This window comes from Brachybacterium nesterenkovii, assembly GCF_900163655.1.
GTDB lineage: Bacteria > Actinomycetota > Actinomycetes > Actinomycetales > Dermabacteraceae > Brachybacterium > Brachybacterium nesterenkovii.
On sequence record NZ_FWFG01000107.1, the window covers coordinates 1 to 57,671 of the forward strand.

Annotated in this window: 43 protein-coding genes and 1 riboswitch (1 of these 44 running past the window's edge); of the genes, 23 read left to right on the forward strand and 20 right to left on the reverse strand. The window is 73.9% G+C overall.

What is annotated here, in order from left to right; genetic code table 11:
• Positions 1 to 22: 22 nt before the first annotated feature.
• The 4 genes from FM110_RS12045 to FM110_RS14965 all read left to right on the forward strand — a co-directional run bounded on the left by FM110_RS12045 (position 23) and on the right by FM110_RS14965 (position 5,964).
• Positions 23 to 2,014 (forward strand): M13 family metallopeptidase, encoded by a 1,992-nt coding sequence (locus tag FM110_RS12045; RefSeq protein WP_087104995.1) that lies wholly within the window; start codon positions 23 to 25, stop codon positions 2,012 to 2,014.
• Between the two features lie 105 nt (positions 2,015 to 2,119).
• Positions 2,120 to 2,224, forward strand: a riboswitch (TPP riboswitch).
• Positions 2,225 to 2,298: 74 nt separating this feature from the next.
• The gene (locus FM110_RS12050) at positions 2,299 to 2,976 is read left to right on the forward strand and encodes an ECF transporter S component (RefSeq protein WP_087104996.1); all 678 of its coding nucleotides are present in this window, start codon (positions 2,299 to 2,301) and stop codon (positions 2,974 to 2,976) included.
• A 38-nt stretch (positions 2,977 to 3,014) separates the two neighbouring features.
• The gene (locus tag FM110_RS12055) at positions 3,015 to 5,291 is read left to right on the forward strand and encodes an ATP-binding cassette domain-containing protein (protein WP_234992438.1); all 2,277 of its coding nucleotides are present in this window, start codon (positions 3,015 to 3,017) and stop codon (positions 5,289 to 5,291) included.
• A gap of 43 nt (positions 5,292 to 5,334) precedes the next feature.
• Complete coding sequence (locus FM110_RS14965; RefSeq protein WP_087104997.1) at positions 5,335 to 5,964, forward strand: ankyrin repeat domain-containing protein; 630 nt, start codon at positions 5,335 to 5,337, stop codon at positions 5,962 to 5,964.
• 88 nt (positions 5,965 to 6,052) lie between these two features.
• Here the strand turns inward: FM110_RS14965 and FM110_RS12065 are convergent, their stop codons facing one another.
• Positions 6,053 to 6,553: a GNAT family N-acetyltransferase gene (locus tag FM110_RS12065; RefSeq protein WP_234992444.1), complete on the reverse strand. Its 501-nt coding sequence runs from the start codon at positions 6,551 to 6,553 to the stop codon at positions 6,053 to 6,055.
• 510 nt (positions 6,554 to 7,063) lie between these two features.
• Here FM110_RS12065 and FM110_RS12070 point away from each other — a divergent pair.
• A complete protein-coding gene (locus FM110_RS12070; protein WP_087104999.1) occupies positions 7,064 to 7,579 on the forward strand; it encodes a nucleoside deaminase in 516 nt (171 codons plus the stop codon).
• Positions 7,576 to 8,901 (forward strand): cytosine permease, encoded by a 1,326-nt coding sequence (gene codB / locus FM110_RS12075; RefSeq protein ID WP_087105000.1) that lies wholly within the window; start codon positions 7,576 to 7,578, stop codon positions 8,899 to 8,901. The genes FM110_RS12070 and codB overlap by 4 nt, the downstream gene beginning before the upstream one ends.
• 117 nt (positions 8,902 to 9,018) lie before the next feature.
• Here codB and FM110_RS12080 read toward each other — a convergent pair whose 3' ends face one another.
• From FM110_RS12080 to FM110_RS12090, 3 genes are all read right to left on the reverse strand, one after another.
• On the reverse strand, positions 9,019 to 10,062 hold the full coding sequence (locus FM110_RS12080) for an Fpg/Nei family DNA glycosylase (RefSeq protein ID WP_087105001.1): 1,044 nt from the start codon (positions 10,060 to 10,062) through the stop codon (positions 9,019 to 9,021).
• A gap of 144 nt (positions 10,063 to 10,206) precedes the next feature.
• Entirely contained in the window at positions 10,207 to 10,683 is a 477-nt protein-coding gene (locus FM110_RS12085; protein ID WP_087105002.1) for a ribose-5-phosphate isomerase, read from the reverse strand.
• A 125-nt stretch (positions 10,684 to 10,808) separates the two neighbouring features.
• Entirely contained in the window at positions 10,809 to 11,465 is a 657-nt protein-coding gene (locus tag FM110_RS12090) for a mycothiol-dependent nitroreductase Rv2466c family protein (RefSeq protein WP_159458080.1), read from the reverse strand.
• Positions 11,466 to 11,549: 84 nt separating this feature from the next.
• Between FM110_RS12090 and FM110_RS12095 the strand changes: the two genes are divergently transcribed.
• Both FM110_RS12095 and FM110_RS12100 read left to right on the forward strand, forming a co-directional pair.
• The gene (locus tag FM110_RS12095) at positions 11,550 to 13,346 is read left to right on the forward strand and encodes an ABC transporter transmembrane domain-containing protein (RefSeq protein WP_234992445.1); all 1,797 of its coding nucleotides are present in this window, start codon (positions 11,550 to 11,552) and stop codon (positions 13,344 to 13,346) included.
• Positions 13,343 to 15,226, forward strand: a complete 1,884-nt coding sequence (locus FM110_RS12100; RefSeq protein ID WP_087105003.1) for an ABC transporter ATP-binding protein — start codon at positions 13,343 to 13,345, stop codon at positions 15,224 to 15,226. Before FM110_RS12095 ends, FM110_RS12100 begins: the two co-directional genes overlap by 4 nt.
• A gap of 26 nt (positions 15,227 to 15,252) precedes the next feature.
• On the opposite strand, the gene FM110_RS13940 is transcribed toward FM110_RS12100, so the two are convergent.
• Positions 15,253 to 16,467 carry a hypothetical protein gene (locus FM110_RS13940; protein WP_143276388.1) on the reverse strand — a complete coding sequence of 405 codons (1,215 nt, stop codon included), beginning with the start codon at positions 16,465 to 16,467 and terminating at the stop codon, positions 15,253 to 15,255.
• Between the two features lie 171 nt (positions 16,468 to 16,638).
• On the opposite strand from FM110_RS13940, the gene FM110_RS13945 reads away from it, so the two are divergent.
• The 5 genes from FM110_RS13945 (at position 16,639) to FM110_RS12125 (ending at position 23,363) form a co-directional block, all read left to right on the forward strand.
• Entirely contained in the window at positions 16,639 to 18,018 is a 1,380-nt protein-coding gene (locus tag FM110_RS13945; protein WP_159458081.1) for a serine/threonine-protein kinase, read from the forward strand.
• Positions 18,019 to 18,277: 259 nt separating this feature from the next.
• Positions 18,278 to 18,931 (forward strand): DUF402 domain-containing protein, encoded by a 654-nt coding sequence (locus FM110_RS12110; RefSeq protein WP_159458082.1) that lies wholly within the window; start codon positions 18,278 to 18,280, stop codon positions 18,929 to 18,931.
• A 41-nt stretch (positions 18,932 to 18,972) separates the two neighbouring features.
• On the forward strand, positions 18,973 to 21,528 hold the full coding sequence (pepN, locus tag FM110_RS12115) for an aminopeptidase N (RefSeq protein ID WP_200810240.1): 2,556 nt from the start codon (positions 18,973 to 18,975) through the stop codon (positions 21,526 to 21,528).
• Between the two features lie 325 nt (positions 21,529 to 21,853).
• Positions 21,854 to 22,789, forward strand: a complete 936-nt coding sequence (locus FM110_RS12120) for a mechanosensitive ion channel family protein (protein WP_087105007.1) — start codon at positions 21,854 to 21,856, stop codon at positions 22,787 to 22,789.
• A gap of 94 nt (positions 22,790 to 22,883) precedes the next feature.
• A complete protein-coding gene (locus FM110_RS12125) occupies positions 22,884 to 23,363 on the forward strand; it encodes a globin (protein WP_087105008.1) in 480 nt (159 codons plus the stop codon).
• A 124-nt stretch (positions 23,364 to 23,487) separates the two neighbouring features.
• Here FM110_RS12125 and FM110_RS12130 read toward each other — a convergent pair whose 3' ends face one another.
• Positions 23,488 to 23,973, reverse strand: a complete 486-nt coding sequence (locus FM110_RS12130; protein ID WP_087105009.1) for an acyl-CoA thioesterase — start codon at positions 23,971 to 23,973, stop codon at positions 23,488 to 23,490.
• Positions 23,974 to 24,053: 80 nt separating this feature from the next.
• On the opposite strand from FM110_RS12130, the gene FM110_RS12135 reads away from it, so the two are divergent.
• A complete protein-coding gene (locus tag FM110_RS12135) occupies positions 24,054 to 24,677 on the forward strand; it encodes a hypothetical protein (RefSeq protein ID WP_143276390.1) in 624 nt (207 codons plus the stop codon).
• Between the two features lie 5 nt (positions 24,678 to 24,682).
• Positions 24,683 to 25,657: an acyl-CoA thioesterase gene (locus FM110_RS12140; RefSeq protein ID WP_087105011.1), complete on the forward strand. Its 975-nt coding sequence runs from the start codon at positions 24,683 to 24,685 to the stop codon at positions 25,655 to 25,657.
• Positions 25,658 to 25,812: 155 nt separating this feature from the next.
• On the opposite strand, the gene FM110_RS12145 is transcribed toward FM110_RS12140, so the two are convergent.
• The 7 genes from FM110_RS12145 to FM110_RS12175 all read right to left on the reverse strand — a co-directional run bounded on the left by FM110_RS12145 (position 25,813) and on the right by FM110_RS12175 (position 35,950).
• A complete protein-coding gene (locus tag FM110_RS12145) occupies positions 25,813 to 27,144 on the reverse strand; it encodes an ABC transporter substrate-binding protein (protein ID WP_087105012.1) in 1,332 nt (443 codons plus the stop codon).
• A gap of 234 nt (positions 27,145 to 27,378) precedes the next feature.
• Positions 27,379 to 28,368: a carbohydrate ABC transporter permease gene (locus FM110_RS12150; RefSeq protein WP_087105013.1), complete on the reverse strand. Its 990-nt coding sequence runs from the start codon at positions 28,366 to 28,368 to the stop codon at positions 27,379 to 27,381.
• A gap of 16 nt (positions 28,369 to 28,384) precedes the next feature.
• Positions 28,385 to 29,248, reverse strand: a complete 864-nt coding sequence (locus FM110_RS12155; RefSeq protein WP_087105014.1) for a carbohydrate ABC transporter permease — start codon at positions 29,246 to 29,248, stop codon at positions 28,385 to 28,387.
• The gene (glgP, locus tag FM110_RS12160) at positions 29,245 to 31,803 is read right to left on the reverse strand and encodes an alpha-glucan family phosphorylase (protein WP_087105015.1); all 2,559 of its coding nucleotides are present in this window, start codon (positions 31,801 to 31,803) and stop codon (positions 29,245 to 29,247) included. The genes FM110_RS12155 and glgP overlap by 4 nt, the downstream gene beginning before the upstream one ends.
• Before the next feature lie 298 nt (positions 31,804 to 32,101).
• Entirely contained in the window at positions 32,102 to 33,784 is a 1,683-nt protein-coding gene (gene ettA / locus FM110_RS12165) for an energy-dependent translational throttle protein EttA (protein WP_087105047.1), read from the reverse strand.
• A 232-nt stretch (positions 33,785 to 34,016) separates the two neighbouring features.
• Positions 34,017 to 34,712, reverse strand: coding sequence for an HAD-IA family hydrolase (locus FM110_RS12170; RefSeq protein ID WP_087105016.1), 696 nt, complete (start codon positions 34,710 to 34,712; stop codon positions 34,017 to 34,019).
• Positions 34,713 to 34,729: 17 nt separating this feature from the next.
• The gene (locus FM110_RS12175) at positions 34,730 to 35,950 is read right to left on the reverse strand and encodes a YlbL family protein (RefSeq protein ID WP_234992446.1); all 1,221 of its coding nucleotides are present in this window, start codon (positions 35,948 to 35,950) and stop codon (positions 34,730 to 34,732) included.
• A 134-nt stretch (positions 35,951 to 36,084) separates the two neighbouring features.
• Between FM110_RS12175 and FM110_RS12180 the strand changes: the two genes are divergently transcribed.
• Positions 36,085 to 37,743 (forward strand): zinc-dependent metalloprotease, encoded by a 1,659-nt coding sequence (locus FM110_RS12180; protein ID WP_087105017.1) that lies wholly within the window; start codon positions 36,085 to 36,087, stop codon positions 37,741 to 37,743.
• Positions 37,727 to 38,509, forward strand: a complete 783-nt coding sequence (locus FM110_RS12185) for an NUDIX domain-containing protein (protein ID WP_087105049.1) — start codon at positions 37,727 to 37,729, stop codon at positions 38,507 to 38,509. Before FM110_RS12180 ends, FM110_RS12185 begins: the two co-directional genes overlap by 17 nt.
• A 165-nt stretch (positions 38,510 to 38,674) precedes the next feature.
• Here FM110_RS12185 and FM110_RS12190 read toward each other — a convergent pair whose 3' ends face one another.
• Complete coding sequence (locus FM110_RS12190) at positions 38,675 to 39,229, reverse strand: M48 metallopeptidase family protein (protein ID WP_234992447.1); 555 nt, start codon at positions 39,227 to 39,229, stop codon at positions 38,675 to 38,677.
• Positions 39,230 to 39,869: 640 nt separating this feature from the next.
• On the opposite strand from FM110_RS12190, the gene FM110_RS14335 reads away from it, so the two are divergent.
• A complete protein-coding gene (locus FM110_RS14335) occupies positions 39,870 to 40,028 on the forward strand; it encodes a DUF5679 domain-containing protein (protein ID WP_087105019.1) in 159 nt (52 codons plus the stop codon).
• A gap of 374 nt (positions 40,029 to 40,402) precedes the next feature.
• On the opposite strand, the gene FM110_RS12200 is transcribed toward FM110_RS14335, so the two are convergent.
• The 4 genes from FM110_RS12200 to nudC form a co-directional block, all read right to left on the reverse strand.
• A complete protein-coding gene (locus FM110_RS12200; protein WP_087105020.1) occupies positions 40,403 to 40,693 on the reverse strand; it encodes a WhiB family transcriptional regulator in 291 nt (96 codons plus the stop codon).
• A 110-nt stretch (positions 40,694 to 40,803) separates the two neighbouring features.
• Entirely contained in the window at positions 40,804 to 40,938 is a 135-nt protein-coding gene (locus tag FM110_RS14775) for a hypothetical protein (protein WP_268802202.1), read from the reverse strand.
• Positions 40,939 to 41,036: 98 nt separating this feature from the next.
• Positions 41,037 to 43,187 (reverse strand): ATP-dependent DNA helicase UvrD2, encoded by a 2,151-nt coding sequence (locus FM110_RS12205; protein ID WP_087105050.1) that lies wholly within the window; start codon positions 43,185 to 43,187, stop codon positions 41,037 to 41,039.
• Between the two features lie 175 nt (positions 43,188 to 43,362).
• On the reverse strand, positions 43,363 to 44,418 hold the full coding sequence (nudC, locus tag FM110_RS12210) for an NAD(+) diphosphatase (protein WP_200810241.1): 1,056 nt from the start codon (positions 44,416 to 44,418) through the stop codon (positions 43,363 to 43,365).
• 45 nt (positions 44,419 to 44,463) lie between these two features.
• On the opposite strand from nudC, the gene FM110_RS12215 reads away from it, so the two are divergent.
• Complete coding sequence (locus tag FM110_RS12215; RefSeq protein ID WP_087105021.1) at positions 44,464 to 46,035, forward strand: phosphotransferase; 1,572 nt, start codon at positions 44,464 to 44,466, stop codon at positions 46,033 to 46,035.
• A gap of 18 nt (positions 46,036 to 46,053) precedes the next feature.
• On the opposite strand, the gene FM110_RS14780 is transcribed toward FM110_RS12215, so the two are convergent.
• Positions 46,054 to 49,530 carry an ATP-dependent DNA helicase gene (locus FM110_RS14780; RefSeq protein ID WP_268802203.1) on the reverse strand — a complete coding sequence of 1,159 codons (3,477 nt, stop codon included), beginning with the start codon at positions 49,528 to 49,530 and terminating at the stop codon, positions 46,054 to 46,056.
• On the reverse strand, positions 49,527 to 53,000 hold the full coding sequence (locus tag FM110_RS12225; protein WP_234992448.1) for a UrvD/REP family ATP-dependent DNA helicase: 3,474 nt from the start codon (positions 52,998 to 53,000) through the stop codon (positions 49,527 to 49,529). Before FM110_RS12225 ends, FM110_RS14780 begins: the two co-directional genes overlap by 4 nt.
• Positions 53,001 to 53,185: 185 nt before the next feature.
• Between FM110_RS12225 and FM110_RS12230 the strand changes: the two genes are divergently transcribed.
• The 4 genes from FM110_RS12230 to FM110_RS12245 all read left to right on the forward strand — a co-directional run.
• Entirely contained in the window at positions 53,186 to 53,887 is a 702-nt protein-coding gene (locus tag FM110_RS12230; RefSeq protein WP_087105022.1) for a TetR/AcrR family transcriptional regulator, read from the forward strand.
• A gap of 118 nt (positions 53,888 to 54,005) precedes the next feature.
• Complete coding sequence (locus FM110_RS12235) at positions 54,006 to 54,227, forward strand: DUF3107 domain-containing protein (protein ID WP_087105023.1); 222 nt, start codon at positions 54,006 to 54,008, stop codon at positions 54,225 to 54,227.
• A gap of 43 nt (positions 54,228 to 54,270) precedes the next feature.
• Positions 54,271 to 55,980, forward strand: a complete 1,710-nt coding sequence (locus tag FM110_RS12240) for a metallophosphoesterase family protein (RefSeq protein ID WP_087105024.1) — start codon at positions 54,271 to 54,273, stop codon at positions 55,978 to 55,980.
• A gap of 216 nt (positions 55,981 to 56,196) precedes the next feature.
• Positions 56,197 to 57,671, forward strand: partial view of a DEAD/DEAH box helicase gene (locus tag FM110_RS12245; RefSeq protein ID WP_159458083.1) — the 5' portion only. 475 nt of this gene lie beyond the right edge of the window; the window shows 1,475 of its 1,950 coding nt (coding positions 1–1,475); the start codon lies at positions 56,197 to 56,199; the stop codon falls past the right edge of the window.

Below are 57,671 nucleotides of genomic sequence, written 5' to 3' on the forward strand. Positions count from 1 at the left end.
CGCCCCTCTCGAAAGGCCCCCCATGACCGTCTCCCCCATCGCCGCCGGCGTCGACCGCTCGCAGGTGGACCCCGCCGTCCGCCTCCAGGACGACCTCTTCGGCCACGTCAACGGCGCCTGGCTACGCGACCATCAGATCCCCGGGGACCGCTCGAGCGACGGCGAGTTCCGCCGCCTCCGCGACCTCTCCGAGGAGCGCGTGCGCGAAATCGTCGAGGAGGCGGCCGCCGCCGACGCCGAGCCCGGCACCCCGCAGGCGCGCATCGGCGCCCTGTACCGCGCGTTCATGGACACCGAGCGGATCGAGGCCGCCGGCATCGAGCCGCTGCGCCCGCTGCTCGCCGAGGTCGCCGCCGCACCGGACCTCTCCGCCGTCGTGCGCCTCATGGCGCGCCCCGACTCCGGCGCCTCCGCGGTCCTCGCCTACGTGTGGACCGACGACCACGATCCCGACCGCTACCAGGTGCGCCTGCACCAGGGCGGCCTGGGCCTGCCCGACGAGTCCTACTACCGCGAGGAGGCCTACGGCGAGATCCGGGAGGCCTACGAGAAGCACCTCGCGCGCCTGTCCTCCCTCGCGCGCCTCGCCGAGCTCGAGGGCCTCGTCGCGGGCGACGACGACGCCCGGGCGCGCGCCGTCCTGGACTTCGAGACCCGCCTGGCCCAGGCGCACGTGGACGTCGTGCGGCTGCGCGACGCCGAGAAGTCCTCCAACCCGATGGATCGCGCCGCCCTGGACGCCGCGGCCCCCGGGCTGGACTGGGACGCCTACATCGAGGGCACCGGCGCCGACGCCGCCCTGTTCGCCACCGTCAACGTCGGCCAGCCCGAGTTCCTCGAGAAGGCGGGCCCGCTGCTCGCCGCCGAGCCCCTCGAGACGCTGCGCACCTGGCTGGCGATCCGCACGGTCTCCGCGTACGCGCCGTACCTGTCCTCGGACCTCGTCGAGGCCGAGTTCGACTTCACCGGGCGCGTGCTCTCCGGCGCCGAGGAGCTGCGCGAGCGCTGGAAGCGCGGCGTCGCCTTCGTCGAGGGCGTCGTCGGCTTCGACGTCGGCCGCAGCTACGTCGAGCGCCACTTCCCGCCCACCCACAAGGAGCGCATGGACGAGCTGGTCGCCGCGCTGCTGGACGCCTACCGCGCCTCGATCTCCGAGCTCGACTGGATGACCCCGGCCACCCGCGCCAAGGCCCTCGAGAAGCTCGAGAAGTTCACGCCCAAGGTCGGCTACCCGGAGCAGTGGCGCGAGTACGAAGGCCTCGAGATCGACGAGACCGACCTCGTGGCGAGCGTGCGCGCCTCCCGCCTGCACGACGCCGCCCACGAGTTCGCCAAGGCCGCCGGCCCTGTCGACCGCGGCGAGTGGCACATGACCCCGCAGACCGTCAACGCGTACTACAACCCGGGCGCCAACGAGATCGTGTTCCCCGCCGCGATCCTGCAGCCGCCGTTCTTCGACGCGGAGGCCGAGGACGCCGTCAACTTCGGCGGCATCGGCGCGGTCATCGGCCACGAGATCGGCCACGGCTTCGACGACCAGGGCTCCAAGTACGACGGCGACGGCGCGCTGCGCTCGTGGTGGACCGCCGAGGACCGCGAGGAGTTCGAGCGCCGCACGGGCGCGCTCATCGCCCAGTTCTCCCAGCTGTCCCCGCGCGAGCTCGATGATACCCACCGCGTCTCCGGGGGCCTGACGATCGGCGAGAACATCGGCGACCTGGGCGGCCTGTCGATCGCCGTGGCCGCCTACCTCGCCCGCTTCGCCGACTCCGAGCCCCCGGTGATCGAGGGCATGACGGGCCTGCAGCGCCTCTTCTGGTCCTGGGCCACCGTGTGGCGCGGCAAGAACCGCCCCCAGGAGTCCGTGCGGCGCCTGGCCACCGACCCGCACTCCCCCGCCGAGTTCCGCTGCAACATGCCGCCGCGCCACATCGACGCCTTCTACGAGGCCTTCGACGTGCGCGACGGCGACGCCATGTTCCTGCCGCCGACGGAGCGCGTGCGCATCTGGTGACCCGCCGGAGGCCACGTCGCAGCAGTGACCCAGGTCGCACCGGGCCCCGCGCCCGGTGCGACCGCATCGCATCGGCGCCTGCCTGCGGGTAGGCTCGCGGGCGTCATCCACTGACAGGGGAGCACCACGGGGTGCTGAGAGTGCGCACAGGCGCAGACCCTCGAACCTGATCCGGTCAATACCGGCGGAGGGAGTCGGGACATCTCTCGTGGCGTGCCGTCGCGGCAGGGCTCTGCCCGCGCGAGGGGACGCCACGACCCTTCCATCGACGGAAGGAGCTCACGATGACGCAGCACGACAGTGCGACGACCCGAGGGGCCGCCCCGGGTACGGGCACGGCCCCCGGGGCAGCCGACGGCGCGACGACCGCGCCCCCGCGGCGCACCTGGCGGACGATCGACCTGCTGGTCACAGTCACGATCGGCGTGGCCATGGGCGTCGTGTTCCTCGGCCTCAGCTACGCCTACTACCCGATCGAGCCGCTGACGGCCGCCTTCGCCCCGGCCTCCGGCCTGCTGGCCGGGCTGTGGTTCCTGCCCGCGATCCTGGCCGGGCTCATCGTCCGCAAGCCCGGCGCAGCTCTGCTCGCGGAGCTCATCGCCGCCTTCGTCGAGATGATGCTCGGCGGGCAGTGGGGCTGGACCACCATGATCTCGGGGCTCGCCCAGGGCCTCGGCGTCGAGCTCGGACTCGCCCTGTTCGCCTACCGTCGCTCCGGCGTCCTCGCCCTCGCCGTGGCCGGGGCCTGCGCCAGCGCGATCGAGTGGGTCTACGAGGCCTTCGGCACGAGCGCCATGGAGTGGGCGATGGACTGGAAGCTGGCGTACCTGGCGATCATGGTCGTCTCGGGCGTCGTGCTGTCGCCGCTCCTCTGCCTGCCGCTGGCCCGCCTGCTGGCCCGCACCGGCGTGCTCGACGCCTTCCCGATCGGCCGCGAGAGGGCCGCGCGGGAGCTCGTGTGACCGCGGCGCCGCCCGACGGCGCGCCCGTGGAGTCGCCCGTGGAGTCGCCCGCTGGTGCGCACCCGGCGTCGTCTGCCGATGGACGCACGGCGTCGCCTGACAGCGCACACGCGGAGTCGCCTGACAGCGCACACGCGGTCGCGCCTGCCGATCGTGCGCCGGGCGCCCTCGAGCTGGTCGATGTCACGTGGCGTCCCGTCGGGCGGCGCCTCCCCACGATCGACGGCCTCAGCCTGCGCCTCGAGCCCGGGACGACGACCCTGCTCGCCGGCGCGAGCGGCTCGGGCAAGTCGACGGTGCTGCTGGCGCTCGCGGGCCTGCTGGACCCGCAGGCCGGGGAGCTCTCCGGATCGATCACGGGGCCGGATCTGAGGCCGCTCGTGCTGCAGCAGCCGGAGGACTCCGTGGTCGCCTCCACCGTCGCCCGCGACATCGCCTTCGGGCCGGAGAACCTGGCCCTCCCCCGGGCCGGAATCCATGCCCGCATAGGCGAGGTCCACGGGGCCCTGGTCCCCGACGTCCCGCTCGCGGCGGGCACCTTCGAGACCTCCGGCGGGCAGCTGCAGCGGGTGTCGCTCGCGGGCGCCCTGGCGCTGGGCGCGGACGTCCTCCTGCTCGATGAGCCCGTCGCGATGCTCGATGCGGAGAGCGCCCGCGCCGTCCGCGCCGAGGTCGCCGCCGCCGCGCCGGGCCGCACCCTCGTGATCGCCGAGCACCACCTCGGCCCGTGGCTGGACCTAGCCGACCGGCTGATCGTGCTGGGCCCCCGGGCCCGGATCATCGCCGACGGGCCCCCGCACGAGGTGCTCGCCCGGGACGCCGCGGCGATCGAGGCGGCGGGCCTGCGGATCGACGCGGACGCCGTGCCGGCACCGGCGAGTGACGTGGCCGCTCCTGCGGGCGCGATGCCGGACAGCACGCGGGGCGTTCCTTCGGGCGCCACGCCAGCCGGTGACCGGGACGCTCCTGCGCGCACCGATGGCGGACCGCCCGTCCTCGTGCTCGACGACGTCGCCCTCGCCCACCCCGACGGGTCCGGCCGGGCGCTGCACGAGGGGCTGACGCTCGCGGCGCGCCCGGGCGAGCTGATCGCGCTGACCGGCCCCAGCGGCGCGGGCAAGACGACGCTCCTGCGCGCCGTCCTCGGCCTGGACGACGTGCTCGCAGGGACGATCGCGCGCCCCGCCGCCGAGGCCATCGCGTGGGTCCCGCAGAACCCGGAGCACTCCTTCGTCGCCGCGACCGTGCGCGAGGAGGTGCTCGCCTCCCCCTGGGCGACGGACCCGCAGCTCGGCGAGGAGCTCCTGGAGTCCACGGACCTCGCGGCGCTGGCCGGGGCGAGCCCCTTCGCGCTCTCGGGAGGGGAGCAGCGGCGCCTCGCGGTCGCCGCGGCGCTCGCGACCCGTCCGTCCCTGCTCGTGCTGGACGAGCCCACCGGAGGCCTGGATGCGCCCCGCCGCGACGCGGTCCTCGCGCTCGTGGACGCCGCGCGCGCCGAGGGCTGCGCGGTCCTCGTCTCCACCCATGACGAGCACCTGGCCGAGCGCGCCGATCAGCGCCTCGACCTCGAGCGCGGACCCGCCCCGCGGCCGGCCCGGACGCGGCGACGGCGAGCGCCGTCGGAGCGGATGAACCAGCTGACGATGCTGCTCATCGGCCTGCTCGCGATGATCGGCTCCTTCGCGATCGACTCCCCGCGCACGGGACTCGCCGTCTTCGTGCCGATCCTGGCGCTGGCGCCGCTGGCGATCGGCTCGTGGCGGGCGGCCCTGGTCCGGGCGCTGCCGACCGCCCTCGCGATGGCGACGGTCGCCTGGTCGGTCGTGCTGCTGTCGGGCCACGGGATCACGAACCCCGTCGGCTGGACGCTCGGTGCGAAGGAGGCGCTGCGCATCGGGGCTCTCGTCCTGCCCGGGGCCCTCCTGCTCGGCGGTCTCGACGCGCCGCGCCTCGGGGACGCGCTGGGGCAGATCGCTCGCCTTCCCGCCCGGCTCGTCGTGGGCATCATGGCCGGGCTGTCGCAGCTCGAGACGCTGCGGAGGACCTGGCGGATCCTCATGGAGGCCCGTGCCCTCCGCGGACTGGCGCCGCGGTGGTCGCTGTCGCCGTACGCCTCGGCGACCGTGGCGATGCTGGTGACGTCACTGCGCTCGGCCGCGGTGCGCTCGAGCGCGATGGATGCCCGGGGCTTCACCCATGCGCACCGGCGCACCTGGGCCGAGCCGAGCACGCTCGGGCCCGCCGACGCCCTCGGGCTGCTGGTCGGAGCAGTGCTGCTGGTGTGGCCGTGGGTCGCGCGGGCCTGGCTGGGCTGATGCTCGGCTGATGCCTGGGCCCTGTCCGTCCTAGCCTGGGGGCATGACCTCTTCGACCCCGCAGCCCGAGAACGCCCCGCCCGCCGCCCCTGTGTCCGACGGCCCTGTGCCCGACGGTCTTGTAGCCGACGGTCTTGTGGCCGACGGCCCAGTGGTCGGCTCCCCTGACGCCGACGCCTCTGACGCCGCTCCGGCGGTCGGCTCCCCCGCAGCCGACGGCCCCGACGCCGAGACCCTCCACGTCGCCGCCCCTGCGGCTGATGCCCCTGATGTCGACGGCCCCGACGCCCAGACCCTCGACCTGGCCCGCTCCCTGTTCGACGCCTGCCGCGCCGGGAACGCCGACGGGGTGCTCCCCTACGTCGACGCGGGCGCGCCTGCTTCGCTGCGGGACGCCGAGGGCAACTCGCTGCTGATGCTGGCCGCCTACCACGGCCACGCGCAGCTGGTCACCGAGCTCGCGCGCCGCGGCGCGGACGTCGACGCCCTCAACGACCGCGGGCAGTCGCCGCTGGCCGGCGCCGCGTTCAAGGGCTTCACCGAGGTGGCCGATGCCCTCCTGGCCGCCGGCGCCGATCCGGACCTCGGCACGCCCAGCGCCCGCGACACCGCCGCCTACTTCCAGCGCGCGGACATCGCCGCGGCGATCGAGGCGGCCGCGCCCCGCGCCTGACGGCCCCAGCGCGACGTTCTGGTCACTCGTTGCCGTTAACAGGCACGGATAGCGGCCGCTTCTGACCAGAACTCGCAGCCGTGACGGCTCAGACTCCTGCCGGACGCACCATCGGCACGTGCGGGATCCCCGCCTCCAGGAACTCCCCACCGACGGTCCGGTATCCCATCGAGGCGTACCAGTCCTCGAGGTGGGCCTGGGCGTCGATGTGCACGTCCAGCTCGGGCGCGAGCTCGGCGCAGACGTCGAGCGCGGCCAGCATCGTGCGGCGCCCCAGCCCGTCGCGGCGATGGTCGGCGCGCACCACCAGGCGGCCGATGCGCATCGCCCCGTCGTCCACGAGCACGCGGGCCTGGGCCACCACCTCCCCCGCGGCGTCCTCGAACCACACCAGACGGGTGCCATCCTCCAGCTCCCGGCCGTCGAGGTCCGCGTCGGTCGCGCCCTGCTCGATGCAGAACACGGCCTCGCGCAGCGCGGCGATCCGGTAGAAGGTCGGGGCGTCGAGCTCGGCCAGAAGGGCGACGCGCAGCGTCCAGGGCTCCGTCCCCGCGGCCGCAGGGGCGGCCGCGGCGCCCGGCTCAGGCACGCTCGGCACAGGGGTGCCCGCCGCAGCGGCACTCGGCCTGGGGGCGTTCGGCACTGGGGTATTCGGCACAGGGGCGTTCATCTCAGGCACCCGGTCAGGGTACTGGGCCCCGTCCGGAGCCGGCCGCCCCTTCCATGACCGGCTCGGCGACCCCGTGCATCAGGGCGCGGTGGGCAGCAGCGCACGAATACGCACCGATAGGTCCGTATACGGCCTGAGTGCGCGCATACGTGCGGTACTTCCCATGGAGGCCGGCGACCAGCGTCTATGCACACCCGCAGCCTCGCCCCCGTCCGCCGCGCGCTCCCGCCTCGGCCCAGCTTCCGAACCACCGCAGCCCCGCCCCATCCCGCCGTGACCACCGTCCCGGCCGACCGGACGAAGCGGGCGTAGACTCCTGCCCGGCCAGGGCCCGTGAGCCCGCCACGGCCATGCACCGCCCGCGAGGCGGCGCGCACATCACCCATACCGACGCTTCGTCACGTTCCTACAGAGAGAGGAATACGAGCCATGAGCTGGTCCCCGACACCCGAGGACGACCGCCGCTTCCTGGACCTCGCCATCGAGCAGGCCCGCACCGGATGGGAGGAGGGCGGCATCCCGATCGGCGCCGTCCTCGTCCACGACGGCGAGGTCCTCGCCGCCGGTCGCAACCGCCGCATCCAGCAGGGCAGCGCGATCCTGCACGGCGAGACGGACGCCATCGAGCGCGCGGGACGCCTGCGCGCGAGCGTCTACCGCGAGTCCGTCCTCTACACGACGCTGTCCCCGTGCCTCATGTGCGCCGGCACCGCCCTGATGTACGAGATCCCCCGCATCGTGATCGGCGAGAACCGCACCTTCGAGCAGTCCGAGGAGCTCCTTGCCTCGCGCGGGGTGCGCCTCGACGTGGTCGACGACCCCGAGTGCATCGCGCTGATGGAGCGGATGATCGCCGAGAAGCCTGAGCTGTGGAGCGAGGACATCGGCGTCGAGGCCGATGAGATCTCCGCGCAGACCGCGCCCTCCCCCGCCGCCGTCCGATGAGCTTCCCTACCGCGACCCCGTCGACGATCGACGGGGCGGTCGACGACGCCGTCATCGACCCCGACTTCCCGCTCACCCCGGTTCCCGCATCCCATCGACGCTCGTTCTGGTCGATCGCGATCGTCCTGCTCGGCTTCACCGTCTTCGCCCCCACCCTCATGGCGGGCGCGACCATCGGCGCGGCCTTCCCGTTCGCCGAGTTCCTCGTCGTCCTGGCCGTCGGCTCGCTCGTCCTCGGCGCCTACGTGGCCGCGATCGGCTACCTCGGCGCCCGCACCGGCCTGACCACCGTGGTCATGTCCCGCTACGCCTTCGGCACCCAGGGCTCGAAGTTCGCCTCGATCCTGCTGGGCGGCACCCAGGTGGGCTGGTACGGCGTGGCTGTCGGCTCCATCGGCGCGATGACCGCACAGGCCCTCGGATGGGAGGGGCCGATCGCCCCGGCGCTCGTGATGATCGCTGTGTCCGCGCTCATGATGCTCACCGCCCTGTACGGCTACGAGGGCATGTTCTGGGTCAGCGCGATCTCCACCCCGCTGATCCTCATCCTCGCCTTCTGGCTGACCGGGGAGGGGCTGGCGGAGGTCGGCGGCATCTCGGGACTGCTGCAGATCCGGCCGACCGCGACGATGACCTGGGCCGCCGCCGTGACCACAGTCGTGGGCACCTTCGCCTCGGCGGGCTCGCAGGCGGCGAACTGGACGCGCTTCGCCCGCACGGGGCGCCACGCGGTCGCGGCCTGCGTGGTGGGCTTCGTGATCGGCAACGGCCTGATGATCTTCTTCGGCGCCGTCGCGGCCCTCGCCTTCGGGGAGGGCGACTTCACGACCCTGCTGGTGCAGATGGGGATGATCGGCTGGGGCCTGTTCTTCCTCTTCGGGAACCTGTGGAAGTCCAACGCCGACGCGGCCTACGCGTTCGGCGTCGCGGGCGCGGAGCTCGCGAACGCCCGCACCAAGGGCCCGTTCGTGATCGGCGGCGCCGTGATCGGCACGATCCTCGCGATCACCGGGGTGCACGAGCACATCGTGGGCTACCTGAGCCTGCTGGGCGTGCTGATCCCGCCGCTGGGCGGGGTGCTGATCGGCGACTGGATCGCCCGCTGGCGCGCGGGGCAGCCGCCGCTCGCGTCGCTCACCGAGCGCTGGCGCTGGCAGGCGTTCGTCCCCTACGCGGCCGGGGCTCTGGTGGCCTGGGTGTCCAACGCCAACGGCTGGGGCGTCGCCCCGCTGCAGGGGATCCTCGTGGCCCTCGTGCTCGCGTGGGCGCTGGCCCCGCGGGGCGCGGCACGGCGCGGCACCGACCGTGCTGGAGGGCGCTGATCCCCGGCCGCATGGTCAGAGCGGGCGCTGTTCGCACCGATAGGCCGATGTAGCGCCTATGCGCACGAATAGCGCCCGCTCTGACACAGCCGCTGATGGCTCCCGGGCCGCCGCGCCTCAGTCCGCGTACGCCCAGGCCGACGCGTCGTGCTCCCTGCTCCAGGGGGCGCGGCGCGTCCGGACGCTCTGGCACCGCGGGCACCAGAACACGGTGCGGCCGGCGACGTCGGCCGAGCGCACGATCGTCCCGCACAGGCGGCACGGCAGCGTGTGGCGGTGGTACACGTAGAACGACTTCTCGCGCGGGACGACGCCGGGGTCCTCGTCGCCGTTCTGCCGGGTCCCGCGGGAGCGCTCGATGATCCGCGCCTCGATGTCGCGGTGCTCGGGCTCCGTGGTGACGATCCGCCCGGTGCGCGCGCCGTAGGCCAGCAGCGGCACGAGGTCCTCCCAGATGCCCTCGACCATCCCGCGGCTCAGGTCCCTGCCGGGCACGAACGGGTCCAACCGCGCCCGGAACAGGGCCTCGGCGCGGTAGATGTTGCCCACCCCGGCGATGACGTCCTGGTTCATGAGCAGGGCGCCGATGCCGGTGCGGGAGCGCCGGACGCGGTCGAATAAGCGCTCGGGATCGGCGTCCGCGCGCAACGGATCCGGGCCCAGCCGCGCCAGGAGCGCGGCTCTCTGCTCGGCGTCGTAGACCTCGCAGGCGGTCGGGCCGGTGAGGTCGGCGAGCCCGTGGGCGCCGGTGATGCGCAGGCGCACGGTCTCGCGCGGCACGATGCGCCGCCAGTCCCCCGCCTCCGCGTCCCCGTCGTCCACGGCGTGCTCGGTCTCGCCGACGCGGCGGCGCGGGGCGCCGATCGCGTGCGCCGCCGCGAAGCCCTCATCGCCCGCGAAGGTCCACGAGCCGTAGAGCCCCAGGTGGACGTGCACGAACGACACGGCGGGCGATCCCGCGAGCGGGTCGAGGTTCGCCTCCGGGCCCAGCGCCAGCAGCAGGTGCTTGCCGACGGCCTCGACGTCCAGGAGCACCTGGCCGTCCAGGCGCCGCGCCTCCGTCTCGAAGCGCCCCTGGGGGCTGCTCAGGCGGACGCGCTGCCCCGCGAAACCGGCGTCGAAAGCCGCTGCGAGGCGGTGGATCGTGTGGCCCTCAGGCATGCCGGGCCCCGTCCGCGCACACGGCCGAGGCTCCGCGCCCGCCTCTGTCCGGGCCCGCGTCGCCGCGGCCGCAGCGCGCTCGGCTCACGCCTGCGCCGGCGCCGCGACTCGCACCGGCGCTGCTATTCACGCCTGCAACGCGACTCACGCCTGCGCGGGCGCTGGATCGTACCCGCCGGTCGCCTCGTAGAGAGCCACGAGGTCGATGCGCCGCTGGTGGCGCTCCTCGCCGCTGAAAGGCGTCGCGAGGAACACGTCGATGAGGTGCTCGAGCTCGGCCTCGGTGTGCTGACGGGCGCCGACGGAGATCACGTTGGCGTCGTTGTGCTCGCGGGCGAGCTTCGCGATGTCCTCGTTCCAGACCAGCGCCGCGCGCACCCCGGCGACCTTGTTCGCCGCGATCTGCTCACCGTTGCCGGAGCCGCCGATCACGATCCCCAGCGACCCGGGCTCCGCGACGACGGCTTCGCCCACCGCGGTGCAGAACGGCGGGTAGTCGTCCAGGGGGTCCTGGACGTGGGCGCCGTGGTCGGTGACGTCATGGCCCTTGGCCGTGAGCGCCTCGACGAGGCGGTTCTTGAAATCGAAGCCGGCGTGATCGGTGCCGATGTGGACGCGCATGAGATGCCTTCCGGTGGTCGGGGCGCGGGGTGCGTGTGCTGCTCCTGGCGCTGCTGCTGATGCGGGGACGGGGACGCCTCCCCGGCGCGGCGGCGTCCGGAGACGTGACGTCAGGACATGCGGCGTCAGGATAAGTCGACGCCGTTCGTCCGCGAGCGCTTGAGCTCGAAGAAGCCGGGCACGCGGGCGGCGGCCGCGAGCGCGTCGAACAGCGCGTCGGCGTCCTCGCCCTTGGGGGCGGGCGAGACGACGGGGCCGAAGTAGGCGACGCCCTCGCCGAAGGAGATGACGGGGGTGCCGACCTCGTCGCCGACCATGTCGATCACCCGCTGCTGCGCCTCGCGCAGCGCGCCGTCGAGATCCTCGGCGTCGTAGGCCTCGATCATCTCGGCGGGCAGGCCCGCGGTCGCGAGGGCGTGCTCGGTCGAGGCGCGGCGGTCGCCGGAGGCGCCCACGTGGTAGTCCTCGCCGAAGGCCGTGTAGAACGCGGCGAGCTCCGCAGGCGTGCGCTCGAGCTCGATCTTCAGGGCCACGCGGGCCGGCCCCCACGCCTCGTCCATCGAGCGGCGGTAGTCGGGGGCCAGGTCGCGGCCCTCGTTGAGCACGGCCAGCGACATGACGGAGAAACGGGCCTCGGTGTCGCGGCGGCTCGTCGCGTCGAGCAGCCAGCGGCTGGTCATCCACGCGAAGGGGCAGATCGGGTCGAAGAACAGGGTCACGGTGCTGGGGGCGGTCACGGTGCCGGTGGGGGATGCGGTGCTGGCGGGAGACGTCGTGGTCATCCGCCCATTGTGCCACCGGACACTGTGCCCGGTCCGACGGCAAAAGCGATTGCGCCCACCCGTCCGCAGCGGTTGGATCGACAGGTGCCCTTCCCCTCCCGCTCCTCCCGTGCCGACGCGCGCCGCGATGCCCGTACGGCCGCGCCGTCGGTGCTGGGCTCCGTCCTGCGCGCGAACCGTCGGATGCTGTCCTACATCCTGCCGCTGTCGGTGTTCAGCGAGGGCGTCGAGATCCTCGTGCCCATCGCGATGGGCATCGTCATCGACCGCGGGATTGTCGCCGGCAGCCTCACCGCGACGCTGCTGGGGGCGCTCGCGATCGTCGGCGTCCGCGTGGCCGGTATGTACGCGTGGATCTTCGTGTTCCTGCGCACGCAGGAAGCGCGGATGCGCGAGCGCCACCGCCTGCGCGTCACGGCGACGGCGGCCGTGCTGGACCCGCGCTCGCGACGGATCGAGCGCCCGGCCGGGGAGGTCCTGTCGATCGCGACGTCGGACGCCGACAAGGCCTCCGACGTGCTCGACATGCTCCCGTGGGCCTTCCCCGCCTCCCTCGTCGTGCTCGGCGTCGGCGTCTGGTTCCTGACGCTCGACGCCTGGCTCGGGCTCGCCCTGCTCGGCGGCATCGCCGCGCTCGTCGTGGTGATCCGCGTGGTCACCCCGGCCCTGTCGCGCCGCTACGACGCCCAGCAGTCCGAGGCCGCGGAGGCCGCCGCGACGGCCACCGACCTGGTCCAGGGGCTGCGGGTCCTTCAAGGCCTGGGCGTGCAGTCCCGCGCCCGGGCCCGCTACCGCGAGCGCTCGCGGACGGCGCTGTGCGCGGCGCTCGTCAACGCGCGCTTCTCGGGCGTCTCGAGCGGCCTGACCACACTGGTGACCGCGGTGATGCTCGCGGCCGTCGTGGTGATCTCGGCCCGCGCGGCCCTCGCCGGGACGATGACCCTGGGCACGCTCATCGCCGTCGTCGGCGTGACGCGCTCGATCATGGGCCAGCTGCAGGGCCTGTCGGGCGTCCCGGTGTGGTGGGCGTCGATGTCCACCTCCGCCCGGCGCGTGCGCGACCTCCTGGCCGACCTCGGCTGGAGCGTCGACGACGAGCGCCTGACCGAGCTCGCCGGGTCCGAGGGCGCCGAGCGCACCGCTGCCCGCCGCCCCGGCGCGGGCGGCCTGCACCTGATCGATATCCGCCACCGCACCCTGCAGGGCCTCGACGTGAGCGTCGCCGACGGCGAGATCGTCGGCCTCGCCTGCGCCTCCCCCGTCGACGCCGACGCGATCATCGCGGTGCTGGCGGGCGAGGCCCCGGGCGCTCACGTGGGGGCCCGACCGCTGGATGCCGCCGCGCGGCAGGAGCTGCGGGCCGATCTGCTCGTCGAGCCCCACACCGTGGACCTGTTCGACGGGACGCTGCGCGAGCAGCTGGGCACCCGCGTGCCCGCCCCGTCCCGCGGCGACGGCACGGAGGACACCGTCGATGCCGACGCCGGGGCGCATGCCGCCCTCCGCGCCGCCGGTGCCGAGGACCTGCTGCGGATCCTCCCCGACGGCCTGGACTCGCGGATCCTCGACCGCGGCGCGAACCTGTCCGGCGGGCAGCGCCAGCGCATCGCGCTCGCCCGCGCCGTCGCCTCCGACGTCCCCGTGCTCGTGCTGCAGGACCCGACCACCGCGGTCGACGCCGTCACGGAGCAGCGCATCGCCGAGGCGCTCATGGCGGCGCGGCGCCAGGAGGACCGGGCCACGCTCGTGCTGACCCGCGCCCCGGCGCTGCTGCGCGGCGCCGACCGGGTCGTCCACGTGCGCGACGGCCGCGTCGTCGCGGACGGCGACCACCAGGACCTCATGGCCGATGACGACTACCGGGAGATGGTGCAGCGATGAGCACGCATGCCGCGCACGATGCGCTCGGCGCCCTCGCGCTGCGCCGCGAGGACTGGACGAGGCCCGAGGAGGTCCCGGCCGCCGGCTCCCCCGCGGCCGAGGAGACCGCGCGGCGCCGCCTCGCGGAGCACGCGAGCCTGCTGCCGATCGCCGACGGTCGCGCCACGGCACGGTACATGCTCGGGCGCCTGCGGGCCCACGCCCTCGAGACCGTGCTGATGGTCCTGACGAGCACGCTCGCCGCCGTCCTCGCGGCGGTCCTGCCGCGGCTGATCGGCGACGCGGTGACCCTCGTCGGCGAGCGCGACGGGGACGCCCTGTGGGGCCTCGGCGCTCTCATCATCGGCATCGGCGCGCTGCAGGCGGTGGCCTCGGCGCTCGCCTGGGCGCAGGTGAGCGCGCTGGGCCAGAGGATCCTGGCGGAGATGCGCGAGGACGTGATCGACCGGGCGCTCGATCTGCCGGCGCAGACGATGGAGCAGGCCGGCATCGGCGACGCCCTCTCGCGCGTGGCCGACGACGTGGATGTGACGGCCCGCGCGGTCAACAACGTGGTGCCCACCCTGGTGCAGGTGTCGTTCTTCGTGGTGCTGACCTTCGTGGGGATGGTGTCGCTGTCCCCGTGGATGCTGCTGCTGGTCGCGGCGGTGGTCCCCCTGTACGTGCTGGCCGGGCGCTGGTACCTGCCGCGCTCCGGTGCCCTGTACCGCCGCGAGCGCATCGCGATGGGCGCTCGCGCCCAGGGTCTGCTGTCGGCCATTCACGGCTCGCCGACGGTCCACGCCTACGGGCTCGAGGCCCGGGAGACCGCGCACGTGGCCGTGCTCTCGCGCACCGCCGCGGTCCTCGGGATGCGCGTGATAGTGCTGGTCACGCGCGTGGTCAAGGGCATCAACGTGCCCGAGAACATCGCGATCGCGCTGTCGCTCGTGCTGGGGTACGTGCTGGTCCATAAAGCGGGCGCGTCGGTGGGCACCGTCACCGCGGCCTGCATCTACGTGACGTCGTTGCTGTGGCCGATGATGATGACGATCTTCACCCTGGACGACGTGCAGTCCGCCGCCGCCTCGCTCACCCGGATGGTCGGCGTCATCACGTCCATCGACCCTGCCGCCTCCCCCGGCGAGGAGGTCCCCCGCGACGCCTCGATCGAGCTGCATGGCGTCTCCCACGCCTACGGGGACGATGCCGAGGGCGCGGAGCGGACCGTGCTGCGGCCGCTGGACCTGCGCATCACGCCGGGCGAGACGATCGCCCTCGTCGGGGCGTCGGGCGCGGGCAAGTCGACGCTCGCGGCGATCATCGCCGGGACGCTGCTGCCGCGCCACGGCCGGGTGCTCCACGGGGGCGCGGACCTCGCGCACGCCGATCTCGAGGCCGTGCGGGCGCACGCCTCCATCGTCTCCCAGGATGTGCACGTGTTCCGCGGGACGCTCGCGAGCGATCTGCGCCTGGCGCGCGACGGGGCGAGCGAGGACGAGCTGCGGGCGGCGCTCGGTCGCGTCGGCGCGCTCGGATGGGTCGATGCTCTCCCCCTGGGCCTGGCCACCGAAGTGGGCGAGAAGGGGCACCAGCTGTCGGCGGAGCAGGCCCAGCAGGTGGCGCTCGCGCGCGTGCTGCTGCAGGATCCGCGGGTCCTGGTGATGGACGAGGCCACCGCCGATGAGGGCTCCTCGGGCGCACGCGTGCTCGAGCGGGCCGCGCTGGCGGCGGCGGAGGGGCGCACGACGGTGATCGTCGCCCATCGCCTGTCGCAGGCGCAGGAGGCCGACCGCATCCTCGTGATGGCCGACGGGCGCGTGGTCGAGGAGGGGCCGCATGCGCAGCTCGTCGCGCGCGGCGGGACCTACGCCCGGCTATGGAGCGCCTGGAGCGCCTGAGCCCGAGCACCCGATCCCGGCGGCTCTCAGCCCCGGCGACGCCGCAGCAGGTGCCGCACGGCGAGCAGGCCGAGCCCGGCGGTCAGCGCCGCGAGGGCGCCCGCCCCGGTGGTGATCCGGTACCAGGGCAGGGCCGCGAGCGGGGAGTCGCCGGTGTCGGCGCCGGCGGTCTGCGGCGTCGGCTCGGCCTGGCCGTCGACCTCGATCGTGAGGATGGCCCGCACCGGGGTGTCGTCGGGGGCGGACGGGTCCTCGGCGTACCCCGGGGCGAGCGCCAGCTGCAGGTACTGCGTCCCCGACAGCCAGGTGCTCACGATGGAGGAGTCCTCGGCGCCGATATGGCGGGCGCGCAGCGGAGCGACCGTGCCTCCGCCGCCGATGCCGCCGCGGGTCGCGGAGATGTCGTAGACGCCGCCGTCGGCGAGCGCGACCGGCATGCGCAGCGCATTGCGCTGCCGCACGCTGACCTGTCGCCCCGTGCTCGAGTCCGCATCCCCCTCGGTGACCTCGAGGCGCCAGCGCAGGCGCTGGCCCTCGGCCACGTCGACCGTCGCGTAGCGGGCGGTGCGGGCGTCGAGCTCGACGACGTGGCTGCCGAGCGCCAGGGGGACCGCGGCGCCGTAGGAGGTGCCGAGGGCCACGGGCTCGGGGCTCGGCGGATCGGCCGGTGCCGGGCCCTCGCCCTCGAGGATCTCGGCGGGGATGTCGCCGGGGGCCGCCTTGAGGGGCGGCTGGGAGGCGATGTGGAGCTCGAGCGGGGTGCTCTGGCCCTCCCCCAGCTCGCCGGTGCGCTCGACGTGCACGAACATCGGCCCGCTCGCGCATGCGTCGTCGGTGCCGAGCGGGTCCGTCACGGCCCAGGCCAGCAGCGGGAGCTCCGCGTTCGAGGTCTCGCCGATGCTGGAGTCCGAGGCGGCGGTGCACGCGCTGCCGCCGGCGTCGAGGATCTCGACGCGCACGCCCCACGTGGCGTACGAACTGGCGGAGGGCAGGGCGAGGCCGTCGGGGGCCGACAGCGTGGCCGTGGCCCAGATGCGCCGTCCGTCGGCCCCGTCGACCCGGTAGTAGGCGTTGTCACCGGGCCCGTCGAGGGCGTCGAGGTGGTCGCCGGGCGCGAGCAGCGGGGCGTCCGCGATCGCGGTGCCGCCCTCGACGGCGTCGCCGGTGGGCTCGTACCCGCGCGCCTGCGCCGGCGCCGCACCGATCGCCAGCAGCATCGCGGCCACAGCGGCACCCCCCATCGCTCGGGCACCCGCCATCGCTCGGGCACCCGCCGTGGCCAAGGCACCGGCTGTGGACCGGGCCTCCGACGTCGCCCGGATGCCCGCCGTCGTCCGTGCGCCGTGCCGTCGCACGCTCCGCATCCGTTCCCCCCGCCCGTCGCCTGCCCCTGGCCTACGATGAGCCATGTTATGGGAGACGTGATCGCAGGGCGCTTCGAGCTCATCGACGTGATCTCGAGCGGAGCCTCGGGGACGGTCTGGCGAGCCGCCGATCTGCGCCATTCCCGCGTCGTCGCCGCGAAGGTGATGCGCCAGCGGGCCTCCGTGGACCTGATGCGCTTCGCCCGCGAGAACTCGGTGCGGATCGACCATCCGCACCTCGTGGCGCCCTACGCCTTCGTCGTCGAGGACGAGTACGTCGTGATCGGCATGCCCCTCCTGCACGGCGGGACGCTCGCGCATCTGACCCATGAGCACGGCGCGCTGAGCGACGAGCTCGCCGCTCTGCTGCTCGTGCAGCTCTGCTCGGGGCTCGCGGCCGTCCACGAGCGCGGCTGGATCCACCGCGACGTCAAGCCGGCGAATCTCCTGCTGTCGGCGTCCGGCGATGCCCTGCCGCGCCTGGGCCTGGCCGACTTCGGCATCGCCGTGCATCGCGATGACCACCGGCTCACGGCCACGGGCTTCGTCAACGGCACCCCGGGCTACGTGGCGCCGGAGATCGAGCGCGGCGGGGCGATCTCCCCGGCCCAGGACATGTGGGGGGCGGGCGTGGTGGCCCTCCAGAGCGTCGCCCCGCAGGTCGCCGTCGGACCCGCCGGCGCCCATGCCGCGGAGGTGCAGACGGCGCTCGGCGGGATCCGCCCGGAGCTCGCGCACGCGATCACGGCGCTGCTGGCCGCCGATCCCGCGCAGCGTCCCTCCGCGCAGGCGATCGTCGACGGGCTCTCCCCGTTCGCGGCGAGCGCCGCCATGCGCACGCGCGACGGCAATCCCCTGCACCTGGCCGATCGGCTGCCGCCGCTGCCGGAGGCATCGCGCTGGCGCGACACCGACGAGCTGGCACCCGGCGCGCCCGAGCTCGCCGGCACCGACGTCCTCGGCCGTGCGCGCACCCTCCCGGAGCGTCCCGCCGCCGCAGCCCCGTCGCCGGCCCTCCCCTCGCCCGCCGCGGCCTCGGCGGCCTCCTCTGCCCCGGGGTTCGCCTCCCCCGCTCCGGCATCGGCCCCGCCTCCCGCACAGCAGGCGGCTCCTCTCCACCCCTCCCCCTCGCCGTGGCCGGATGATGACCCGACCGTGTCGACCGCGGCGCGCAGCAATCCCCGTCCGCGACGCCGCGGCCGGGGCCTGGGGATCCTCGGCGCCCTCGCGCTCGTGGCCGCCGCGGTGCTGACGGCGCTCGCGGTCATCGGCCCGCTGGGCGGCGGCGACCGCCCCGTCGACGAGGGGCTGCGGGCGGGGACCACCTGCACGTTCGCCGAGGAGAACCGCACCGCCCGGGCGGAGGACGGGACGCCCGTGCGCTGCACCGTCCAGGACGACGGCGGCTACCGCTGGGAGCGCGGCTGAGCGCACCGATCCGCCGGGCACGCCCATCGCCAGCGGCCCTGTGCCCACCGCATCGCCCGTGCCGTCCAGGTCGCCCGCGCCGTCCAGGTCGCCCGCGCCGGATGCGGGGCCCGCGCGTCGCCCGCTGACCGCTCAGCGGGCACGGGGTATGGTCGGGACATCCACGTTCCCCCTCGCGGGCAGGATCTGTCACCGGGCCGCACGGCCGGACGGCCCCGGTGCCGTCCTGCGAGGGCCTACCCGGCCAGGACTTACACCTATGCCTGAGACGCGACGCTGGTCGCCCGGCGACCACGTGACCTGGACCTACTACACCACCCAGCATCCCACGCGCACCGTCCGCCCCGGGACGGTGGTCCTCGACGACCATCGCGGGATCGTCGTCTGGATCGCCCCGGGCACCGAGGTGCTCCTGCCCGTCCTCGAGAACGGCGCGGCGCTGCGCCGTGCGGGCGACGAGGGCATGTTCACCGCGCCCCGCATCCAGTCCAAGCAGCTGTGGACGGGCAACGGGATCCTCATGATCGGCCTGCCCGACCGCCCCTACTCGGTGTGGCTGTTCTACAAGGACGACGGCTCGCTGGGCTGCTACTACGTCAACCTCGAGACGCCGCTCGAGCGGACCGCCGAGGGCGTCGCCTCACGGGACCTGGTGCTGGATCTCGTCGTGCTGCCGCGCCGCGACTGGCACTACAAGGACGAGGACGAGCTCGAGGGCGCCGAGCGCGTCGGCTACTTCACGCCGGAGGAGGTCGACGCGATCCGCGCCGACGGCCGCCGCGCCGTGCGCGACATCCAGGCGTGGACGTACCCGTTCAACGCCGGATTCGAGCACTTCTTCCCGGATCCGCGGTGGACCGTTCCCGCCCTGCCCGCGCACTACACGTGGGATGTGGACCTGACGCGACGCTGAACGGCGCGCTCGGCCCGGGTCGCGGTGGGATGATGGCTCCCATGCCAGAGACCCAGAACCTGACGCGCGAGGAGGCCCGCGAGCGGGCGTCCTTCCTGTCCACCACCGACTACGAGGTCCGCCTCGACCTCACGGGCTCCCCGACCACGTTCCGCACCGAGTCGACGATCCGCTTCACGTCGAGCGAGGCCCGCCCGACGTTCGTGGACCTGCTGGCCCCGGCCGTCCACGAGATCGAGCTCAACGGCGAGCTGCTGGACGACCCCGCCTCCCGCTTCGACGGCGCCCGGGTCTCGCTGCCCGCGCTGCGCGAGGGCGACAACGTGGTGCGGATCCTCGCCGACGGCGCCTACATGAACACGGGCGAGGGCCTGCACCGCTTCGTCGACCCGGTCGACGACGAGGTGTACCTGTACACCCAGTTCGAGGTCTCCGACGCCCGGCGCATGTTCGCCTGCTTCGAGCAGCCCGACCTGAAGGCGACGTTCGCGTTCACGATCACCGCGCCCGCGCACTGGCGCGTCATCTCCAACTCCCCCACCCCTGAGCCGACCGCGATCGGCGACGGCGTCGCCACCTGGGAGTTCGAGCCCACCGAGCGCATCTCCACCTACCTGACCGCGCTGATCGCGGGCGACTACCGCGGCGGCGAGGGCTCCGTGACCCTCCGCGACGGCCGCGAGGTCCCCATGGGCGTGTACTGCCGCGCCTCGCTGGTCGAGCACCTGGATCCCGACAACGTCATCGACGTGACCGCGCAGGGCATCGCCTTCTACGAGGACGCCTTCGACTGCGCCTTCCCGTTCCCCAAGTACGACCAGGTGTTCGTGCCCGAGTACAACATGGGCGCGATGGAGAACCCCGGCGCCATCACGTACGTCGAGAAGTACGTGTTCCGCTCGGAGGTGTCCGACGCGATCCGCGAGCGGCGCGACCTCACGATCCTCCACGAGCTCGCGCACATGTGGTTCGGCGACCTCGTGACGATGCGCTGGTGGGACGATCTGTGGCTCAACGAGTCCTTCGCCGAGTACGCCTCGACGCTGTGCATGGCCGAGGCCACCCGCTGGAAGGACGCCTGGACCACCTTCGCGGGGTCGGAGAAGGCGTGGGCGTACAACCAGGACCAGCTGCCGTCGACCCACCCGATCGTCGCCGACATGGTGGATCTCGACGCCGTCGAGACGAACTTCGACGGCATCACCTACGCCAAGGGCGCCTCGGTGCTGCGCCAGCTCGTCGCCTACGTCGGCGAGGACGCGTTCTTCGAGGGCCTGCGCGCCTACTTCCGCAAGCACGCGTGGTCCAACACGGAGCTGACGGATCTGCTGGTCGAGCTCGAGGCCACGAGCGGCCGCGACCTGGCCCCGTGGTCCGCGCTGTGGCTCGAGCGGGCCGGGGTGACCACGCTGTGTCCCGTCATCGAGCGCGACGCCGACGGCGCCGTCACCGCCTTCGCGATCGCGCAGACGGCCCCGGCCGAGCACCCGGTGCTGCGCCCGCACCGCCTGCGCGTCGGCGGCTACTCGCTGCAGGACGACGGTCGGCTCGTGCAGACCGAGGGGTACGAGATCGACGTCGACGGCGAGCGCACCGAGGTCCCGCAGGCGATCGGCGGGAGGGCCGACCTGTGGCTCGTCAACGACGGTGACCTCGCCTACGCGAAGATCCGCCTGGACGATGCCTCGCTGGCGATCGCGATGGAGCACCTGCGCGACATCGACGACCCGCTGGCGCGGACCCTCATCTGGGGTGCGGCCTGGGACATGGTGCGCGACGGCGAGCTGGCCTCGCGGCGCTTCCACGAGCTCGTGCTCGCCAACATCACCGGCGAGCACCAGTCCTCGGTGATCCGCACCCTGCTGGGGCAGCTCGGCGCCGTGACCGGCCGCTTCGCCGCCCCCGCGGACCGGGACGCGCGGACCGCCGCGACCGCCGACGCCCTGTGGGAGCTCGCCCGCGGCGCCGAGGCCGGCTCGGACGCCCAGCTGCAGTTCGTCGAGGCCTTCGCACTCCACGCCTGCACGGCCGAGCACGCCGCGACGCTGTCGGGTCTGCTGGACGGCTCGGTGACGCTGCCCGGGCGGCGTATCGACACCGATCTGCGCTGGAGCCTCGTGATCTCCCTCGCCTCCCTCGGGGGCATCGATGCCGAGGGCATCGACGCGGTGCTCGCCGATGACGACACCGCCTCGGGCCGCCAGCGCGCGCTCACGGCCCGTGCCGCCCTGCCGACTCCGGAGGCCAAGCAGGAGGCGTGGGAGAAGACCGTCGGCTCCGACACCCTGGCCAACGAGTCCGTGACCGCGGTGGTCCAGGGCTTCTGGCGCGTGCACGACGAGGCGCTCGTGGCCCCGTACGTCGAGCCGTACTTCGCCATGCTCGACGACGTGTGGGCCTCGCGCTCCAGCGAGATCGCCAACCGCCTGATCCAGGGGTACTTCCCCTCGGACGCCCCGACGCCGCGGATCGTCGCAGCCGCCGACCAGTGGCTCGTGGACCACATCGACGCTCCCCTGGGCCTGCGCCGTCCGATCATCGAGGGGCGCGACTCCGCGGCCCGCGCGCTGCGGGTCCAGGAGGCCGACCGGGCCTGACCGGGGCAGAAGGCGGACGGTCCGCTAGGCGGGCCGGGCCTGACCGCGGCAGCAGGCTGCCGGTCCCCGAAGCCGGCCGCGCCTGCCCGGGCTCCTGGGCGTCAGGTTCTCGCCCGCCTCCCGTCCCGCGACCGCCGAGATCGACGAAACGAGCCATGTCGCCCCGCGAGAACGCGGAAACGAGCCGCTCAGGTGGCTCATTTCCGCGCTCTCGTCGGCGCGGGAAGGTTGGGCACGAGGACGGCAGGGGGGCGCTCGCGCGCATCGCCCCGCCCGTCCAGTCGCCGTCCAGGCGCATCGCGCCCGTCGTGGTTAGGGTCGGGGCATGGACTTCGACTGGCTCCTCGCGGACGACAACGTGCAGAAGGCGGAGACCTTCGCGGATCAGCTGCTGACCTGGCTCGCCACGAGCGGGGTGCGGATCCTCGTGATCCTGCTCCTCGCGGCCGGTCTGAGGATCGCCGCGGGCTGGCTGATCCGGCGGTTCTTCCGCACGATGGTCGACTCCGGCTCCGTCCTGTCCTCGATGACGTCGGCCGTGGTCAAGCGCGACACCCAGCAGGTCGAGGCCGCCCGGGCCCGGCGCGAGCAGCGCGCGAAGACGCTGTCGACGGTCGCCGTGAACATCGCCGCCGCGGCGATCGGCATCATGGCGGGCATCATGATCATCGCCGAGTTCGGCGTGAACGTGGGCCCGATCATCGCGTCGCTGGGCGTGGTGGGCGTGGCCGCCGGCATCGGCGCCCAGACGATCATCAAGGACTTCATCGCGGGCCTCGTGATGCTGTTCGAGGACGTGATCGCGGTGGGCGACGTCATCGACATCGAGTACGCGACCGGCACCGTGGTGGACATCAACCTGCGCACCACGCAGGTCCGCAGCCTCGACGGCGTGCTGTGGACGGTGCGCAACGGCGAGATCATCCGCGTGGGCAACATGTCGCGCGGGTTCTCCAACGCCGTCGTCCAGCTCGACATCTCCAACCGGGCGCGCCACGCGGACGTCACGGCCGCGCTCGAGAAGGCCGTCGCAGCGATCTGGTCGGACGAGACGTTCCGCGAGCTGCTGCTCGAGGAGCCCGTGGTCTCGGGCATCCTGTCGGTGGACGGCGCGCGCGTGCAGCGCCGCATCGTCGCCAAGGTGATGCCCGGCCAGCAGTGGACCGTCGAGCAGGAGCTGCGCCAGCGGGTGCGCACCGAGTTCGAGGAGGCGGGCATCGAGTTCGCGATGCCGCCGTTCATGCAGCACACGACCACCTGATCCGGCGGCACGACCACCCGACGGCACGACCACCACCCCGGCGACCGGGGGACGACACCGGACGACGATGCGGGACCACGATGCGGAGACTGCGATGACCATCCCCCTCACCCCGGCCGGCGGGCCCGAGCCCGCCGCGGAGCCTTCGTTCTACGAGGCGATCGGCGGGCAAGCGACGTTCGTCGCCCTCGTCGACCGCTTCTACGAGGGGGTCGTCACCGATCCCCTGCTGCGGCCGATATATCCGGAGGCGGAGACGGATCCGACGATGCCGGGCGCGCGCGAGCGCCTGACGATGTTCCTCGAGCAGTACTGGGGCGGGCCCAAGACGTACGGGCAGCGGCGCGGGCATCCCCGCCTGCGGGTGCGCCATGCGATCTTCCCGGTCTCCCCCGCCGCGCGCGATGCGTGGCTGGGCCACATGCGCGCGGCCGTGGACTCCCTGGGGCTCGCGCCGCTGCACGCGGAGGCGCTGTGGGACTACCTCGAGCGGGCCGCGCATTCGCTGGTCAACACGCACGACGGCGGGCAGGCGCCGATGGTCGGCGAGCTGCTGCCCGACCGCATGGACTGAGCAGCCTCCCACCCTCGTGGCCTTTCACTGAGCCCTACCGTGGCACTGAGCGCTGTGCCGCGCGCCGCAGGGGCCCGTCGCCGTGCCGCGCCCCTGCGACCCGCGCCGGGCTCAGCGGGCTACGTCAGTCGCGGAAGGCCTGCGCCGGCCCGCTGAACTCCTCGAGGGCCTCGCGCTGCTCCCGCGCCAGGCGCGTCGGACGCCCCGTCGCCGCGTCGACCAGCACGATCACGGTGCGCGCGATCGCATAGGGCGCGGCGGCCTGCGGGTCATCCCCCGTCAGCACCTGGTACTCGAGGGTGAGGCTCGCGCCGCCGATGCGCGACAGCCACAGGCGCACGATCACCGCGTCGCGGCGGAAGCCCAGCTCGCGCCGGTACTCGATGCGGTTGCTCGCCACGACCGTATGCACCGCGGAGGCGCCGTCCTGCGTGGTCGGCAACGCGCTCGGGAGCACCTCAGCACCGAGCGCCACCTGCTCCTCCGGGGCCGCCCAGAAGGCTCGGATGCGAGCCTCCTCGAGGAGGGTGAGCATCGCGGAGTTGTTGACGTGCCCGTAGCCGTCGATGTCGCTCCAGCGCATGGGGACGCGGATGTCGAGGTGTGCCATGGGACCATTGTGCCGGGGTGCCGACGCGGGCGACGGGAGCGGGTGACGGGAGCGGGTGACGGGAGCGGCCGATGGGGTCGATGACGGGGCCGACAGGGCCGAGCGCAGGCACGTCCGGGAGGCTCCCGGGCCTCCTGGAGGAGCTGCACAGGACAGGACGCGTCTCCTCGCCGCCCTCGCGCCGCTCGCGCCTGTCCTCCGCCGCCCTGCTCCTGTTCGCCCTCGTGGCCGCGACCGGCGCCGTCGGAACCTGCGTGCTCGGCATCCGCGACGGGAGGCTCGAGGATGCGATCGGCGGCGCGATCGGATCGGTCTTCATGCTCCTGTTCGTGGGGGTCGCCGCTCACGGCCTGCGGATCCGGCGCCCGGGAGGACCGCTGACCCTGACGATCTCCGCCGCCGGCGTCCGCGTCAGCGAACGGACGATCCCGTGGGGCGACATCGCGGACGTGCGCGCCCAGCGCCTCCAGGTCCCCGGCGGCATGCCCGCCCTGCTCCGGGTCATCGGTGGCGTCACCGCCCGCGGCTCGTGCCTCGCGGTCTCGCTCACCGACGAGGGCGTCGCACGTCTGCGCTCCGAGGGCACCAGCGCCGCCCTCGATCGCGTCCTCCTGCCCGGGCGCGTGCTGCAGCTCGGCATCGGCGGCGCCGTCTCGCCGGAGGACCTCGCTGTGCTCGCCATGGAGGCGCGCGCCCTACGATGACCTGCATGACCTCGCACGACTCGCAGACCCCTCTCGCTTCCGAGGCTCCTCCGGCGCCCCCGGCGCCCGAGACCGCACCGGACCCGGCGTCGCTCGCCCCGGGCCCCGCCTCCCCCGCAGCCGTCGCCCAGGGGCTCGTGGACCTCCTGGACCTCGAGCAGATCGACGAGGCCGTCTTCGAGGGCTACTCGAACCCCCAGCCCGGCGGGCACGTGTTCGGCGGCCAGGTGATGGGCCAGGCGATCAGCGCGATGGTCCGCACCGTTCCGGCGGGTCGGCGCATCCATTCCTCGTACTCGTACTTCCTGGCCCCGGGCGCGCCCGACGTGCCGATCCGCTTCGCGGTCGAGCAGCTGCGCGACGGCGGCTCCTTCTCCGCCCGGCGCGTCCTGGCCACGCAGGAGACCGACGACGGCGCCGAGCGCACGATCCTGTCGATGACCAGCTCGTTCCAGGAGGCGCAGGACGGCCTCGAGCACGAGGAGCGCGCGCCCGACGCCCCGGATCCGGAGGGGCTCGCGACGACGGCGCAGGTGCTCGAGGGCATCGACCACCCCGTCGCGCAGTACTGGGCCACCCAGCGCCCCATCGACATCCGCCACGTGACCGATCCGATCTACATCCGCCCCGACGGCTCGGCGAGCGCCACGCAGATGGTGTGGATGCGGATGATCGCCCCGATCGATGCCCCCGGCGGCGTGCACGACGCGATCCTCGCCTTCGCGAGCGACTACACGCCCTTCGAGCCGATCCTGCGCCGTCAGGGCCTCTCGTGGGTGACGCCGGGGCTGCGCGTGGCGACGATCGACCACGCGATCTGGTGGCACCGGCACGTCGACCTCAACGAGTGGCTGCTGTACGTGCAGCGGTCCCCCTCGGCGGCCGGCGGCCGCGGGCTCACCGAGGGCCGGATGTTCGACCGCTCGGGCGCGCTCGTGGCCACCGTGATCCAGGAGGGCATGGTCCGCATCAAGCACTGACGCCCCGGGCGTGCGCGTGCCCCGTCCGATGAGCATCGGGCGGGGCACGTCGCGTCAGGGCCCACGTCGCGTCAGGGTCCACGTCGCGTCAGGGTCCACGTCGCGTCAGGGTCGCGGCACCGCTGTCCCGGGCAGCGCAGCCCTGGGGCCGCACATCAGGCCATGGCCTCGTTCCCGGCCTCCTGGGCCGCGGGCAGGCCGTCGGCCGCGCTCAGGCGTCCGATGAAGATCTCCTGGAAGATGGGCATCGCGGCCTCGAGGCCCGCATTGGACTTGGCGCCGCGGTCGGCCGGGGTGGTGTCGTTCGTCGCGGTGATGAACTGCTGGACGTCCACGCCCTTGCCGCTCCAGTGCTCGACGAAGGCGCCCTGCGCGTCGGCGTGGGCGGGGAAGGCGACGCCCTGGGTGCCCAGCGGGCGCTGGCCGTCGGCGGTGCCGAGCCAGCGCAGCAGCTCCTGGATGCCCTCCTTCTTCTCGTCCCCGGCGCGGGCGTTGCCGACGGCGACGACGCCGTGGATCACGGACTTGCCGCCCGCGGGCCCGGCGACGAGCGGGGCGATGCCCCACGCGAAGGTGTCGCCCACGCCCTCGGCGATGTTCTTGACGTTGTAGGGGCCGGACTGGAAGAGCGCGAGCTTGCCCTGGGTGAACAGGTCACGGGTGAAGTCGCCGTTCTCGTTGGTATCGGCGGCGCTCGGGGCGATCTGCTGGACGTTGACGAGGTCCGCGGCGTACTGGAACGCGGCGATGCCCTCCGCGGAGGCGAAGGAGTACTTCTCGTCCGCGTCCTGCCACTGGGCGCCGTTGGAGGCGAGGAACGGGCCGATGATGGCCTGACGGTCGGCCTGGGCGTTGAACGCGAACTGCGTGCGGGTGTTCGGGTCGAAGCCCTCGTCGCCCGGGTGCTTGCCGCCCTGGTCGAGGGTCAGGGCCCGTCCCGCGTCCCGCAGGGCGTCGGTGGGGGCGGCGGGGTCGAAGCGCAGGGAGGCCGGGTCGATGCCGGCCGCGTCCGTGAGGTTCTTGTTGTAGTACAGGGCGATCGAGTCCCACAGCTGGGGCACACCCCACAGGCCGCCGTCGCGCGTGTAGAGGTCGACGACGGACTTCACCCACTTGTCCCGGCCCTCGGTGACGACGTCGTTGATGTTCATGAGGTTCCCGGACTCCTGGAACTGCACGAAGTTCGCGGAGTTCATCCAGTAGACGTCCGCGGCCTCGGAGGAGCCGACGTCGAGCGAGAGCGTCTTCCAGTACTCGTCCCACGGGACCACCGTGATGGCGACCTTCCAGCCGGTCTTCTCGGTGAAGGCCTGGAAGGACTCCTCGTAGGCGGGCTTGGCGGTCTCGTCCCACAGGCGGAAGGTGAGGGTCTTGGCGTCCTCGCCGTCATCGCCGCCCCCGTTCGAGGACGACGGGGAGCAGGCGGCGGCGGTGCCGACAGCGCCGGTCGCGGCGAGAGCGGTCAGGAGGCGGCGTCGAGAGAGCATGGGGTTCCTTCCTTCGCGGTCCGCGCACGCGGCGCGGCTCGGGACCATTGTGCACGGCGCGCCCGAGCGCCACCGCTCAGGGAGACGCGGCGAGACCGAGCGGTCGGACGAACCGGGACGGAACGGGGCGGAGCGGGCGCACGGACCGCGGAGGCGGCCCGAGACCCCGGGTTGATCGGCGACGCAGCGCCTCCCGGGCCGCGTCCGGTCCGGCGCCCGCACCGGGGCAGCGCCTCAGCGCAGCGTCGAGGCGCCGATCGAGCGGGTGATCTGCCGCTGGAAGACGATGAACAGGAGCACGAGCGGGACCATCGCGAGGGTCGTCGCGGCCATCACAAGCGTCCAGTTGTTGTTGTACTGGCTCTGCAGCGACGCCGTCGCGACCGTCACGGTGCGCCACTCGGGCCCGGTGGTGATCACCAGCGGCCACAGGAACGAGTTCCAGTGCGTCACGACGGTGATCAGCACGAGCGTGACGATCGTCGGCCGGTTCAGCGGCAGCACCAGGTTCCACAGCAGGCGCAGGTGCCCGGCGCCGTCGACGCGCATCGCGTCGATCAGCTCGCTCGGCATGGTCCGGAAGCTCTCGCGCAGCAGGAAGATCGCGTACGGCGAGCCCAGCATGAACGGCACCACGAGCGCCCAGAACGTGTTGCGCAGCCCGGCCTCGCTCATCATGAGGTACAGCGGCACGACGACGACGGCCTGCGGGACCATCAGCGTCGCGACGTACACCCAGAACAGCAGGTCGCGGCCGGGGAAGCGCAGGCGCGCGAACGCGTAGGCGGCCAGGATCGAGAACACCATCTGGCCGACGAGGATCACCGCGACCATCTGCACCGTCACGACCACCGGGGTGACGAAGCCGTCGGTGCCCGTGAACAGGGCCGCGAAGTTCTCCAGCGTCGGCGGGTCCGGCAGGCGCAGGGGGCCGCGCTGGGCGAACTGCCGCGGTGACGTGAATGCCGTCAGCGCCGAGACCAGGAACGGGGACAGCGTCAGCACGGCGGCGATGAGCAGCACCGCATAGGTCCCCAGGTTCGCCAGGACGCCGGACACGCGGCGGGAGCGCCCCTGGGAACGCGCAGGCCGGGTTGGCTCCGCGGCGGTGGTCGTCGCGGTCGCGCTCGCGGTCGCACCCCTGCTCGTCGCGCTCGTCGCGCCTGTGCTCGTCGCACTCGCGTTCGCGCCCGTGCTCTTGGCGCTCTTCGGGCTCGTTGCCATGGCGGTCTCCCTCCCCTCAGCTCATGTCGTAGGTGATCCGCTTGGCGAACCACCTCTGCTGGACGACGGTGATGACCACAAGGATCACGAACAGGATCACGGCGGCGGCGCTCGCCCGGCCCAGGCGGAAGGCCGTGAAGCCCTCGGAGTAGATGAGCGCGGCGATCACCTCGGTGCGGTGCTGCGGCCCTCCCCCGGTCAGCGCGTAGATCGTGTCGAACACCTGGAAGCTGGCGACCACCTGGGTGACGGCGAGGAAGAACGTCGTGGGGCGCAGCAGCGGGATCGTCATCGACACCAGGCGGCGCCACGGGCCGGCGCCGTCGAGCTCGGCCGCCTCGTAGATCGAGTCCGGGATCCGCGACAGGCCCGCCTGGAAGAACAGCGACACGTACCCGACGTTCTGCCAGATCGCGACGAAGGCGACCGCAGGCAGCGCGAGTGTCGGCGACGTCAGCCATTCGATGCGGTGGCCGATCAGGGCGTTGAGCGCGCCCGTGGACGGCTGGAAGATCCACGTCCACACGACGCCGATGGCCAGCGGCGCGCACACCCACGGGATCACGACGATCACGCGCACCAGGGCGGAGCCGGGCAGCGCGCGCACCAGCTGGGTCGCCAGCAGCAGCCCCAGCGCGAGCGTCACCGGCACCGAGATGAGCGTGAACACGGCGGTCACCAGCAGCGAGTTGCCGAGCGAGCCGCCCTCCAGCAGGGCCGCGTAGTTGTCGAGCCCCACGAACGTCGGCGCGCCGATGAGGTCCCACTGCATCAGCGAGACCGCGAAGGCGAGGACGACGGGCAGGATCAGGAACGCGGTGACGCCGAGCAGGCTCGGCGCCACCAGCAGGTAGGCGGTGAGGGGGCGGGTGCGGATCACGCGGTCGCGACCAGCCCCAGCTCGGCCCGCGAGGCGAGGGCCTCGTGGCGGGGGACGGCGCGGACCGTGCAGCCGACGCGCCCGGGCACCGCGAGCGTGAAGCGGGCGCCGCAGCGGCCGCCGCCGATCGACCGCAACGGGATCAGCGTGGGGTCGGTGATCTCGCCGTCGGCCCCGACCTCCCCCACCACGGCCTCGACCATCACGTCGGCGGCATCGAGACCGCCCAGGTCCACCGCCGCGGTGAGGGCCACCTCGGAGCCGGTCGCGACGCGGCCGGACTCGGCGCCCTCGATGCGCACGTCGGAGATCCGCACGCGCGGCCACGCGTCCGAGACGCGACCCTTCCACGCCGTGAACGTCTCCCGCAGCGAGGGGTCGCTCGCGAAGGCGCGGTGCGCCGCGGCGGCGGGCAGGTACAGCTCGGTCACGTAGTCGCGGACCATGCGGGACGCGGTCACCTGCGGCGCGATCCGCACGAGCGACTCGCGGATCATCCGCAGCCAGGCCCGCGGCACGCCGCCGTCGTCACGGTCGTGGAACAGCGGGACGATCCGCCGCTCGAGGATCTCGTAGAGGGCATCGGCCTCGAGGCGGTCGCGCCGCTCGCGGTCGTCGGTCTCGACGGTCGGGATCGTCCAGCCCGCCTCGTCGGTGGCCATCTCGTCCCACCAGCCGTCGGAGACGGAGAACGTGAGGCCGCCGTTCATGACGGCCTTCATGCCCGAGGTGCCGGAGGCCTCCTCCGGGCGCACCGGATTGTTCAGCCACACGTCCGCGCCCGCCACCAGCACCGACGCCATCTGGATGTCATAGTCGGGCAGGAAGGCGATGCGGTGGCGCACGCCCGCCTCGTCGGCGAAGGCCACGAGGCGCCGCATGAGCTCCTTGCCGGGCATGTCCGCCGGGTGGGCCTTGCCCGCGATGACGAACTGCACCGGGCGCTCCGGGTCCAGCAGGATGCGGCGCAGGCGATCGGGATCGCTCAGCATGAGGGTCAGGCGCTTGTAGGTGGAGACGCGGCGGGCGAAGCCGACGGTCAGCACGTCCGGGTCGAGGATCTCCCGCGTCCACGCGAGCTCGGCCTCGTCGGCGCCGCGCCGCAGCCAGGACCGGTGCACGTGCTCGCGCGCCATCTCGACCAGGTCCGCACGCAGGCGACGCCGCGTGTCCTGCAGGTCGTGGTCCGTGAGCGTCGCCAGCTGCGACCAGTCGCCGGTGGCGGAGATGTCGATCTCCCCCATGGCCTTCTTGTAGAGGTCGTCCATCGGCGCGGACACCCAGGTGCGGCGGTGCACGCCGTTGGTGATCGAGGTGATCGGGACCTCTGCCGCGTCGAAGCCCGGGTAGAGGTCCTGGAACATCGTGCGGGAGACGGCGCCGTGCAGGCGCGAGACCCCGTTGGCGCGCTGGGCCAGGCGGAAGCCCATGTGGGTCATGTTGAACACCTCGCCGCCGTCCTCGCGGCCCAGCGCGAGCGCCGCCTCCACGGGGAGGGCGTCGACGAGGCGGGAGATCCCCGCGCCGTCCGCGTCGAGGACCTCGCGCAGCTCGTCGACGTCGAAGCGGTCGATGCCGGCGGGCACCGGGGTGTGGGTGGTGAAGACCGTTCCCGCGCGCACCTCCGAGAGGGCCTCGTCGAAGCCGGCGCCTCGGCGCATGAGCTCGCCGATGCGCTCGAGGCCCGAGAAGCCGGCATGCCCCTCGTTGAGGTGGAACACCTGGGGCTCCGCGTGGCCGGTCGCGGCGCAGTAGGCGCGCAGCGCCCGCACGCCGCCGATGCCCAGGACCACCTCCTGGGCGATGCGGTGCTCGTGGTCGCCGCCGTAGAGGCGATCGGTGATGAGGCGGGCCCGCTCGCCGTTGACGGGCAGGTTCGTGTCGAGCAGCAGCAGGGGGACGCGGCCGATCCGCGCCGTCCACAGTCCGATCACGACATCGCCGTGCCCGGGGAGCCGGACCGAGACGGTGAGCTGCTCGCCGTCGGCGTCGCGGACGGGCTCGATGGGCAGCGCGGCGGGGTCGTTGAGCCGGTACTCCTCGACCTGCTGCCCGTCGCGGTCCAGGCTCTGGGAGAAGTAGCCCCACTGGTAGAGCAGGCCCACCGCGATCAGCGGCACGCCCAGGTCCGAGGCCGATCTGAGGTGGTCCCCGGCGAGGATCCCCAGGCCGCCGGAGTAGATCGGCAGCGTCTCGGTGATGCCGAACTCCATGGAGAAGTAGGCGACGACGGGCTCCGGGCCGGACGTCGGGGCGGCCGTGCGCTGGAACCAGCGGTCCGAGGTCCGGTAGGTGCGCAGGTCGCCGAGCTCGCCGTGCATGCGCTGGCAGAAGTCGTCGTCCCGGGCGGCCTGCGCGAGCCGGGAGGCCGGGACGAGCGGGAGCATCGCGATGGGGCTGCGGCCGCTGCGCTCGAAGGCGTCGGGGTCGAGGCGGCGGAACAGGTCGAGGGTCTGGCGGCGCCACGTCCAGCGGAGGTCGAGGGCCAGGTCCCGCAGCGGCGCGAGGGTCTCCGGGAGGTCCGAGGCGACGGTGACCTCGCTGATCGGCTTCATGCGCTCGAGGCTACCGCAGGGCGCTCACGCACCCGTGTCGAGAGGTGGCGCTATCTCGAGTGGTGGCGCTATATCGACGAGAGGGCGCCGGTCGAGGGCCGTGCCGGTCGAGGGCGGTGCCATGTCGAGTGATGGCGCTCTGGCGGGGACTGCGACGATATCGTCGCAGTCCCCGCCAGAGCGCCAGTGCTCAACCGGGCCCGCCGCGGGACGAGAGCCCGGCACGGGACCGGGAGCCCGCCGCGGGACGGGGCCCAGCGGGGCGGGATCCTGCCGCGGATCCCGCCGCCTGCGCGGGTCAGTCGCGCGTGAGGCGGCGGTGTGTGACGCGGTGCGGGCGCGCCGCGTCGTCGCCCAGGCGCTCCACCTTGTTCTTCTCGTAGGCGTCGAAGTTGCCCTCGAACCAGTACCAGTCCGAGGGGTTCTCCTCGGTGCCCTCGTAGGCCAGGATGTGCGTCGCCACGCGGTCGAGGAACCAGCGGTCGTGGCTGACCACCACGGCGCAGCCGGGGAACTCCAGCAGCGCGTTCTCGAGCGAGCCCAGGGTCTGCACGTCGAGGTCGTTGGTCGGCTCATCCAGCAGCAGCACGTTGCCGCCCTGTTTGAGGGTGAGTGCGAGGTTCAGGCGGTTGCGCTCGCCGCCGGAGAGGACGCCGGCCTTCTTCTGCTGGTCCGGGCCCTTGAAGCCGAACTGGCTCACGTAGGCGCGCGAGGGGATCTCGACCTTGCCCACCTGGATGAAGTCCAGGCCCTCGGAGACGACCTCCCAGAGCGTCTTCTCCGGGTCGATGTTCTCGCGGTTCTGGTCGACGTAGCTGATCTTGACGGTCTGGCCGATGGTCAGCTCGCCGCCGTCCAGAGGCTCGAGGCCCACGATCGTCTTGAACAGGGTGGTCTTGCCGACGCCGTTGGGGCCGATCACGCCGATGATCCCGTTGGGCGGCAGCGAGAACGACAGGCCGTCGATGAGGACGCGGTCGCCGAAGCCCTTCTTGAGGTCCTTGGCGTTGATGACCACGTTGCCCAGGCGCGGGCCCGGGGGGATCGTGATCTCCTCGAAGTCGAGCTTGCGCGTGCGCTCGGCCTCGGCGGCCATCTCCTCGTAGCGGGCCAGGCGCGCCTTGGACTTGGCTTGGCGGCCCTTGGCGTTCGAGCGCACCCACTCCAGCTCCTCCTTGAGGCGCTTGGCGAGCTTGGCGTCCTTCTTGCCCTGGACGTTGAGGCGCTCCTCCTTCTTCTCCAGGTAGGTGGAGTAGTTGCCCTCGTAGGGGTAGAGGTGGCCGCGGTCGACCTCGGCGATCCACTGGGCGACGTGGTCGAGGAAGTAGCGGTCGTGGGTGACGGCGATGACGGCGCCCTCGTACTGCTGCAGGTGCTGCTCGAGCCACAGCACGGACTCGGCGTCGAGGTGGTTGGTGGGCTCGTCCAGCAGCAGCAGGTCGGGCTTCTCCAGGAGCAGCTTGCACAGCGCGACGCGGCGGCGCTCACCGCCGGACAGGTGGGTGACGGGCTCGTCGCCGGGCGGGCAGCGGAGGGCGTCCATCGCCTGCTCGAGCTGGGAGTCGAGGTCCCAGCCGTTGGCGTTGTCGATCTCCGTCTGGAGCTTGCCCATCTCCTCCATGAGGGCGTCGAAGTCCGCGTCGGGCTCGCCCATCTCCTCGCCGATGGCGTTGAAGCGCTGGACCTTGCGGTACAGGTCGCCCATGCCCTCCTGGACGTTCTCCAGGACGGTCTTGGACTCGTCCAGCGGGGGCTCCTGGAGGAGGATGCCGACGCTGTAGCCGGGGCTGAGGCGGGCCTCTCCGTTGGAGGGCTGGTCCAGCCCGGCCATGATCTTGAGGATCGTGGACTTGCCGGCGCCGTTGGGGCCGACCATGCCGATCTTCGCGCCCGGGTAGAAGCTCATCGTGACGTCATCGAGGATGACCTTGTCGCCGACGGCCTTGCGGGCCTTGTACATGGTGTAGATGAACTCTGCCAACACATCTCCTGTGGTCTGGACGGCCGCGGGCGCGCTCGCGCCCGGCATACCGGTCCGATCCTACCGGGGCGGTCCGACGGGGCATCCGGCGCGCGCCGAGAGCTCGACGGCGCCCCGTCTGCTCAGGTCGCGTGGCGCCCGGTACGGCGGGGCGAGCGGGCAGCCGGGTGAGTGAGCGGGCAGCCGGGCGAGCGCGCCGCTGATCGGCCGTGCAGCCGAACGCGCGGGCCGGTCAGTCCAGCTCGATGCCGCGCCCCGCGATGACCTCGCGGGCGAGCGCGACGCCGGGGTTGGGGACGCCCTCGCCGCGCGCGGGGTCGTTGCCGGGCCAGAGATGCGCGTCGATGCCCAGGCGCCTGGCCGCCTCGACGTTCTCCTCGCGGTCGTCGAAGAACAGCACGGAGCGCGGCTGGGCCACTCCCCCGGTCTCGTGGGCCAGCGCGGACAGCAGGATCTCGTAGATCTCGGCGTCGGGCTTGGCCACGCGCTCCTCGCCGGAGAACACGGCGAAGGTGAACGCCTCGAACCAGTCGGCCTTGCGGACGGCCTCGCCGAAGGGCTCCGGCGCGTTGGACAGCAGCACCAGGCGGGTGCCGGAGCGGGCGAGGTCGTGGATGAGGGCGCGGGCCTCGGGGTCCAGGCGCAGCCAGTAGCGGTCGTCGGCGTCCTGGAGGTCCTCGACGACGGTCGCATCGGCGCTGCCGAGCGCGCCGGCCGCGGCCACGGCGCCCCAGTACTCGGCGGGCGTCACGGCGGCGCGGTCGTAGGCGGGGCGGGCGTCCCAGTAGGCGCGGGCGACGGCCTCGCGGTCGCCGCCGACGATCTCGCAGATGTCGTCGATCGGGTCGCGGCCGGCGGACAGGACGCCGCCGAAGTCGAGGGCGACGGTGGGGCGCGGGGGCGTGCGGCGGGCGGAGCGTCGAGCCATGTCGGGCGGATCCCTTCTCAGGAGGAGCAGGTGGGCAGTCCGTCGGCGGACTTCTGGGAGGCGATGGTCTCGGTCGCGTGCAGGGCCTCGTCGAAGGTGGACACCTTCACGACGGACAGCCCCTCGGGCACGTGGCCTGCGACCTGGTCGCAGTTGTCGGCGGGGGCGAGGAAGTAGTCGGCGCCCTCCTCGCGGGCGCCCACGAGCTTCTGGCGGATCCCGCCGATGGGGCCGACCGTCCCGTCGGGGTCCATCGTGCCGGTCCCGGCGATCTTCTGCCCCCCGGTGAGCTCACCGGGGGTGAGCTCGTCGTAGACGGCGAGGGAGAACATGGTGCCGGCGCTCGGGCCGCCGACGTCGGCCAGGGAGATCGTGACGTCGACGGGGGTGTCGTAGCCGCGGGCCAGGACGATGCCCATGCGGGTCCTCCCGTCGACCTCCTCGGTGGGGACCGAGACGGACTGCTCGGCGCCGTCGCGGCGGACGACCATGTCGATCCTCTCGCCGGCGGGCAGCGAGCCGATGAGCTGCTGGTACTCCTCGGTGCTCGCACGGGTCTGGCCCTCGATCGACACGATCACGTCGCCGGCCTTCAGCACGCCCGCGGCGGGCCCGTCGTCGAGGACGCCCGCGACCATCGCATTGGGCGTGACGGGGATGCCCAGCTCGGTCAGGGCGACGGCGACCGCGTCCTCCTGCGAGGTGGTCATGGCCGACGCGTTCTGCAGGCTCGTCTCCTGCCGGGTCTGCTGCGCGGGGAACACGAGCTCCCTGGGCAGCACGGTGCGGGTGGGGTCGAACCAGGCGAGCACGACCTCGGCGGGGGTGACCGTGTACCCGGGGCCGCCGTCGACGGACACCGTGGTCATCATGAGGGCGCCCGAGGTCGGGTAGGTCTCGTGGCCGGAGATCGTGAGGATCTGCTGGTCCTCGTGCTCGCCGAGGACGTCGATCGCGGGGCCGGGCTGCTCGATCACGTAGGGGACGGGGGCGAGCATGCCGGCGGTCAGGAGCGTGCAGATCACCAGCAGCGAGATCCCGGAGGCGAGGGCGCGGGGGTTCGGGCGCCTGCCGAGCGCTCGGCGCAGCGCGGCGCCGCGGCCGGGAACCCCGCCGTCGTCGCGCGTACCGCGCGAGGGCGCGCCGCCGGGCCGCGTGCCGTCGCCGAGCCCGCAGTCGTCGAGGGGACCGTCGGCGGCGGGGCCGTCGGGCGTGTTCGCGGCGGGCTGAGAGATCACCGCGCCATTGTGCCGCACCCCTGCAGGGCGCTCCCACCGCGCGTCGATACGCTGATGCCCGATGACGACCGCGCCGCGGCCCGCGAGCCGCGGCATCCCCGCCCCCGTGCGGGAGGACAGCCCCGGGAGGCCCCGTGAGCAGCAGCCCCTTCGACCCCAGCGCCGCCGGCGACGAGGAGAGCCTCCGCCGCTTCCTCGAGGAGGTATTCGGCGGGCAGCTCCCTCCCGGCGCCCTCGACGGCGTCGACCTGTCGGAGCTCGCGCGCCGGGCGAACCTGCCCACCGACCCGGCGCAGCTGCGGGCCGCCGCGGCGCAGATGCAGCACATGTTCGCCGATGCCGGCGAGGGGCCCGTGAACTGGAAGCTGGGCCATGACCTCGCGCGCCAGACCGCGGCGGGCTCCGTGCAGATCCCGGGCGCGCCCGAGCCGACCGGCACCCCCGGGGATCCGAGCCCCACGCCCCAGCAGATCAGCGCCCTGACCGAGGCCGGGCACGTGGCCGCTCTGTGGCTGGATCCGCAGACCGCGATCGACATGCCCGCGCGGTCGCTGGACGTGTGGAGCCGCGGCACCTGGGTGGTGCGCACGAAGAACCGCTGGCAGTCGATCGTCGAGCCGGTGGCCCAGTACATGTCCGGGGCGATCGGCGACGCCCTGGCCGCGCAGATGGAGCAGATGCCCATGGCGATGCCCGGCGCGGACCCACGCTCGATGATGGAGCGCATGGGCGGGACGATGTTCGGCGTCCAGTTCGGCCACGCGATCGGCTCCCTCGCCCGTGAGGAGGCGGGGACCACGGACCTGTCGCTGCCGCTGGGCCCGGACGGCACGCCCGCGCTCGTCGCCGCGAACGTCGAGGACCTGATCCGCGACAACGAGCTCGACCCGGCGGCCGCGCGCATCTTCCTCGCCGCCCGCGAGATCGCGCACACGGCCCTGTTCTCCGCCGTGCCGTGGCTGCCCCGTCAGCTGTTCGGGGCGATCGAGGACTACGCCCGCGGGATCACGCTGGACCTCGACGCCCTGGACGAGATGGTGCGCGGCCTGGACATGTCCGACCCCCAGGCGATCGCGCAGTCCTCCCCCGACGGCATGTTCGTGTTCACCCGCCGGGAGGCGCAGGAGCGCGCCCTCGAGGAGCTCGCGACCACGCTCGCACTCGTCGAGGCGTGGGTGGACCATGTCGTCTCCCACGCCCTCGAGGGGAAGCTGCCGGGGCTCGACGCGATGCGCGAGGTGATCCGCCGTCGCCGCGCCTCCGGCGGCCCGGCCGAGCAGATGCTCGCCTCCGTGGTGGGGATCGAGCTGCGGCCGCGCCGCGTGCGCGAGGCGCTGTCGTGGTGGGAGTCGGTGCTGGCGACCGAGGGGATCGATGGACGCGACCAGGTGTGGGAGCACCCCGATCTGCTGCCGAGCGCCGAGGTGCTGAGCGGTACGCCGCGGGCCCCGCAGTCCGATGAGGAGTCCGGGGAAGCGGCGGCCGCCGTGGCGGAGGTCGACTTCGACGCCGAGCTCGAGGCGCTGCTGTCCGGCGAGGGCGCGGATGCCGCCCCGCGGGAGGACACGCAGGGGAGGATCGCCGCGGACGCTGACAGTGCCGACACCGACGGTGCCGGCGCCGACGATCGTGCCGACGAGCGCGGCGACGACGACGCGACGAACGCCGCCCAGGAGTCGCGCAGCAGCGAGGATGCCGTGGGCGAGGACGGCACGAGCGCTGACGGCGCCAGCGATGACACCGCGGGCGACGGCAGCGACGATGGCGGCGCAGGCGATGACAGCGCCCGCTGACCTGCCGGGGGATCTGACAGCGCACGCGCACGATGTCGGCGCCGCGCCCGCTGGCGCCCCGGCACCAGCCGCCGGGCCCGACGCTGACGCCGGGTCGGGCGATGTCCCATCAGCAGCAGCCGCTCCCGCCGCCGCTGCCCCCGCCGGGTTCCCGGACATCGCGCGGGCCGTCGCCGAGCTCGAGGCCGCGGACACGACCGCGCTCGACCCGCTCATGCGCGGGGACTACGTGCGTCTGCTGCAGGCCGTTCCCGGCGCCCTGCACCGCGACGGGGACGCCTTCGACGCGGAGGGCCGCCGCGTGCACCTGACGGCGAGCGCGTTCGTGATGGATGCGGGAGCCGACGCCCTCGGGCTCATCTGGCACCCCAAGGGCGAGTTCTGGGTGCAGCCCGGCGGGCACATCGACCCCGGCGAGACCTCGCTCGAGTCCGCCGCACGGCGCGAGGTCGCCGAGGAGACGGGGCTCGGGGACCTCGCGCGCGTCGGCCCCGGCCCCGCGCTGCTGCACCGCCATGCGCTGTCCGGCGCGTTCGGGGCATGCGGGGAGCACTGGGATGTCGAGTACCTGCTGCGTGCGGCCCTCCCCGTGGCCGAGCTCGTCGACGTCCCGAGCCCCGAGGGGCTGCCGATCCGCTGGGTCCCGTGGCCCCGCGGGGCGGACGGCCGGCATGCGACGGAGGTCGAGCTGCCCGAGGGAGCGGTTCCGGATCTCGTCGAGAAGATCGCGGCGCTCGCGCCGTACGTCGACCGCTGGGTCGGCTGAGAACTGCGGGAGGTCGCCCCCTGACCTCGCCTGCGGCGCTGAGGCATCGCCCGCGCCGCATCGCACCTGGTCCGTATGCGCGATCGCGACTGCGAGGACGTGGGTGGTGACGTCCCTGCGGCTGGGCAGCTGGCTCTCTCACGCCGGGCTGGGTCGCCCGCGCTGTCACCGGTCCGGGCCCTCGCTCTCCTCGGGAGTGCCTCCGGTGCCGCGCTGCTCGGCCCAGCTGACGCCGTCGAGGAAGCCGCGGGCGCGCTCTGCGTGCGGGAAGCGCCCCACGAGCGCCCAGAACGCGGGCGTGTGGCCGTCCTCGAAGAGGTGGGCGAGCTCGTGGACCAGCACGTAGTCCAGGACGTCCTCGGGCATGTCCTTGAGGCGGTCGGAGATGCGGATGGTCCCGTCCAGCGGGGTGCAGGATCCCCAGCGGGAGCGCTGGCGCGAGCTCCACGTGACCGACGACGGCCGCGCCCTCCCCTCGAAGTGCCGCTCGCTGAGCAGCCGAGCGCGCTCGGCGAGCTCGGCATCGGAGCGGCCGGAGACGCGCCGGTCCTGCCGAGCCATGCGCTCGACCATCGTGCGCACCCACTGCGCCTCCTGGCGGCGGGACATCGAGGCGGGGATCGCGACCACGAGGTCGCCGTCGCGCCGGGTGATCGTCACGGCGCGGCGGCGCCGGGCGGAGCGGCGCACGAGCACGCGCTCACCGTTCGGGCCGGTCATCCCATCATGTGAAACGAGGTCGGACATGGTCCAAGATTCGCATGAATTCGTGTCGTCCCCAGAGTGTGCACACGGTCCGTGCTCGTCAGAGCCCTTCGCTTCCTCCACAGCGTGGGGTCGTCAACAGCCCGGCCCCACTTCCCCACAGGTCGTCCACCGGGAAGCCCACAGTTGTCCACACGCCGTCCCCCATCTCGCTTTGACCTTGCGGTCGGGAGGGGCATACGTTCGAGCACACGTGAGGTCCCGGGATAACTAGCAGGACGCACACGGGGAAGGTGCGCGTGGTGCTGAGCGCCCCCGGGACCTCACTCCCCCGTCGTGGGGCCCAACCCCGCGACGCCGGACATCGACACGGCCCGCCGCACGCACTTCCTCCGCCCACCGCAGGGCACAGCAGTTCCCGAAGCGTGCAGGCGGGCCGTCGCCGTCCGCCCCTGCCGCCCGGTCGGCCCCCGCAGCACCCCGTCCGCCCAGCGCACGGCACACCGGACCCGGGTGCCAGCCGTGCGTGACGCGCCGACGCGCACGCAGGATTCGTGCCTGAGCAGGCGAGCCGTTTACAGTGGGCCGACCGTGTTTCGCCGACCGGCCGGGCACCCCGCCCGTGGTGGTCCGTGAACCCATCGAAGGAGTCTTCATGGCTGACGAGAAGTATAAGGGCGAGTTCTACTGCGTGAAGTGCCGCGAGAAGCGCGAGGCGGAGGGCGACGTCGTCGTCTCCAACAACCGCCGGATGGCCAAGGCCGTCTGCCCCACCTGCGGCACCAAGCTGAACCGCATCCTCGGCAAGGCCTGAGCCAGCCGGGCTCCGGGCTCGTCCCGGGACCGACGACGGGGCGCAACACCACCTGGTGTCGCGCCCCGTTCGCATGTCCGGGGATCCTCGGCAGAAGCAGGACTCCTGCGAGCATCTGCCGACCGTATTCGCGTCGTGCGACCACAGGAGTCCCGCGTCCGCAGGGCTGCCGCGCCCAGGACCACCGCAGTCACGCGGCGTTCTTGCGCGAGCGTCCGCGGCGACGCTTGCGGGCGATGACCTCGCCCGCCTGAAGGATCGCCCCACCGCACCCGGTTCATCTCCGCGCGGTGACAGAACTGGCAGCTATGCGTGCTGACGCCGCCTCCAGAGGGTGCGTCTGCACACATAGCTGCCAGTTCTCGCAGACGAGCTCACGCGGCGTTCTTGCGCGGGCGTCCGCGTGGACGCTTGCGGGCGATGACCTCGCCCGCGTGGAGGATCGCCCCGCCCCAGACGCCCCAGGGCTCGCGGCGCGCGAGGGCGCCGTCGAGGCACTCCCGCTGCAGGGGGCAGCCGGTGCACAGGGTCTTGGCGTGCTCGAGGTCGGCGGGAGCCTCGGAGAAGAAGAGGTCGGCCGCGGCGGCGTTCTGGCAGGGCAGCTCGGCGGGGGGCGCAGCGGCGTCGCGGGTCGCGGGGTCGAGTCGGATCAGGACGTCGGTCATCGTCGTGGTTCCTGGGGATCGTCGTGGCTGAGGAGAACCCGCACGAGGTGCGGGGAGCTGCGCGGCGGCAGGGCCGCGCGGTCAGGACTGGCCCGAAGGCCGGTGCCCGATCAGGAAAGGGCGCACGCGGCGTCAAAGCCGCCTGCTGGACCTCGCGAGATCTGCTCGAAGGTGCCGCCGGTCTCGACACGCACGAAGAGCATGAGCGCGCTGGCGCCTGCCGTCTGCTTGTTGTTGTCGATCACTGCGACACCTCCTTCCTCATGAGCGCGTCCCGGTGCCCCGGGCCACGACGTGGACGATGAACACGACGAGCGTACACCGCCCGCGGGAATCAGAGAACCTATTTTTGACCTGCGGTTTCGTCGCTCCGGTGGGCGGCGAGGATCTCCAGGACGGCATCGGCGAACGCCTCGAGCTTGGCGGGCCCCACCCCGGGGACGGCCAGCAGGGCCTGGCGCCCGTGGGGGTCGCGCTCGGCGATCGCCTCGAGCGTGGCGTCGGTGAAGACGGTGTACGCGGGCGCCCCGTTGGCCGCCGCGGTCTCGCGCCGCCACGCGCGCAGGGCGTCCATGACCTCTTCGGAGTGCGTGGGCGGGCAGGTCTCGTGGCGCCCGATGCGCTCTTCATGCGGGGTGGTGAGCCCTCCCCCGCACACCCGGCACTCCTGGTGCATGGTCGCCGAGCGCCGTCCCGTCCTCCGGCGCGAGGCGCCCGGGGAGCTCGAGCCCTCGGGGCGCTCGATGACGCCGTCGAGGAAACGGGTGGGCTTGCGGGAGCCGCGCGCGCCCGGGGTGCGGGCCGCCGACCACGAGACGGTCAGCAGATCGCGCGCACGGGTGAGGGCGACGTAGAACAGTCGCCGCTCCTCCTCGACCTCCGCATTGGTCTTGGCCATGGAGATCGGCAGCAGGCCCTCGCTCGCGCCGATGACGAACACGACGGGCCACTCGAGCCCCTTGGCGGCATGGATCGAGGCCAGGGTGACGCCGTCGACGACGGGCGCGTTCTGCGCCTCCGCCCGCTCCTCGAGCTCTCGCACGAGGTCCGCGAGGGTGGCCCCGGGCCGTGCGGCGACGGTGTCGGCGAGGTTCACGAGCGCGTTGAGGGAGTCCCAGCGGTCCCGCACCGCACCGGTGGTCTCCGGGGGATTGGGCGACCACCCGTGCTGGCCCAGCACGTCGCGGGCGACACGCGCCGGATCGTCGGAGCCGTCGACCTTCGTGGCGGCGCGCAGGGCGACCATCGCGCGCCGAACCTCCTGCCGGTCGAAGAAGCGGTCGCCGCCGCGCACGAGGTAGCCGATGCCGCGTCCCGTCAGCGCCTGCTCCACGGCCTCGGACTGGGAGTTGGTGCGGAACAGGACGGCGATGTCGGCGGCGGGACGTCCGTCGGCGACGAGCCCGGCGATCCGCTCGGCGACGCCCTCGGCCTCCGCCGGGTCATCGGCATAGGTCTCGACGACGGGCGGGGGCCCGTCGGGGCGCTGCGCGACGAGGGTCAGGCGCTGGGCCTTGGTGCGCCCGTTGGCCCCGTCGAGGACGGTGTTGGCCATCTTCACGATCTGCGGCGTCGAGCGGTAGTTGCGCTCGAGGCGGATGCTGCGAGCCCCGCGGAACTCCCGCGAGAAGTCCAGGAGGAAGGACGCGCGGGCACCGGCGAAGGTGTAGATGGTCTGGGCGGCATCGCCGACGACGCACAGGTCGCTGCCCTCCCCCAGCCACAGGCGCAGCAGCGCATGCTGGAGCGTCGAGACGTCCTGGTACTCGTCGACGACGAAGTGGCGGTACTGGCCGCGGACCTCGCGGGCCACGTCGGGCCGCTCGGTGAGGATGCCGACCATGTGCAGCAGCACGTCCTCGAAGTCGATGAGGCTGCGGGAGCGCTTGACCTCCTCATACGAGGTGAGGATCCGCGAGATCGACCGGGAGTCGAAGCCGGCGACGCCGGGCCGCCGCGCGGCCTCGGCCGCCTGCGGGTAGGTCTCCGGGGTGAGCATCGAGACGCGGGACCACTCGATCTCGGACACGATGTCGCGCAGGGCCGCGCGGTCGACGGACATGTGGAGGCGCTGGCAGGCCTCGGCGACGCCCGCGAACTTGCTGGGCATGATCTCGGGCATCGGGCCGCCGACGACGCGCGGCCAGAAGTGCCGCAGCTGGCGCAGCGCGGCCGCGTGGAACGTGCGGGCCTGGACGGCGGGGACGCCGAGGTCGCGCAGGCGCGAGCGCATCTCCGCGGCGGCCTTGGCCGTGAACGTGACCGCGAGGACGTGGCGCGGGTTCAGCTGCCCGGTGGCCACGCCGTAGGCGATGCGGTGGGTGATCGCGCGCGTCTTGCCGGTGCCCGCTCCGGCCAGCACGCACAGTGGCCCGCCGAAGGTCGTCGCGACCTCGCGCTGCTCGGGGTCGAGCGCCGCGAGGATCTCCTCGGCGGTCGCCGGGGGGCGCGGAGCCTCCTGCGGCGTCGTCTGCTGCGGGCTCGTCTGCGCCATGGTGGTGGGCTTCATCGTGGCGGGCTGCTGGGGGGCGTCGTCGTTCATCGCTCCCCAGTGTCCCAGAGGGGCCCGACGGACCAGGACGGCGGACCGTCGGGTGTGGACCGTCGGGTGCGGACCGTCGGGGGTGGGCTGAGAAGGCTGTGGACGAGGAGCGCGCCCCGGCTCCCGCTCAGCGCGCGTCCGGCAGCGCTCCGCCGTACCAGTCCTCGATGAGAGCGCGGGCGATGGACTCCGGGCCCGGCAGGGCGATGCGGCCGGCGGCGAGGGCGGGCACGAGGTCCTCGCGGGTCCACCAGGCGGCCTCGGCGATCTCCTCCTCCTGCAGCGCGAGCGCGCCGGAGCCGCTGGCCGCCCGCGCCCGGAAGGCGAGCATGAGGGAGCGCGGGAACGGCCAGGGCTGGCTGCCCGCGTACTCGACCTGCTCGACGTCGATGCCCACCTCCTCGCGGACCTCGCGCGCCACGGCGCCCTCGAGGGTCTCCCCCGGCTCCACGAACCCCGCGAGCACCGAGTGGAAGCGGCCGCGGAACGAGGCGTTGCGCGCCAGCAGCAGGCGATCGTCGGCGTCGCGGACGGCCATGATCACCGCCGGGTCCGTGCGCGGGAAGTGCGGGGTGGCGTCCTCGCGGCACCGCAGCACCCACCCGGCGCTCTCCGGCGCGAGCGCACCGCCGCACTGGGGGCAGTGGCGGTGGGCGCGGTGCCATGCCCCCATGCCGACCGCCGTGAGCGCGATCCCCGCCTCCTCGTGGGAGAGCTGGGCGGCCACGCGCCGCAGCTCCCGCAGGTCCCGGCCGGGATCATCCAGCTCGGCGCTCGGCTCGGGCACATCGGCCGCGACCACCCGGTGCTCGCCGAGCCGCCCCAGGTACACCAGCGGATGCGAGGGGTCCGGCCGCGGATCCGTCACCTCGAGCGCGAGGCGCACGCCGTCGGGACCGTCGGCGACGCTGATCGACGCGCCCGAGGAGACCACGTAGCGGACGTCGTCGCCGCTCGGCGCCAGGTCCTCGCGGTGCAGGCCGTCGCGGTCGAAGCCGATCCGCGCCAGCGGCGCCGCCAGGCACTGCGGTGCCGCAGCGCCTTCGGGGGACGGCGCGCCGGCGGACGACACGGGGGCGGGAGCAGCCGCGGGCTCGGAGACGGGCGCGGCCGCGGGCTGGGAGACGGGCGCGGCCGCGGGCGCGGGGGTGGTGCGAGACGGATCACCGCTGTGGGTTGGCATGTGTCCCACCGTAGACCGACAGCATCGGGGCAGTACGGTGGACGGGTGCGACGGAACTCCTACGCCCTGGCAGCCCTCGCGGCCGCGGCGGTCCCCGGTCTCCGACCGGCCCGGACCGTCCCGATCGCGACCCCCATCGACGAGTTCGACGTCGCCGGCGTGGTCGGCGACGACGGCCGCCGCGTCCTGGTGACGACGCCCGCGACGCCCGCCGCCGGGCTCCAGCTCGAGAAGGACGTCCATGTGGCCGACGCCCTCGCCGGCACCCCGGTGGGGCCTCTCGTCCCCACCCCGCTCGGATTCGTGCGCCTGCCCGAGGGCGGGCGCGCCGTCGTCACCGAGACCCCGCAGGGCTCCCCCCTGTTCCTCGACCGCCTGGCCGAGGAGCCCGAGATCGCCCGCTCCCTGGGGCGGGTGCTGGCCCGCATCCACGCCGTCCCCGCCTACGCCGCCGAGTCCGCAGGGGTGGAGACGTTCACCGCCCCGTCCATCCGCGCCGCGCACCGCTCCCAGATCGCACGGGCCCGCGCCGCGGAGGATCTCCCGCCGTCGGTCGCCCAGCGCTGGGACGCGCTGCTCGCCGACGACGAGCTGTGGGCGTTCCGCCCCTGCTTCGTGCACGGCGGGATGTCCGAGGAGAACCTGTTCGTCGAGGGGCACGAGATCACCGGCGTGACCGGCTGGCACGAGGCCCGCACCGGCGACCCCGCGACCGACCTCGCCTGGCTCGTCTCCGTCCTGAACCCGGAGACCTTCGACACCCTGTACGCGGCCTACGTGGCGGAGCTGCCCGTCGCCCCGCACGGGCGTCTCGTCGAGCGCGCCCAGGCCGTCGGCGAGCTCGCGATCGTGGACTGGCTGCTGCACGGACTCGATGCCGAGGACCGGACGATCGTCGACGATGCGCGCGGGATGCTCGAGGACCTCGATCACGACATCGCCGCAGCCGCCCGGGAGGAGGCCGAGCGCGAGTACGAGGCCCTGAACGCACAGCGGACGATCATCGACCCGACCGCCTCGACCGGCTCCGTCGAGGCGCCGCCCGCGCACCCCGTCGCGACCGATGCCGCTCGGCCCACCTCCCGTGCGGACACGGCCGAGCTCGCCGGGTCGGCTGTCGGCTCTGCGCACCCCAGCTCTGGGGACACCGGCGTGACGAGCCGGGGCCACGACGCGCATGTCGGCACCGAGGCGGACGACGCCTCCTTCCGGGACGCGGCCGACGCCACCGCGGCCCAGCGCAGATGGGTCGCCGAACCCCGCGGCGATGGCACCGCCCCGACGGCCCCCCACGCGGCCCCCGACGCGGCGGTCAGTTCCGACGCAGGCGAGCTATGGGCGGAGGACAAGGCAGAGTACGTGTCCCAGTACGCGACCGAGCCGCTGGACTTCGAGGTGCCCGCGGACCCGGCCCGGTTCCCTGACGTGGACCAGGCCCAGCGCCCTGCCGCGGACGCAGACCCCGAGAGCGTCCTCGCCGCAGGCCCCGATGCCGACGCCGCTCCTGCCGGCCGCTTCTCGCGCCACTGGACGGGCGACGGCTCGCATGCGGTCGGCCTCGGCGAGGCCGAGACCATCGACCGCGAGCGGGACGAGCGGGAGCAGCCGCGCCCCTGACGCGGCCCGCGGTGGCGCTCAGTCCGCCGCCGGCTCCTCGCCCGGCACCGCCGGGCCCTCTCCCAGCGCCTCCCGATCCTCGCCCGCGACGAGCCGCACGAGCTCCTCGCGGCTCGGGTGCTCGAGCACCTCATCGGTCACGTTCTCGGCCACGTAGTGGAAGGCCGTGCGGATCCTCTCCAGCGGCAGACCGGTGCGCTCGTGCCAGGCCAGGCGGTACACCGACAGCTGCACGGCGCGTGCCCGGCGCGCGGCCCCCGTCGGGCGCCGGCCCGTCTTCCAGTCGACGATCACGACGCCGTCCTCCGGCGCCCCCGGAGCCATATCGGCGTAGACCGCATCGATGACGCCGCGCACACCGACGGCGCCGAGCATCGTCGTGACCGGCTCCTCGACCGCCAGCGGCGTGCGACCGCTCCACACGGACGCCTCGAACGCCTCGCGCATCCGCGCGGCGGAATCCGCCGCGTCCCGCTCGGCCGGCCCGGGGCCCTCGGCATCGAGGTCGGCGAGGTCGGCCAGGTCGGCGATGTCCTCGAGGTCCAGCAGGGCGCTGGCGCCGAACCGCTGCTCGAGCCAGGCATGGAACTCGGTGCCGCGCCGCGCGGCCGCGGAGGGGCGCCGCGGCAGCGGACGCAGCAGGTCCAGGGGCGCGCCCTCGGGGTTCTGGGCGCGCGCGACCACCTGGGAGGCCGAGAGCCGGGCGGGCGAGCGCACGAGGATGTCGCCGCTGCGGCTGGCGAGGTCCGCGAGGACGCGCCGGGTCTGCTCGCCGAGCTCGCCGTCGAGGGCCTCCGCGTCCCTGCCGTCGAGGTCCTGCGCGTTGACCTCGGCGGCCGCCGCGACGAGGGCCTCCGCACGGTCGCGGGCCTCCTCCTCCGCCCCCGGCTCCGGCGGCCACACCGCGCGGCGCGGCGAGACGGCCAGCGGGTTCTCCTCCGGGACCTCCTCGGTGCGGCGGAACGGCTCGGGCACGAGCGGCGCGGTCTCCACGAGGTAGCGCGAGCGGCTCTGGACGGACTTCCTCCCCGGGCGCCATGCCGCCGAGGCGAGCAGCAGGCGGTGGCGGGCGCGCGTGACCGCGACGTACATGAGGCGACGGTCCTCCGCGAGCTTCTCCGCGCCGAGGCCCTCGAAGAACTCGCCCAGGATCTCGATCGCGTCGACCTGGGTGTCGGCCTCGGCCCAGCGCAGCTGCGGGAGCGTGTCGGCGTCCCCGCGCAGCTCGGTCGGGACGGCGGCATCGGCGAGGGCCCCGAGCCAGCCGGACTCGGTGACGCGCAGCGTGCCGTCCTCGGCGGTGCGCGCATGCCGGTAGCTCGGCACGGTCCCCTCGGTGAGCCCGGCCACCGCCACGAGGTCCCATTCGAGGCCCTTGGCGGCATGCATGGTCAGGATCGTGACGGCGCTCGGGTCCGGCTCGGCCCCCTCCTCGGTGACCGCCAGCCCCGCCTCCTTGTCCTCGCTGACGTCGAGCAGCGCGAGGAACGCGCCGAGGCCGGGGCGCACGGCGGTGCGCTCGAACTCGGCGGCGTACCGGCGGAACTCCTCGAGGTCGCGCAGGGAGGCCGAGGTCGACTCCCCCGGTCGCGACAGCAGGGCCAGGTCGACGCCGAGCGCGGCGCCCGCCGCGGTCACGAGGTCCGGCAGCGGCAGGCCGAGGCGGCGGCGGACGGTGCGCAGGATCTGCTGCAGCTCCTCCAGGCGCGCGAGGCCCTCGTCGCTCAGGGCGCGCCCGTCGCGGTCGGTCCAGTCGCCGGGCGGGAGGTCGTCGACGGCGTCGATGAGGGTGACCTCGTCGGCCTCGTCCGTCGGCGTCCCGCTCCCCCGCGCCTCGGTGCTGCGGCGGCGCTGGCGGCTCGCGAGGTGGTCGCGCCAGCGGCCCAGGACCGCCATGTCCCGGGCGCCGAGGCGCACCCGCGGGCCGGCCAGCAGGCGCATCAGGGAGTCGCCGCGCGCAGGGTCGTGGGCGGCCTCGAGCAGGGCCCGGACGTCGGCGACCTCGGGTCGGTGCACGAGCCCGCCCAGCCCCACGACCTGCACGGTCAGCCCCGTGGCCTCCAGCTCGCGGACGAGCGGCGGGATCTGGCTGCGTTTGCGCACGAGCACGGCGGCGGTCGGCACGGGCGGCTGCTCCCCCGCCGTCCCAGGGGCCGCCTCGGCGCGCCGGTCGCGGATCCAGCGCGCGATCTCCCGGGCCTCGGACGCCTCGTCGGCGCATTCGGCGATCTCGACGGCGCCGTCCTCGACGCCGGGGCGGCCGGTGAGCTCGGGGATCCTCACGCCGCGGGAGGCGATGCGCAGCGGCGCGGCCAGCCGGTTGGCGACCTCCAGGACCGCCCGGTCGTTGCGCCACGACGTCGACAGGGTGCGCTGGACGACGGGCGTCTCCGTGCTCCCGAAGCACTCGACGAAGCCCGTCAGGGAGGCGCTCGAGGCGCCGCGCCAGCCGTAGATCGCCTGCTGCGGATCGCCGACCGCGACGGTCGGGTGCCCCGCGCCGAACAGGCCCGCGAGGAGCTCGAGCTGGGCCACCGAGGTGTCCTGGAACTCGTCCAGGAGCACCACGCGGTGCAGGTCGCGGGCCAGGCGGCCGGCGGCGGGCACGTCTCGGGCGATGCGCGCTGCCAGCGACACCTGATCGGCGAAGTCCAGGGCGGCGCGCTCATGCCGCACGGCCGCGAAGCGCTCGACGAGCGGGAGCAGGGCCTCCCGGGCGTCGAGGGCCGCGAGGACCTTGACCACCTCGGACGGGGTGGTGCGGCGCCGTCCGCCCTCGGCCTGCAGCGGGATGCCTGCCAGGTGCTCGCGCATCCGCTGCAGGTGCGCGGTCACCTCCCCGGGCTCGACGAGGTGCTCGGCGAGCGAGGAGGTGAGGGAGATCAGCGCGGCCGTGACCGTCGCGGCGGAGGCGTCGACGGTCAGCTCCTCCCCCGAGGACTCGACGATCTCGTGGGCCAGCTGCCAGGAGGCCGAGGACGACAGCACCGTGAGGTCCGGGTCGATGCCGACGGCGAGCGCGTGCTCGGCCACGAGGTCCTGGGCGAAGCCGTTGTAGGTGCGCACCTCGGCGCGCTGGCCGATGAGGTCGTCCCCGGCGTGGTCGAGACCGGCCGGGATGGGGAGGCGCTCGGCCCGCAGAGCCGCAGCGAGGGCCGTGAGGCGCGAGGCGATGCGCTCGTCGAGCTCGCGGGCGGCCTTGCGGGAGAAGGTGAGGCCGAGGATCTGGCGGGGCTCGACGATGCCGTTGGCGATGAGCCAGACGACGCGGGAGGCCATGGTCTCCGTCTTCCCGCTGCCGGCGCCGGCGACGACGAGCATCGGCGCGAGCGGGGCCTCGATGACGGCGGCCTGCTCGGGAGTGGGGCGCGGTCGCTCCATGAGGTCGGCCAGGTCCGCGGCGGTGAAGCGCGGTGCCGGGCCGGGGCTCGCTCCATCTCGCTGCGGGCCCGTCGCACCGCCGTCCGCGTCGGGCCTGGTCTGATCGGTCGTCACAGCTGCTCTCCTTCCGCCTGCAGGGCGCACGCGCGGCGCACGGCGCAGCGATCGCAGTGGGCATTGGGCCGCGCGGTCACCTGGGCCCCGCGCAGCTCCCGCGCGACGCCTGCGACGAGGTCGTCGAACCAGCGGGGGTCCTCCGCGCTCGTGAGCGCCCCCTGGGTGCGCACCACGGGCGTCCGGGCGCCGGTGCCGACGTAGACCAGCTGGGCCCCGGTGAGGCGCTCGGGGGCGTCCTCGCCGAGCTGCTCGGCGAGCGCGCCGTCGCGGATGGCGGCCTGGTAGGCGGCGAGCTGGAGGTCGAGCGCGGCATCGGCCTTGGACTTCGCGGCCGCACCGGTCTTGAGGTCCACGACCCGCAGCCCCGTGGCATCCCCCTCGACGCGGTCCATCGTGCCGTGCAGCTCGACGTCCCCGAGGGAGACGGTGAAGGGGGCCTCGACCGCGAGCGGCTGACCGGTCACCTCGAGGTGGCGGGCCAGCAGCTCGACGGCGTTCTCAGCCCGGGCGAGCATACGCCGGGTGGACCAGGCGCGCTCGAGGTGGAGGGGTGCGAGCATCGCGGTGAGCTGGGCGAGCAGGTCGACGGGGCGCCCGTCGTCATCGCGCTCGGAGGGGCCGGCCGGGTGGTCCTGCGCGATGCGGTGCACGGCCGTGCCGATGCTCTGCAGCGGGGTCGGGGCGCCGCTGCCGCCGGAGCGTTCGAGCAGCCAGGCCTGGGGGCAGGCGTGGGCCCGCTCGAGGGCCGACGGGCTCAGACGGACGGGAGCATCCGCAGGCAGCAGCGCCGCCGTGGACGAGGGGCGCCGGTGGTACCAGGTGCCGGGGTCGGCCCCGGGGGCTCCGGCGTCCGCGAGCAGGGCGAGCAGCTGCGCGCACTCCGCCTGGCTCTGCGGGGACGTACCGGGGTCGAGGAGACGTCGGCGCAGTGCCGCGACGAGGCGCCGCGGGTCCGGGGCGGGGCCCGGGTCCGCGGAGGCCGCGTCGGGATGGACCCACGGGTGCGGGCCGGCGGCGCGCTCGATGACGTCGACGAACGCGGACGGCGCGAGATCCTCCCCGTCGACGGCGGTGACCAGGATCCGTGTGCGGGCGCGGGACAGCGCGCTCACGGCCAGGCGGATCTCGTCGGCCATGACGGCCTCGCGCTGGGCAGCCCGCAGGGCACCGGGCTCGAGGGGCAGCGAGGTGTCTGCCGCGCTCAGCGCGAGCTCGGCGGCCCCGAAGAGGGTCGAGCGCAGGCGCAGGTTCGGCCACGCCCCTTCCTGCACGTGGGCGAGCACGACGGTGTCCGCGTCCTCGCCCGCGATCGCCGCGGGCGTGAGCACCCGCACCCTCCCGTCGAGCTGCGCACCGGGGGCCAGGGTGTCCTCGGCGATGGCCAGGCCGCGCACGTGCTCGATGAACACGAGGGCATCGGCCTGGGGACGGCGGTCCGTGAAGCGCTCGGCGGCGGCGAACAGGGCGGTGACGGCGTCGAGGCGGCGGGCCGCGAGGCGTCCGCGGGCCCCGGCCCCGTCGAGGTCGTCGGTCTCGAGCGATGCCTCGCGCCACCCCTCGGCCAGGCGGGCCGCCTCCCAGGCGGCCCAGAGCGCGTCCGTCGCCCCCGGGGCGGGCCCCAGGGCGCGGACTGCGGCGATCATGCGCCGGATGCGGTGGACGGGGACCGCCGCGCGGTCGCGCTCCCCGGGCTCGGGCAGGCCCGGGACGTCCTCGGCCACGAGCGCCCGCGCCAGCAACTCGGCGGACGCGACCGGTGCGCCTCCCGGCTCCGGCGCGCCGTCGTCCTCCCCCTGCGGTGCGCCTCCCGGCTCCGGCGCCCCGTCGCCTGCGGCCTTCCGTTCGTGCGCACGCAGCAGCAGGCGCCGGATGCGGCGCAGGCGCAGCGCATCGGCGTCGCCGAACGGCCCCTGCAGCAGCTCGGCGGCCTGCTCGGGCCCGGGCGGGGTGCCGTCGACGGCGAGCTCGATGATCGTCAGGAGATCTGCGACCACCTGCTCGTCACGCAGCGGGCGGGGCCGGCGCGAGGCGGTGACCGGCAGGCCCTGCCGCTGCAGCAGGTCGACGAGGTCGTCGACCGCGCCGCCCGAGCGACAGACCACGGCCATGTCGTCGTACGCGACGCCCTCGGCATGGTGGAGGTCGCGCAGGACCGTGGCGATCCAGCGCGCCTCCTCGATCGTCCCCGGGGCACGCAGCACCGCGACGGGCGAGCGCGCCTCGGCGGCCGCAGCCTCCCCCGCAGCCGGGGCCGGAGAGAGTTCCGCGACCGGGGCCGGACGGACGTCCGCGGCGGCGGGTCCGTCGCCTGCGGCTGCTCGACGCGAGTCCGCTGATCGACCGGGGTCCGCTGATCGACCGGAGTCCGCTGGGCGGCGGGAGTCCGTCGGCGCGCCCGCGAGCGGCAGGCGGCCGCGCAGCGCCTCGATCACGGACAGCGCACCATGCGGTGTGCGCTGCGACGGGCCCAGTAGCAGGTGCCGCACCGGGCGCCCGCCTGCGCCGAGCGGCGCCCCGCCGTCGCCCGGGGTCGGGAGGATGCGCACGGCGGCGTCGGGCAGAGCACCGCGGAACGTGTCCACCGCCGCGTCGGGGCAGGAGGTGAGGAGCACCTGCGCGCCGCTCGTCCGCAGCGCGCGCACGAGCTCGACGCCGGCGGCTGTGAGGTCCTGGGCGTCATCGACCACGACGAGCGGGATGGAGGGCCCCTCGCCGCGGGCCACGAGACGCGCGGCCTCGCGCACCATCCGCCCGCTGTCGTACCGCGGCCCGGCGTCGAGCGCGGCAGAGGCCTCGAGGTCGAGGACATCGAGGTAGCCGCGCAGGATCCGTGCGGCATCCCGCCAGGCCGGCCGATCGCGTCGCACGGACAGCTCCCGGAGGTCGCGGGGCAGCAGGCCCAGCTCTACGGCCCGCGAGACGATGTCGCGCAGCTCGTCGCGGAACCCGGGGAGCCGTCGTGTCGCCGGGTCCAGCGGCACCTCCCAGTCGTCCGTCGCGGCGATCAGGTCCCGCAGCAGGGCATCCTGGTCCGCGCCCGTGACCAGCGTCGGCTCCCCACGGCCCGCCCGGGCGGCGGCCTCCCGGACCACGGCGAAGGCGAGGCCCGCGGGGGTCGACGCCCGGGAGCCTCCGACGGCGCCCGACAGCGCGATCGCATCGCGCAGGAGCCCGGCGGAGCTGCGGCGCGGAGCCAGGAGCACGGATCCCGGATGCTCGAGCGCCGCCGTGAGGGCCAGGCGCGTGCGGCCGGATCCCGGGGCGCCGTGGACGAGGACGTCCATGCCGGCCGCGAGGGCCTCGAGGGCCGCCCGCTGCTCCGCGCTCGCCGCGCCGGACAGCGGGGCGGGCAGGCGCTGCGCATCCGGCGGCACGAGGCGCAGCCGGTCCCGGACCGTCGCGGCGGCGCGCGGGGGCGCCCCCGCGGCGGTGCGGGATGGGGCGCGATGGCGTGGTGCGGCGGGCATGTCGGCCATTCGACCACAGCCCTCCGACGAACGACGCGCGACGGCGCTCTCGCCGAGGAGCGCGACGCGATCCTGAGTCCTGCCCGGCGGATGCGGCCGTCGGGCCTGGCAGGCGCTGCATTCTGCCTATCGGTCGCGGATCAGCGGAATCCCCGCTGCGCCCCGCCCTGTCTGAAAGGCCCGCCATGGGAACCCCCGCACGTCTTCCCCGTGCTTTGCGCCGCGCTCAGCTCCTCGAGACGGCCACGCGCCAGTTCACCCGCAGCGGGTACCACCGCACGTCGATGGATTCCATCGCCGCCGCGGCCGGTGTCACCAAGCCGGTGCTCTACCAGCACTTCGGCTCCAAGGAGGATCTGTACCTGGAGGTCGTGCGCGCGGTCGGCGCGCGCCTGATCACCGAGATCGACCAGATCACGGACCTCGAGGGAGGGACTCGGTCGCGCATCGCTCACGGCCTGCACTGCTTCACCACCGTCCTCGTGGAATCCGGGACCGCCCTGCGCATGCTCGAGGCCTCCGAGGCGGTCTCCGAGGAGGTGACCCGCGCCGTCACCGAGATCGTGGGACATGCCGGGGACGCGATCGCCCAGGCGCTCATGCGCCATCGCGAGATCCCCGCGAGCGATGCGCACATCCTCGGCCAGGGGCTCGCCGCCCTGGCGCGCTCCAACGCCGAGAACCTGGCGAGCGCATCGACCGCCGAGGAGCGCGAGCGGATCACCGCCCTGCTCACCACCTTCATGAGCGACGGCCTCTGGAGCTTCCCGCCCCGCGCGACCCCTGGCCCTCCGAGCGGGACCCTCACCGCGGCGGTCGCGCACGACGTGCGCCCGCAGGCGATCGCGCACCCCGAGCAGGTCGCGCACTCCGATCTGATCGCCTGAGCACGCCCGCCCGCGACGCGTTGCGCCGGGAGCGAAGACCGCCTGCCACGGCGACGGGGCGGCGGTCGGCGTCGATATGATCGGCGCGTCAGAACGCTTCGTCGGAAGGACGCAGACCATGGAGATCCGCCTCGGGATCCAGCACTCGCCCCGCGAGATCGTCGTCGAGAGCTCGGAGAACGCCGAGACCGTCTCGCAGCGCATCGCCGCGGCCGTCGCGGACGGCTCGACCCTCGAGCTGAAGGACGACAAAGGGCGCCTCGTGATCGTCCCCGCGGATCGTCTCGCCTACGCCGAGCTGTCCACGGAGGAGCCCCGCCGCGTCGGCTTCCTCGGCTGATCGACCTCGACGGGTCACGGCCGACGCGCCGCACCAGCGCACGATGACCGGCTCCGCGCGCGCCCCCTCCACGCGCTCCGCCCCCGCCCGGGTGCGGAGGGCACGCGCCCTCCGCACCCTCCGCCGCGCCCGTCGCACCGCCGCTCCGGTCCTCATCGCGCTGCTGGGGGCCGTCGTCGGCATCCTGCTGGCGCCGCCCACGAGCGTCGACGTCGGCCCGGTCACCGCCACCGTCCACCTGCGGCCCTCGCTAGATCCCCGCACGGTGATCCTGCTGCCCCCGGTCGGCGAGGTCGCCTTCGACACCCATCAGGCCCCCGTCGCCGTCGAGGCGCGCGTGCAGAGCGTGGACATCCGCCGCGCCGAGGAGCTCCTGCGCTCGGACACTGCGCTCGCCGATCTCGAGGCCACCGCACCGGATGCGATCACCGGCGCCGCCGTGCGCAACGCCGCGACCACGGCCCTGCTCGCCGCGCTCGGCGCCGCGACCGCCACCGGTCTGACCTACCGCCGCACCCGGCGCGCGATCATCGCCGCCGGCGGGGCCGCGGGGCTGGTCGGGGCCTCGTGCGGGCTGGTCGCGGCGACGTTCGACACCCGCGCCCTGGCCCAGCCGCGCTTCGAGGGCCTGCTGTCCCAGGCCGCCTACGTCGCGGACATCGGGACCGCGACGGCCGCGGACTACTCGAGCTACCGGCGCACGCTGGCCGAGTTCGTCGGACAGGTCTCCGCGCTGTACGTCGCGGCGGACTCGCTGCCCTCGGCGGGCGACGCCCCGCAGGACCTCATCACCGTCCTGCACGTCTCCGACATCCACGACAACCCGCAGGCGTACGACGTGATCCGCCAGCTCATCGGCCAGTTCCCCGTCGATGCCGTGATCGACACGGGCGACATCGTCTCGTGGGGCACGAGCTGGGAGAACCAGCAGCTCGCGGTGATCGGCACGCTCGGCGTGCCCTACGTGTTCATCGCGGGCAACCACGACGGGCAGGCGGCGATCGAGACCGTGGCCGCGCAGCCGAACGCCGTGGTCCTCAGCAACGAGGTGCAGGAGGTCGCGGGCCTGCGGATCGCCGGGATCGGCGACCCCCGCTTCGCGGCCGACGACGACTCCGACGCGGGCGGCTTCGCCGAGGGCAAGGACGCGGTCGATGCGACCGCCCGCCAGCTGGGCGACACGATCGCCGAGCACGACGCCGCCCACCCGGACGCGCCCGTCGACATCGCCCTCCTGCACGATCCGACGCAGCCGGAGGGGCTGGAGGGCCGCGTGCCGCTCGTGCTGTCGGGCCACATGCACACCCCCGAGGTGCAGCTCGACCGCGACGGCTCGGGCACCGACTGGATGGTCTCGGGCTCGACCGGGGGCGCGCTCGCCTCAGGCGGCGTGCGGCCCGTGCTCGACGGCGGCGATCCGCTCGACCTCACGGTGCGCCTGCTGCACATCGACCCCGCGACGCACCGGGTCGTCGCCTACGACGACATCACGATGGGCGGGCTGGGGCTCGTCTCCGTCTCCATCGAGCGCCATCGGATGCCGGAGGAGACCGAGCCGCTCGTCACGCCATCGCCCGAGCCGTCCCCGAGCCAGGAGGCGACCGAGCCCGCACCGTCGGCGCCTCCCGGCGAGGTCGTGCCCGACGACCAGCGCGTCACGGATCCCGCGGCGCCCACCGCCCCGGTCGGCGTCGTCGACCCGGACGCGACGCAGGAGCCCTCCCCCGCCGCCCCGGCCACGTCGGGCCCCTGACGCGCAGGCCGCTGAGGAATGGGGAGCACGCGTCGCCCCGGCGGAACGTGCCCGGCGGAATGCGCCGCTGAGGAACGCGCCCGGCGGAAGATGCCGCTGCGGCGCGGCGCACGCACGGCGGCCCCGCCCGCCGGGAGCGGTTGCGCACACCCGTCCGGGCCCGTCGGGGCGTCCGGGCTACCATGGCCGGGAAGACCCATATCAGAGAGATGAACTGTGCCCGAAGAGACCACGCACGCCCCCGAGCCCGCTGACGCCGTCGTCGTCGATGCCGCGCTCGATGCCCCCGAGACCGATCTCGAGGATGCCGCCCCCGCTGTCGAGGCCCTCGCCTCCGGCGACACCGTGACCCCGGACGAGGCCGCGCAGCAGACCTTCGCCGACTTCGACGTCCGCGAGGACATCGTCCGCTCGCTGTCGGAGAAGGGGATCGTCACGCCGTTCCCGATCCAGGCGCTGACGCTGCCCGTGGCCCTCAAGGGCCGCGACATCATCGGCCAGGCCAAGACCGGCACCGGCAAGACCCTCGGCTTCGGCATCCCGATCCTGCAGAACTCCGTCGCCCCGGGCGAGGACAACCCCGACGGCCGGCCGATCGGCAAGCCCCAGGGCCTCGTCGTCCTGCCCACCCGCGAGCTCGCGGTCCAGGTCGCGGAGGACCTCCGCGCCGCCTCGACCCACCGCCCGATCCGCATCCTCACCGTCTACGGCGGCCGTGCCTACGAGCCGCAGATCGAGGCCCTCGAGCAGGGCGTCGAGATTGTGGTGGGCACCCCCGGCCGTCTCATCGACCTCATGCGCCAGAAGCACCTGGACCTCTCGCAGGTCCGCATCGCGGTGCTCGACGAGGCCGACGAGATGCTCGACCTGGGCTTCCTCGAGGACATCGAGCGCCTGCTGCAGGCCGTGCCGACCTCGCGCCAGACCATGCTGTTCTCCGCGACGATGCCCGGCCCGATCATGGCCCTGGCGCGTCGCTTCATGAGCCACCCGACCCACATCCGCGCCGCGGACCCGGGCGACGAGTCGCGCACCAAGGCCGATATCAAGCAGGTCGTCTACCGCGCCCACCAGCTCGACAAGATCGAGGTGCTGGCCCGCGTGCTGCAGGCCGAGGGCCGCGGCCTGACGATCGTGTTCATGCGCACCAAGCGCGAGGCCGATCGCGTGGCCGGCGACCTCATCGGGCGCGGCTTCGCGGCCGCTCCCCTGCACGGCGACCTGGGCCAGGGCGCCCGCGAGCAGGCCCTGCGCGCGTTCCGCCACGGCAAGATCGACGTGCTCGTGGCCACCGACGTGGCCGCCCGCGGCATCGACGTGGACGACGTCACGCACGTCATCAACTGGAACTGCCCGGACGACGACAAGACGTACCTCCACCGCACCGGCCGCACCGGCCGCGCGGGCAAGAAGGGCACGGCCGTCACGTTCGTGGACTGGGAGGACGTGGCGCGCTGGGGGCTCATCGCCCGCCAGCTGGGGCTGGAGACCGCCGAGGCCGTCGAGACCTACTCGACGTCGCCCCATTTGTACACGGACCTGAACATCCCCGCGGGCACCAAGGGGAAGCTGCCCCAGGAGAACCGCACCCGCGAGGGCCTGGACGCGGAGGTCCTCGAAGACCTCGGCGGCCGCGACGCCGCGCGCGAGCGGGCTCGCGAGAAGCGCTTCGGCCCCCGCGATGGCGGGCG

Bases quoted from the DNA above. Each gene is read 5' to 3' on its own strand.
- FM110_RS12045 (WP_087104995.1), top strand. From the start codon at position 23: ATGACCGTCTCCCCCATCGCCGCCGGCGTCGACCGCTCGCAGGTGGAC.
- FM110_RS12050 (WP_087104996.1), top strand. From the start codon at position 2,299: ATGACGCAGCACGACAGTGCGACGACCCGAGGGGCCGCCCCGGGTACG.
- FM110_RS14965 (WP_087104997.1), top strand. From the start codon at position 5,335: ATGACCTCTTCGACCCCGCAGCCCGAGAACGCCCCGCCCGCCGCCCCT.
- FM110_RS12070 (WP_087104999.1), top strand. From the start codon at position 7,064: ATGAGCTGGTCCCCGACACCCGAGGACGACCGCCGCTTCCTGGACCTC.
- codB (WP_087105000.1), top strand. From the start codon at position 7,576: ATGAGCTTCCCTACCGCGACCCCGTCGACGATCGACGGGGCGGTCGAC.
- FM110_RS12080 (WP_087105001.1), bottom strand. From the start codon at position 10,062: ATGCCTGAGGGCCACACGATCCACCGCCTCGCAGCGGCTTTCGACGCC.
- FM110_RS12085 (WP_087105002.1), bottom strand. From the start codon at position 10,683: ATGCGCGTCCACATCGGCACCGATCACGCCGGCTTCGATTTCAAGAAC.
- FM110_RS12090 (WP_159458080.1), bottom strand. From the start codon at position 11,465: ATGACCACGACGTCTCCCGCCAGCACCGCATCCCCCACCGGCACCGTG.
- FM110_RS12100 (WP_087105003.1), top strand. From the start codon at position 13,343: ATGAGCACGCATGCCGCGCACGATGCGCTCGGCGCCCTCGCGCTGCGC.
- FM110_RS13940 (WP_143276388.1), bottom strand. From the start codon at position 16,467: ATGGGGGGTGCCGCTGTGGCCGCGATGCTGCTGGCGATCGGTGCGGCG.
- FM110_RS13945 (WP_159458081.1), top strand. From the start codon at position 16,639: ATGGGAGACGTGATCGCAGGGCGCTTCGAGCTCATCGACGTGATCTCG.
- FM110_RS12110 (WP_159458082.1), top strand. From the start codon at position 18,278: ATGCCTGAGACGCGACGCTGGTCGCCCGGCGACCACGTGACCTGGACC.
- pepN (WP_200810240.1), top strand. From the start codon at position 18,973: ATGCCAGAGACCCAGAACCTGACGCGCGAGGAGGCCCGCGAGCGGGCG.
- FM110_RS12120 (WP_087105007.1), top strand. From the start codon at position 21,854: ATGGACTTCGACTGGCTCCTCGCGGACGACAACGTGCAGAAGGCGGAG.
- FM110_RS12125 (WP_087105008.1), top strand. From the start codon at position 22,884: ATGACCATCCCCCTCACCCCGGCCGGCGGGCCCGAGCCCGCCGCGGAG.
- FM110_RS12130 (WP_087105009.1), bottom strand. From the start codon at position 23,973: ATGGCACACCTCGACATCCGCGTCCCCATGCGCTGGAGCGACATCGAC.
- FM110_RS12135 (WP_143276390.1), top strand. From the start codon at position 24,054: ATGACGGGGCCGACAGGGCCGAGCGCAGGCACGTCCGGGAGGCTCCCG.
- FM110_RS12140 (WP_087105011.1), top strand. From the start codon at position 24,683: ATGACCTCGCACGACTCGCAGACCCCTCTCGCTTCCGAGGCTCCTCCG.
- FM110_RS12145 (WP_087105012.1), bottom strand. From the start codon at position 27,144: ATGCTCTCTCGACGCCGCCTCCTGACCGCTCTCGCCGCGACCGGCGCT.
- FM110_RS12150 (WP_087105013.1), bottom strand. From the start codon at position 28,368: ATGGCAACGAGCCCGAAGAGCGCCAAGAGCACGGGCGCGAACGCGAGT.
- glgP (WP_087105015.1), bottom strand. From the start codon at position 31,803: ATGAAGCCGATCAGCGAGGTCACCGTCGCCTCGGACCTCCCGGAGACC.
- FM110_RS12170 (WP_087105016.1), bottom strand. From the start codon at position 34,712: ATGGCTCGACGCTCCGCCCGCCGCACGCCCCCGCGCCCCACCGTCGCC.
- FM110_RS12185 (WP_087105049.1), top strand. From the start codon at position 37,727: ATGACAGCGCCCGCTGACCTGCCGGGGGATCTGACAGCGCACGCGCAC.
- FM110_RS12190 (WP_234992447.1), bottom strand. From the start codon at position 39,229: ATGACCGGCCCGAACGGTGAGCGCGTGCTCGTGCGCCGCTCCGCCCGG.
- FM110_RS14335 (WP_087105019.1), top strand. From the start codon at position 39,870: ATGGCTGACGAGAAGTATAAGGGCGAGTTCTACTGCGTGAAGTGCCGC.
- FM110_RS12200 (WP_087105020.1), bottom strand. From the start codon at position 40,693: ATGACCGACGTCCTGATCCGACTCGACCCCGCGACCCGCGACGCCGCT.
- FM110_RS12205 (WP_087105050.1), bottom strand. From the start codon at position 43,187: ATGGCGCAGACGAGCCCGCAGCAGACGACGCCGCAGGAGGCTCCGCGC.
- nudC (WP_200810241.1), bottom strand. From the start codon at position 44,418: ATGCCAACCCACAGCGGTGATCCGTCTCGCACCACCCCCGCGCCCGCG.
- FM110_RS12225 (WP_234992448.1), bottom strand. From the start codon at position 53,000: ATGCCCGCCGCACCACGCCATCGCGCCCCATCCCGCACCGCCGCGGGG.
- FM110_RS12230 (WP_087105022.1), top strand. From the start codon at position 53,186: ATGGGAACCCCCGCACGTCTTCCCCGTGCTTTGCGCCGCGCTCAGCTC.
- FM110_RS12235 (WP_087105023.1), top strand. From the start codon at position 54,006: ATGGAGATCCGCCTCGGGATCCAGCACTCGCCCCGCGAGATCGTCGTC.
- FM110_RS12240 (WP_087105024.1), top strand. From the start codon at position 54,271: ATGACCGGCTCCGCGCGCGCCCCCTCCACGCGCTCCGCCCCCGCCCGG.